Raw genomic sequence first — 57,671 nt, forward strand, 5'->3', positions numbered from 1 at the left:
GCTGCCCGTACCACGAATCAATGCCCGCACGGCGAACCGATTGGGGTGGCAGGCGTCGGCCACGCTGGCAGGCACCGGCAGCGGTTCATTGTGCAGCCAGGCGGCCAGCAGTTCGGCGCACAGTGGCGCAGTGATCAGACCGCGCGAGCCGTGGCCGCTGTTGATGTACAGGCCGTCGAGCCAAGGGCAGGCGACGTCCGGAGTCTGGCGGGCATCCTTGCGCAGCGCCGCGTAGGCCTGGTCGAAGGCTATGCGTTCGGCCAGCGGTCCCACGATCGGCAGGTAGTCTGGGCTGGTGCACCGGAAGGCGGCGCGGCCCTCGAGCTGTTCCGGCGCCAATGCGTCAGCGCCCAGGCGGTGTGCCAGGTCGGTGGAAATCTCGCGCAGCATTGCCAGGTTGCCGGCGTGCTCGGCAGGGGTGGGTGTCAGGTCGTGGTTTTTGAAGTCGAAGCTGGCGCCCAGGGTGTGTTCGCCCAGGCGCGCCGGGGCCACGTAACCTTCGGCGCACACCACGGTGGCCAGGGCCTGGCTTTGCGGCGTCTGCACCAGGCGGGTGATCTGCCCGCGAATACGTTTGAGGGGCAGGTCGGTGAAGCGCTGGATGTCGGCGGCACCGGCCAGCACCACCACCGGTGCACTGGCGAGCAGGCGCTCGCCGTCCCAGGCTTGCCATTGGCCGTCGAGGTTACGCAGGTCGAGTACATCGTGATGGGCCAGCACCGTGATCCCGGGTTGACTCGCTTGCCATTCACACAGGGCAGGAGGGTGTACCCAGCCACCCTCGGGGAAAAACAACCCGCCCTGTTCCAGCGCGACACCCGCACGGGTTTGGGCCTGATCACGGTCCAGCAGGTGCAGCAAGTCCGGCGCAAAGGCGTCTGCAAGCTGCGCCTGGCGCTCGGCCTCCTTGGCGTTGAAGGCCAATTGCAGCACGCCGCAACCGTCCCAATCGACGCCACGGTGCAGGTGTTCCAGCAGGCGCCGGGTGTGGCCGAACCCGGCGACAATCAGTTGCGACAGCGCCGTGCCATGGGCTGACAGTTTGAGGTACAGCACGCCCTGCGGGTTGCCCGATGCTTCCTGCGCCAGGCCGGTGTGGCGTTCCAACAGGCTGACCTGCCAGCCGCGTGCGGCCAGGCTGGCCGCCGTGGTGCACCCCGCCAGCCCGCCGCCGATGACCATGGCGTGGCGTTCGCCCTCGATGGCAGGCGGTCGTGCGAACCATGGCTTGGCTGCGGGCGGCGCGCAGGTGTCCGCTGGCCAGCCCAGGAACTCACCGCGCAGGATCTCCCACTTGTGGCCGATACCCGGTGTGCGCTTCATCTTGAACCCGGCGGCATTGATCAGCCGGCGCACCCAGCCGGTACTGGTAAAGGTGCTGATGGTCGAGCCCGGTGCGGCCAGGCGCGCCAGTTCGGCGAACAGTTCGGCGGTCCACATATCGGGGTTTTTCGCCGGCGCGAAACCGTCAAGAAACCAGGCGTCGATCTGCGCATCCAGTTGCGTCAGTTGCTCCAGGGCATCGCCGATCAACAGGGTCAGGGTCACGCGGCCGTTGTCCAGCACCAGGCGCTGGAAGCCTTGGTGGATCGCGATGTACTGCGCCAGCAGTTGCTCGGCGAAGGGCGCAAGTTCGGGCCAGAGGGTGAGGGCGCGTTGCAGGTCGGCGTGGCTCAGCGGGTATTTTTCCACGCTGACAAAATGCAGGCGTGCACCCGCCACCGCGTGTTGATCGAACAGTTGCCAGGCACACAGGAAATTCAAGCCGGTGCCGAACCCGGTTTCGCCAATCACCAATCGCCCGCCTGCCGGCAAGGCGGCAAAACGCGCCTGCAAACGGTTCTGTTCGAGGAACACATAGCGGGTTTCTTCAAGGCCCGACTTGTCGGAAAAATACACGTCGTCGAAGACTCGCGAGTGCGGGCGACCTTGTTCATCCCAGTCGAGCTGGGCGTGGGTGATGGGGTTCATGGGCGGCTCGGTAAAGACAAGGCCGCCATTCTAGCCGATCAACAGGCTTTGAATTGACCCACGGCAAGCACCCGTGGAATTTCCTCCCGCAAGGCGTTGCCCAATCCGCTAGTCTTGATCCATCGCTAAAATGGAGCTGCCCATGTTCGAATCCGCCGAAATCGGTCACGCCATCGACAAAGACACCTTTGAGGCCGAAGTGCCTGCCCTGCGCGAAGCCTTGCTGGAAGTGCAGTACGAGCTGCAACAACAGAAGCGCTTCCCGGTGATCATCCTGATCAACGGCATCGAAGGCGCCGGCAAGGGCGAGACCGTGAAGTTGCTGAATGAATGGATGGACCCGCGCCTGATCGAAGTGCGCACCTTCGACCAGCAGACCGACGAAGAACTGGCGCGGCCACCGGCCTGGCGCTACTGGCGCCAACTGCCGGCCAAAGGGCGCATGGGCATCTTTTTCGGCAACTGGTACAGCCAGATGCTGCAAGGCCGCGTGCACGGGCAGATCAAGGACGCACGCCTCGACCAGGCCATCGCCGGCGCCGAGCGCCTGGAAAAAATGCTCTGCGACGAAGGCGCGTTGATCTTCAAGTTCTGGTTCCACCTGTCCAAGAAGCAGATGAAGGCGCGGCTCAAGGCGTTGGCCGATGACCCGCTGCACAGCTGGCGCATCAGCCCGCTGGACTGGCAGCAGTCCGAGACCTACGACAAGTTCGTGCATTTTGGCGAGCGCGTGCTGCGGCGTACCAGCCGTGACTATGCGCCGTGGCATGTGATCGAAGGCGTCGACAGCAACTATCGCAGCCTCACCGTGGGCAAGATCCTGCTCGAAGGCCTGCAAAACGCCTTGAAACTGCCCAAGGGCAAGGCCAGCGGCATGAACCCGGCGCCGTTGCCCTCTGCCGTCGACCAGATGAGCCTGCTCAACAGTCTCGACATGACGCTGCGCCTGGACAAGGACGATTACGAAGAGCAACTGATCACCGAACAGGCGCGCTTCTCCGGCCTGATGCGCGACAAACGCATGCGCAGGCACGCCCTGGTCACGGTGTTTGAAGGCAACGATGCGGCGGGCAAGGGCGGGGCTATCCGGCGAGTGGCGGCGGCGCTTGACCCGCGTCAGTACCACATCGTGCCGATCGCCGCGCCCACCGAAGACGAGCGTGCCCAGCCTTACCTGTGGCGGTTCTGGCAGAAAATCCCGGCGCGGGGCAAGTTCACCGTGTTTGACCGCTCCTGGTACGGCCGCGTGCTGGTAGAGCGCATCGAGGGCTTCTGCACCACGGCGGACTGGATGCGCGCCTATGGCGAGATCAACGACTTTGAAGAACAACTGCGCGACGCGGGCGTGATCGTGGTCAAGTTCTGGCTGGCGATCGACAAGCAGACGCAACTGGAACGCTTCCAGGCCCGTGAAGAGATTCCGTTCAAGCGTTTCAAAATCACCGAAGATGACTGGCGCAACCGCGAAAAATGGGACGACTACCGGGCTGCCGTGGGCGATATGGTCGACCGCACCAGCACCGAGGTGGCGCCCTGGACCCTGGTGGAAGCCAACGACAAGCGCTGGGCGCGGGTCAAGGTGTTACGCACCATCAACCTGGCCTTGGAAGAGGCGTTTGCCAAGTCCGACAAGCACGATAAAAAGAAAAAGAAATAGGGGGCGGTCCGTGCTCTTTGACGTGCGGCTGGCCATGCTTTTGTATACGCCGGGTGAATGATCGTCGCGGTGGCGCAGGGCCGGATCTATGCTCGATCCAACAACCACAAGATCGAGGTAGCCCATGCGTGAAGTAGTGATCGTCGACAGCGTGCGAACCGGCCTGGCCAAATCCTTTCGCGGCAAGTTCAACCAGACCCGTCCGGATGACATGGCCGCCCATTGCGTCAATGCGCTGCTCGCCCGCAACGGCATCGACCCGGCCACGGTGGAAGACTGCATCGTCGGCGCCGGCTCCAACGAAGGTGCCCAGGGCTACAACATCGGCCGCAACGTGGCGGTGCTCTCGCAATTGGGCACCGGCACGGCGGGCATGACCCTCAACCGTTTCTGCTCTTCGGGCTTGCAGGCGATTGCCATCGCCGCCAACCAGATTGCCTCGGGTTGCAGCGACATCATCGTCGCCGGCGGCGTCGAGTCCATCAGCCTGACCCTGAAAAGCGTCAACACCGACAACCTGATCAACCCGCTGCTTAAAGAGCAGGTGCCGGGCATCTACTTCCCGATGGGCCAGACCGCCGAGATCGTCGCCCGTCGCTACAACGTCAGCCGCGAAGAGCAGGACCTGTACGCCCTGCAAAGCCAGCAGCGCACTGCCCAGGCCCAGGCCGACGGCTTGTTCAACGATGAAATCGTGCCGATGACGGTCAAGTACAAGGTCGAGGACAAGAACACTGGTGAAGTACAGGTGCTCGATGGCGTGGTCGACCGCGACGACTGCAATCGCCCGGACACCACCCTGGCCAGCCTCAGCGGTTTGAAACCGGTGTTCGCCGAAGACGGCTCGGTGACGGCGGGGAACTCGTCGCAGCTCTCCGATGGCGCGTCGATGACCCTGGTGATGAGCCTGGAAAAAGCCCTGGCACTGGGACTCAAGCCCAAGGCGTTTTTCCGTGGGTTCACCGTGGCCGGCTGCGAGCCGGACGAAATGGGCATCGGCCCGGTGTTTTCGGTGCCCAAGCTGCTCAAGGCCAAGGGCTTGCAGGTGGCGGACATCGACCTGTGGGAACTCAACGAGGCGTTCGCCTCCCAGTGCCTGTACGCGCGTAACCGCCTGGAAATCGACAATGCCAGGTACAACGTCAATGGCGGTTCGATCTCCATCGGGCATCCGTTCGGCATGACCGGATCGCGTCAGGTCGGGCACCTGGTGCGTGAGTTGCAGCGGCGCAATCTGCGCTACGGCATCGTCACCATGTGCGTGGGCGGCGGCATGGGCGCCACCGGCCTCTTCGAAGCCGTGCGCTGAAACCCGTTAAAAAACCGGATCAAATGTGTGCGGGCTTGTTGTAGTGAGCAGGCTTGCCCTGCGCTGGGGCGCGAAGCGGCCCTGACCCAGGCGCCACGTCCTTTCAGGCAAAACTGAATGGCAGGTTTGGGGCCGCTTCGCAGCCCAGCGCAGGGCAAGCCTGCTCACCCCAGCAAGCCGGCGCCTGCATTTTGAACGCGTCATAGCCCAATTCATTCGCTTGCCCCTAGAATGCTGCTTCCACTTCCTCAGGCATTCGGGGCACTCATGCACATCTCTTCCGGCCGCTGGGTCTACGGTTTTCTCCTGACTCTGCTGACCGCGCTGCTCTGGGGCATTCTGCCGATCAAACTCAAACAGGTCCTGCAAGTGATGGACCCGATCACCGTCACCTGGTTTCGCCTGACCGTGGCCGGTGGCTGTCTGTTCGTCTACCTGGCGCTCACCCGGCGCTTGCCCAGCCGCAAGGTGCTGGGCCCCAAGGGCGGCTGGCTGGTGGGGATGGCGGTGTGCGGGCTGGTGGGCAACTACGTGTTGTACCTGGTCGGCCTGAAGATGCTCAGCCCCGGCACGGCGCAGTTGGTGGTGCAAATGGGGCCGATCTTCTTGATGATCGCCAGTGTGTTCGTGTTCAAGGAACGCTTCAGCCTCGGGCAGGGTTTGGGCCTGGTGGTACTGATCATCGGCTTCGGCCTGTTCTTCAACCAACGCCTGGAAGAAATGCTCACGTCACTCGGCGCCTACACCGCTGGCGTGTTGACCATCCTGCTCGCCACTACGATCTGGGTGTTCTACGCCCTGGGCCAGAAGCAATTGCTGACGGTGTGGAATTCGCTGCAAGTGATGATGGTGATCTACCTGTCCTGCGCCGCGCTCCTCACGCCCTGGGCGCATCCCTTGGAAGCATTGGACCTGAGCCCGCTGCAAGGCTGGCTGTTGCTGGCGTGCTGCATGAATACGCTGGTGGCCTACGGCGCCTTTGCCGAAGCGCTCGCCCACTGGGAAGCCTCGCGGGTCAGTGCGACGCTGGCGCTCACGCCGCTGGTGACGTTCGTGGCGGTGGCTTTGGCGGCGTGGCTGTGGCCGGAATATGTGCAGGCCGAAGAGATCAACGCCCTGGGTTATACCGGGGCGTTGGTGGTGGTGCTGGGCTCGGCGACCGTGGCGCTGGCGCCGTCGTTGCTCGCCGGGCTCAAGGCCCGGCGAGTGCGCATGGCGTCCTAGGCGCCCAGCATGTCTTCCGGACGAACCCACTGGTCGAATTCCGCCTCGGTGAGGTAGCCCAGGTCCAGCGCTGCCTCCCGTAGGGTCAACCCTTGCGCGTAGGCCTTCTTGGCGATCTCTGCGGACTTGTCGTAGCCAATGTGCGGGTTGAGTGCCGTGACCAGCATCAGCCCGCGCTCCAGGTGTTCAGCCATTTGCACGGCATCCGGTTCAAGGCCGGCCACGCAGTGTTCCTGGAAGTTGTTGCAGCCGTCGGCCAGCAGGCGGATCGACTCCAGCAGGTTGTGGATGATCACCGGCTTGTACACGTTCAACTGCAAGTGCCCCTGGCTGGCCGCAATGCCGATGGTCACGTCATTCCCCATGACCTGGCAGGCCAGCATCGACAGGGCTTCGCACTGGGTGGGGTTGACCTTGCCCGGCATGATCGAACTGCCCGGTTCGTTGGCCGGCAGCTTCACTTCCGCCAGGCCGGCGCGCGGGCCGGAACCGAGCAGGCGCAGGTCGTTGGCGATTTTCATCAGGGCCACGGCCAGGGTTTTCAGCGCGCCATGCAGGGTCACCAGCGGCTCATGGCCGGAGAGGGCGGCGAATTTGTTCGGCGCAGTGACGAACGGCAAGCCCGACAGCGCCGCCAGCTCGGAGGCAATCGCCTCGCCAAAGCCGTGGGGTGCATTGAGCCCGGTGCCCACGGCGGTGCCGCCCTGGGCCAGCTCGCACACGGCGGGCAGGGCTGCGCGTACGGCGCGTTCGGCGTAATCGAGTTGGGCGATAAAGGCCGAGAGTTCCTGGCCAAAGGTGATCGGCGTGGCGTCCATCATGTGGGTGCGCCCGGTTTTCACCAGCTTCATATGCTTGGCAGCCTGCTCCGCGAGCCCGCCGGAGAGGGTCGCAATCGCGGGGAGCAACTGTTGATGCACCGCCTGCACGGCGGCGATGCTCATGGCCGTGGGGAAGCAGTCATTGGAGCTCTGGGAGCGGTTGACGTGGTCGTTGGGGTGCACCGGGCTCTTGCCGCCGCGCTTGTTGCCCGCCAACTCGTTGGCGCGGCCGGCGATCACTTCGTTGGCGTTCATGTTGCTCTGGGTGCCGCTGCCGGTCTGCCAGACCACCAGGGGGAACTGGTCGTCGTGTTGACCGGCCAGCACTTCGTCGGCGGCTTGTTCGATCAGGCGGGCGATATCCGCGGGCAGGTCGCCATTGCGGTCGTTGACCCGTGCCGCCGCTTTCTTGACCAGGGCCAGGGCGTGCAGTACCGCCAGGGGCATGCGTTGTTCGCCGATGGCGAAATTCACCAGTGAACGTTGGGTCTGAGCGCCCCAGTAAGCATCATCCGGGACATGGACTTCTCCCAGGCTGTCGGTTTCGATACGGCTCATCGGGCACACTCCTTCAGGTTCGTTTGCGCAGTTTAGGCCGTGATGGGCCCTGGGGGTTCCCCTAAACGACTTTTCATCGGATTGAGCGCCGCAAATCCAGGCCCGACAAGGGGTGGGGTTGAGCCATGGCGTTTTTTAGGCGCAGAATGGGCGCCCTTGGGGTCTTACCTCGCCTGCTAGAAAAGGAAACTCGATGACTCGTCTTCGTGCCATCTGTACCGCGGTTGCTCTGGTTTGCGCCAGCGGCCAAGTCTTTGCCGATACCGCCAGCCACAACGCCAGTGCCGAAGCCTTCCTTACCCTGGCCCACGCCGATAAGCTGGGTACCCCGGTGTACATGCAAGTGCAGCAAATGTTCGCCCAGCGTTTCGAACAGACCAAGGCGCCTGCCGCCAAGCAGTCCGTACTGGACAGCTACCAGGCCAAGGCCAACGCCGCCCTGGACCAGGCCATTGGCTGGCCAAAACTGAAGCCTGACATGGTCAAGCTCTACACCAGCAACTTCAGCGAATCCGAACTCAAGGACCTGGTTGCCTTCTACCAGTCGCCACTGGGCAAGAAAGTCCTGGAAAAAATGCCGCAGCTGACCCAGCAATCGGCCCAGATGACCCAGGAAAAGCTCGAAAGCGCCGTGCCGGTGGTGAACAAGCTGTTGGAAGACATGACCAACGAGCTGACGCCAAAAGCCGCCGCACCGGCCAAGAAGAAGTAAGCAGGAATGACCATGCAACAGCGTATCGAAACGGCGCTTGCCGCCCTGGGCACCGACCACCTGAGCGTGCTGGATGAAAGCCATATGCACAGCCGTGGGTTGCAGACCCACTTCAAGGCCGTGCTGGTCAGCCCGCTGTTCGAGGGGCTCAACCGCGTCAAGCGCCACCAGAAGGTCTACGCCACCCTGGGTGACCTGATGAGCGAGTTTCATGCGCTGGCGCTGCATACCTACACGCCTGAAGAATGGGCGAAAATCGACGCAGCGCCGGCCTCGCCGACCTGCGCCGGCGGGCATTGAGCCCGCGGCTTGAGGCCTACGGGCGCGACACGTTCGCGCTCGCAGGTTGCCGTATTCCGGCCCTGTAATCAGACACATAAAACACCCCCGCAATACCCCCACGCCAACGAGCGCCTCCCTAGACTTTTTTGACCTTAGCCAATCAGGTCATGAGTTTATGTCTAATTCTCTGCATCGAAATACACCGTCCTTGACGGCCATTGACCCGCGCGGACTGGCGGTGCGCACCGTTCAGTATCACCGCGAGAGCGTGACGCAGACCCCGCAGGCCCGGGTCACCCGTCAGATTTTTGGGCCCCATGGTTTTTTGCTCGAACAGTGGGACCCGCGTCAATTAGCGCGTGGCACTGCGGGTGTGCCGTCGCAATCGAACATTTACAGCCTGTCGGGCGAGTCGGTGCGCACCGAGAGCGCGGATGCTGGCTGGCGCTTGGTATTACGCGGTGAGGCGGGGCAGCGGTTGCATAGCTGGGATTCGCGCCAAGCCTATCAGGCGCGGCGCTATGACCGTCTGCTACGCCCGGTAGCAGTATTCGAACAGGCTGCACAAGAGCCAGGGCCGCGTTGTGTCGAGCGCCTGACCTATGCGGCAGCCGAGCCCGCCGAGGCGGCCGGCAACCGTTGTGGTCGGCTGATTCGGCATGTGGACCCGTCCGGTGTTTTGCTGATGGATGAGTACGGGATCGGTGGGAGCGTCATCAAGCAGACTCGACGGTTTCGCATGGATACTTCGGCAGTTGACTGGCCATCGAGCGACGACAAACAAGCCGAACAGTTGGCGCTCAAAGCCTATACCACGACCTGGCGCTACGATGCCTTGGGGGCACTGGTTGAGCAGATCGACGCAATGGACAATCGCCGGCACTGGCACTACGGGCAACAGGGCTGGCTGAAGGAGGTAGCGCTGACCCTAAAGGGGGGGGCGCGCCAGGTGTTGATGGACCAGCGCGTGTACAACGCTAACGGGCAAGCGGAATCCGAGCGTGCGGGCAACGATGTCACCAAAGTAGCGAAGTACGCTGCCGAGGATTATCGCTTGCTGCAACTGACGGTACATCGCAAGGGCGAAGCCACCAAGCCTTTACAGGATCTCGTGTACGAGTACGACGCGGTAGGCAATATCCTCAGCCTCAGCGACCTGGCCCAGCCGACTCAATGGCACAGCAATGCCCGCATTGATGCGGTCAGCCGTTACCAGTACGACAGTCTGTACCAGTTGATTCAGGCCAGCGGTCGGGAACATGCCGGCAACAGCGGTGGTCGGGCCGCCCCGGGGCGGGTGACGTTTGGTGCAACCGACTCCGGGCTCTGGCGCAATTACACCCAGCATTATACCTACGATGAACATGGCAACTTGACACGCCTTCGCCATGTGCCGGGCAGTGGAACGGGTTACACCCAGGATATGAGTGTGGCTGCGGGTAGCAATCGTGCCGTGTCAGTCACTGACGGCGCGCCAGGACAATGGGCGACGATGTTTGATGCCAACGGTAATCAGCAAAGGCTGGGCAGCGGCCAGCAGCTCGGCTGGAACGTGAGTAACCAACTCTCTCACGCGACCCAGGTGCAGCGAGAGCAGGGTGACCCCGATGTGGAAAGTTATCTCTACGACGCTCAGGGCCAGCGGACAGCCAAGATCAGAAGCCAGCAGATCGCCGGCAAACCCCATACACATATAACGTGTTACTTGCCGGGTTTGAGCTTGCACACACAACCTGGCAAGTGCTTGAACGTGCTGGACATCGATACGGGCGGTGGCCGGGTCACGGTGTTGCAGTGGGAGGCCGGTCGCCCCGGGGATATGAGTGCCGAGCAGGTGCAATTCAGCATCCTCGATCACCTCAATAGCCATTCACTGGAGCTGGACGAGCAAGCGCAGTTGCTGAGCCAGGAGCAGTATTATCCTTATGGCGCGACGGCGTGGTGGGCTACCAACGGGACGCAGCGGGCCAATTACAAGGTTCGCCGCTACGCGGGCAAGGAGCGCGATGCGACAGGGTTGTATTACTACGGAGCGCGCTATTACGCGCCGTGGCTGCAACGCTGGATCAGCCCCGACCCATTGGGTGATGCAGACGGTCTGAATCTGTACGCGATGACGTTGGGCAACCCCTTGCGATTCACGGATGCCGACGGCACGCAAAGGTCGTTTGGCGAACAATTTCAACCCAGTCGAGGCGATATCATTTTCGGTAAGGGGAGTACCGTGGCTAGCTACCGCAGCTTTTGGTCAAAGCTGACGGCACGTGGGGACGCAATGGTTACCTATTTCGGGGTTGAAGAGATGGGGGCGGCGATGGCGAGCTTGAAAAGCGAAAGCTCTTCCACGTTCACTCGATACAGCAAGGGCGAGCTCACTGGCGAGCAGTTTAAGGAAAAGCTCCAGAGCCTCGGCAAACCGATTGCCCTGCAGTTCTATGCCGACATTAATTCGAAGTATGCAGGTTGTACATCGACCGCCGCCAACCGAGCGTTCGCGAACGAATTCGTGAGTGATTTTTCTTCTGGCACCTATTCGTTTGAGAAGACCCTTTCAGACCATGGCAAAAGCTTGAGTACGTTCGAGCGCAAGCTGGTCAGTCGTGCCAGTAAGTCAGCGTTGAAGACGCTGACGGACCCTTACAGCACTCGCCAGGTGCATTTCGCTCTTGATCATCTGGATATGGCCAACGTGATCAACAAGACCGAGACTTCTTTCGCCGGTTCGGAGCTTCGCTGGCTTTATCGGCATCGATCGCGGGTGCCAGGCCATGTGACCTTCTATTATCAGAAACAACAGGTTGATGCCCCTTGGACGTCCGACCCCTCCCTTTGGCGTCGCTATGAACCGGCCAGATCAAAAACCAGCTCCAGGGCTTCAGGGCGGTCTGCACACTGACTGAACGGTTCAGCGTGGCCGCCTTGCAACTGTAAGGGGGCCACGCGAACCCAGGCTTCACGGTTCAGTCAATGGGGTGATCTGGAGTGCTCCCTCCGTGTCGTTTTCGTCCTCGTTGACGGTGTACCAGGCCCAGTAGGTGGTTTGTCGTACGCTGTCCCTGGCCGTGAGCGTGCGGGTGGGGCGACCGAGGGGATCATGGAACTGTTTGTCACTGTGCAAGAACTGGCGCAAGGACTTACCGTCGATGTACCTGTGGCGGTCGGCATAATAGGCACGATACACCCGAATGATCCGGCCCTCGGGGCTGTATTCGGTGTGCTCGCTGACGCACCACCGCGGGTCAGCCTGAACCGTCTGGAGGGTGCCGTGGCGGGTGCTCAGGTCGCCGTTGTCGTCCACGGCACAGGCCGGCCCCGTCTCGGCTTTTTGCTTGCTTTGCAAGGTGCGCCCGAAGCCGTCCTGGCAGGCGAGGGTCATGTGGATGAGTGGGGGCTGGTCATGGGGATAGCGGTCGGCGGCGAGCATCAGGCTGCGGGCGGGTTCGCGCTTGGCCTTTTGGATCAAGTCAACCAAGGCTTTCTCACTCGCACTCAAGGTTTTTGCCTTGTTTTTCAAGCGCAACCTGGCGGTGGCGCGTATATACCCGTCGGGCAACAGATAGCGTTGGGTGACCCACTCCGCCTGCCTGTCCGCCGTGGCGATCGAGCCCATCCAACTGAACGGGTCGTAGCACCAGGCACCGGCCACCGCGCCGAGCATCGTTGCAGGTGACTCAATGGCGGACTCGATACCTGCGCCCACCGGCCTGCGATAGGCGGATATTTGCCCAAAACCGACGGGCTTTCCTGCTTCTTGCCCTTGGACGCTGGTCGCGAGCACGCGACCGAAACCATCGTACAGCGCTTGCTCGCATGTGCCGTTAGGGTCGGTGATGCTGACCGGCTGGAGCAGACGGTAGTCATGCTTGACGTGGGTGATGCAGCCGTCGGCGTGTTTGACTTGGATGACCTGACACTCGTAAGGGTCATGGGTCAGCGTGGTTTCGTTCTCGGCCTGGGTCAGGCGCCAGGCGTGCAGGCGATAGAAGTGCTTGGCGTTGAGGTAGCGAGGAAATTGGCGACGGACTGACCAGAGATCGGGAGGCGCTTGGCGCTCCTGATCATTGGCATGAAAAAACAAGGCCATGGGGCGATAACCGGTTTGGCGCAGGCGGCTCGGCAGATCCTCGGTGGATTGGCTCGGCATGTCGGGAATCTTTTCCAGCGCTTGCAATGCGTTGGGGGCCAATTCGGCGGTTTCTTGATAATCGGCCAGCGCCTGGAAAGTTGCCGTTCCAAGCGCCAAGGTCTGTCCCTTGCCGCCCGGCTCGCGGTAATACTGGATCGACAGGCCGCTCAGCTCGCGTGGTGCGTGCGGCCCCAGCGGCCCTGAAAGCCGGTTGATCAACGTTTCGTAGTTGATCGCCATCGCATTCAACCCCGTAGGTGGCTGGCCCTTGGGCAGGGTCCAGGCGTTGTCGCGCCGACGATAGGGCAAGCCCAATCGCCATTGGTCGTCGTTTGGCTGATGAATCCATTGCATCAAGCTTTCGCTCAGGTAAAAGACCTGCTGAGCCGGATCGTGGGTGTCACGCCACCATTGCTGCTGATGCTCATCGTCGAGCAGTACCGGTGGCGCATCCTGGGCGGTGGTGCGCCGCGCGCTGTGCACCGTGGCGCTGTGAACCAGGTTGCCATAGGCGTCCCAGCGCAAGTTGACCTGGTGTTCGCAGGTCGGATCATCGGGCACCTGTTCGTACTGATAACGCACTGATTCCAGCGTCAGCGGCAGCATGCGTGCCCAGGGTTGCGAGTCGCTGGCCTGGGACAATCGGCGGACCATATAGCGGTACTGCTGCACCGTATAGGGCGTCTTGTTGGCCGGGTCGAGGGCAAGTACCTCCACCCGTAGCGGCAGGCCCCGCAGGGCAAAGGCCGCGTCCCGCGTCTCCTGTGAGGTGGGTGATACGAGTAAGCTGTCGTGATGATCTGTCGGTTGCGGTTGCGCGGGTGCATCATGTTGCCCCAGCAGCGTGGGGCCGAGCTTGATGGCGTCAGCGTCATGGCGACTGTAATCGTCCTGAGGCATATCCAGCGCTTGACCGGTGTGAAACCAACGTTTGGTTTGCGACCCTGCTTCGGGAACCTCCTCGGTCCGGGTCTCATTGTCGGTTTGCAGCAACAAGCCGAAGCCCTGGAAGGTGCGCTCATTGGCATCGTAATACGCCTGACGATAGCTGAAACGCTGGGTCAGGGTGTTATTGCTGATCTCATCGTGCAGGACCTGACGATTGACCAGGGGGAGCGCGAAGGGCAGCCGGCTGACGGCGGGCTTGCCGTCGGCTTGATGCTGTTTTTTCTCATCCAGCCATTCCTGGGCGCTGCTGCGGTAGCTTACGTTGACTTGCGCGCCAAGGTTGTTGTTGGTCATGGTGAGCAAACAGGGCTTGCTGTCAAAAAAAGCATAGCGCCAATGGCGAGGTCGCGGATGCAGGGTACTGATGATCAGGCTGGCGTAACCATTGCCCTGCAGGTCTGTCACGCTCACCTGGCATAAGGCGTCGTACTGCATGCCTGGCGGCCAGGGTAATACCAAGGGGGTTGTGGCGAAGCTATTGCCGCCCTGATTGATGAAAATGCTGATCCCCTCGGGCGTCAGGTACAGCACGTCGCTGGCACCGCAGCCATCCAGGTCCGCCAGCAACACATTGGCAGCGTTGAACGTCGTCTCCCTGAACGCCAAGGTGGCCAATACCCGACCCTTGCCGAATCGCCCATGGCCCAGGTTGGGCCAGCATTTGATTTCGTTGTAGCGGATACGCACCAAGTGCTGCTGCCCGCTGCCGAGGATGTCGCTGAAGCCGACCCAGTCGGCGGGAGAGCGGGAGAAGGACGGCAAGTCGTCGCCGTCAACCGTGTGGGCTCGCTCGATGCCCGGCTCGAAGCCGTTTTGTCGATTGGCGTACACGCGCACACTACGCGGGCCCACGAGTGCGAGGTCACCCAAACCACTGCCCATCAGATCGGCCAATCTCGCGTCAGCGTGCAGGAATTCCACCGGGAATGCGTCGAACGGTACAAACGCCGTCTCTTTGCCTTGGGGGGCAAGATTGAAAAAACCACCCATGCCTGGCCGGGCCAGCACCCATTCCGGACGACCGTCGCCATCGATATCGAGCAACGCCTGATACACGGGGCGTGAACCGTCAGCCACGGGAATGGCGGGCAATACTTGAATGGGTGTGTAGGTCACCTCGTCGCCCGTGGAAGTTGCGGCCCGCTGGGGCGCTCGGTAATACCAGGCGTGTTCACCGCGATACAAGATCCCCGGCAGGCCTTCGCCGTATAAATCCACCAGTTGGTAACGCTGGCCGTCATTGAGGCCGGGCAAGTCATCAAAGCGCTGGTAGCGACGGATATCCAGTTTCAGGCGTGAGGGTTGATACAGATATTCTTGCGGTGGCAGGCGGGTGAGTGTTCCTTGAGCGTCAATAGCCTGCTGGTGTGCCGCGAACAGGGTGCTGAGTCCGTTGCGAGCGGTTTGATGCTCGAGCCACAGGCGCTTGACCAGTACTGGGGTGGGGCCCATGCCGGGCTCATCCGCAAAGGCGTGAAACATGAGGACCTGCCGACATAGGCGCAGCGTTCGTAGCTCAAAGCCGTAGATATAACTGGAAAATGGATCGTTGCGCAGGGGCCATGGGTTGAGCGCGTCGTAGGAGGGCAACGCGTCGTTGGTCGTGGTGCGCTGGCCATAGTCGAACACCAGGTAGAAGTGCCACGCCTGATTGGACAGGTCGTCGGTCTTCAGCAGATACGGGATCTCTTTCTCACGGGCCTTGGCGTTGCCGTAACACACTTTATGCAGGTAACGCTGGGCCCGGCTGTCATGTGGCTGCGTTCGGGTCTCGGTATCGGCCAGGTACTGGTAGCCGATATGTTCGCCATGGGCGTTAAGGCTTTCTTCAAGCAACCATTGCGCCACATGGCTTGGGGTATCCGGATCGGCGATACGCGCCGATTGGGTTTTGCCGTACACATGTCGGCTGCCGTCAGCCGCCTGTATCAACCAGAACCCGGCGATGTCGCCGTCTGAGCGCCAATGCTCGATGCGCTCGAACCGGTGCTCAACCCTGGGGTAGTGACGCGTGACGGTGTAGGTGAGGCCCAGCGGCACCTGGTCAAAACGGTCGCGCTGCGTTTGCACGAGCCTGCCGTCGACAGTGCGCTCGGGCAGCCAGGGTTGCGCATCCGGGCCTTGGAACGTATCGGTTGCGGTGTAATCGGGTACGCCCCGCTGGGTGCGCCGTGTGACGGCCCCAGGGTTGACGTCCCAACCGAAACCGAACGCGCTGTTACCCGCGGTGCTGCGATAGATCAATGACAGCGTGGGTGCATAACCACGACCGGTAGAAATCGGCAACGCAATCTCGAAGGTCGCCGTGCCGTCGGCGCCCACGTTGCCCCAGTCTTTGGCGACCCCTTCGATGGCGTTGCCTGCAGTGGGCAGCGATGGCACCTTGAGGGGCGATTCATTCGCTTGAGTGCTCATGCTGCACTCCTGCCGGGTCTTGCGGTATAGCGCACATGAATGATGATGTCGGTGATGGACTCAAGCAGGTTTTTTTGGTGTTGCGGTGTGGGAAAATTCAAGCTCCAGTCCGACACGGTACCGGTGTATTCAAACGGCAGGTAACGCGGGTCGTTGTTGAAGTCGAGGGTAAACAGGCCGTCGTCGTCCAGTCCGCGTGACAGGGCGATTTGCTGGTGTGCCCTGAGGTCGGTTTTGGTAGTGCCGTCAGGCATCTGGATTTCATTTCGGGTCTGGGTCAGTGTTGCCTTGATGTCTTCATAAGGTCCGAGCAAGGCGGGGAGTGAGACGCTGACGTGCTTGATCCGCCGCAGGGTGTGCCCAGGATAGTCCTCATCCAGCAACTCGCGGGTCAGGACAAAATCAATCGTGCCGCTGCTTACCAGACTCGCCTTATGATCGGCCCAGGTTCTTGTGGTTTGAGAAGCCTGTCCTCTGGTTGTGACCGAGCACTCGATCAAGCGATGGCGCAGCGATACGGTTTTGCTGATTTCCAGCTCGCGTGGTGTGTGCTGCAAGTATGCAGTGTTCATTTTCACCAGATTCAGCTTCAAGCTTTCAGCACTCAACAGTCCTCGTAAGGTGGGGTTCCAGGCTTCAGCTTGAAAGAACTGCCGGCTGACAGCGGTCTCATACTGCCAGCAGGCTTCAGCGGCCAGGCACAAGGAATGGACGCTGTCATACAGTGCGTAATAGAACGTGCTCAGCTGCGCAGTGAGCCATTGATAAAGCTGTGCCCCTGTAAAGCGCATGCCGAGCAGTTGGTAGGCTGATTTGGCCTGGGCCAATGCGGTGCGGGCACTGCGCAGTTGCAGGCGAGTGGCTTTTTCCTGCTCGGCATGCACCAGCAGCAAGGCGTCGATCTGGGCCAATTCCAAGCGCGCCTGTTGTTCGGCGTGGCCCCACTCCTGGGCACGACGATTGAACTGCTCGGTACGCTCCAGTTCGTTGCCGTTGGCGCGGGCAGTGTTGGCCTCGCCCTGGGCAAAGGCCTGGTAGGCATGGAATGCGCCCTCAAATCGCATACCGCCGAACGATGTGCCGAAGATATTGGGCGCGAGCATGGCGGCACCGGCGCCCATACCGGCAATCGCGACTTTTCTCTCCCAGGCGGCGCTCTCCAGATAGTGCTGGCCGGCGGAAATTTCGCCGGTGCTGATGCCTTCGCTGAGCTGATGTGCCAGGAAGTCCAGTCGCCCTTGGATGATTGCGCGGCTGCGACGTAGTGCGTCTTTGTTTTTCTCGTCGATGACCAGGGCCTGGGTCTGCTGGGTCAACACCAGTTCGGCCAATTGCCAGGCGTTTTGTTGTTGCACCTCAAGGGCGTGCGCCTGTTCCTTGCGCTCGATCAGCGTGAGCAGCGTGGCGCCAAACTGCGCCAGGCTGTCGACCGCGCTCAAGGCATGCCCCAACATGACCTGGAATCGGTAGTGACCCACTTCAGGGCGGGCCGGTAGCTGGACACTGGTGCCCCCCGCGGCACTCTGTGCGTTTCGCCTCAGCAGGACGGCGGGGGATAACGGGGTCGTAAAGAGGGGTTGGCGCAGCGGCTTGCCGGTAATGTCCAGATGATGGCGCAGCCCATGCAGGCGGCTTTCCAACGTGTCCCAGCGTGCTACCAATTGTGTGTTTAACGGGCGGTACAAGTAGGGGCTGTCCGTAAGCCAGGTGCTTTGCCCCGTCGTTTTGCACTGCTGGGACAGTCGCGTGGTGTATTCGGATTGAAGTTCCAGCGTGCGCAATGCCTGGGAGGATGTTTTCGTCAGGGTGTCCAGTGTGCGCGAGGTCCACGTATCGGTGCGCGTAACCGTCGGGCGTGGACCGAGCAGGTTCTGCGCCTGGATATACCAGAGTTTGGCTTCGGCCAGGCTGTCGGGGCTCAACTGGCGATAGGCCGCGTCGCCCCGGTTGATCAGAATATCCACATTGAGCTGGTACAACGCCTTGCGCAGGTATGCCGGAAAACTGAGCGCCAGGTAATGCGGGCTCTCGGGGTGTTGGCAGGCGTATGTCAGCTCTACGGGTTCGCTGGGCAACGCACTCAGCGCGCCGGCGTTTGGTTGGCGAGGGTCTAACAGGTAGTGCAACCAGGTTTCGGCGTGAGCGTATTGCTGTTGCTGGTTGAAGTAATGAGCGATGGTCCAGGGCAAATAGATAAACAGTTCACGCAAACTTTTGCCGTGCGCACCCTGGAAGTCCAGAGGCACGCGTGAGGCTTCAGCAGCCTGTGCCGGTTCCGTCCAGGCCGTTGGGGATTGTAAGAATAAAGGGTCGAAGCCGATCGTGGCGGTCTGGGTCAATTGACTCGCAACGGTGGTATTGAGCCGGATTGCCGGGATCTTCGGGTCGAAGCTGGCGGGAAAAACAATGAACTCGACAGTCTCTCCGGTTTCGTGCTGTTGGCGTGTGATACGGGGGGAATGCGCAGGACTGTCGGTGGCAGGGGATCTACCGAGGGCGCATTTGACAGCCTTGAGTGCATAGCCGAGAACCGTCACCTTATTCTCTTTACTCTCAAGTGTGATGACGCCATGGATCACCGTGATGGCTGGTGCGGCGTGCTCATTGGGTAGCTTTATCCGTGCACTCGCCAGATGCCCGGCTGATAATTCTGGTGACGCGCCCGCCAGACTTTCGTGTTCGGCGTCCGTGAAGTTAAGGATTAAGGCGGTGTTGTTATTGATGGCTTGCGGGGTGGGCACATCTTCCAGTTTGGACTGCATGATGACGTGCTTGTAGAAACGCAGCGTGGGCGCGGAGGTAGCGGTGGTCTCTAGCCTCAGGTCATTCACGAAGTGCAGTTTTTTGTTCGCGCTATCATCAGTTGGCAGGTTGTATTCACTGTAGCGGTCGAGTATCGCCAGGAAGGGATCTTGATGATGGGTATATAAGTGAAGGAAGGCATTTTTATTGAGAAGCTTCCCTTCCAGGGAGTATTCAGTGACGGACGTATATTGACCGTGTTGTCCCGGACTCAAGTCCTGCCTCGTGTTCAACTGACTCTTAAGGCTCAACAATATGGAGCCTTTGTCATAAATGGCGTTGGAAAAGCTTTTTCCGGTCCTGGGGTTTTTAAAGAACATCGAGTGGTATGTGGCGGCTCCGCTGGGGTGTAACACGCAGTCGATCCTGATGATCGAGCCGCTGATGAGTTCAACTTCGGATAAGGTCGGGTCATGCAGCGCAGACTTGGTGACCAGGGTAATGCTGAACTGGGAGTGCTGGGATGCAAGGGTGATGCGGTAAGTCTGCAGAAACGGCTGAGCGATTTTCGAGGTGAAGACGAACTCGTTGGTGACGGGATCAAAGGTTGTGGTGGCGGGACTGGCGGCGACTATATCCGTGTTTCTGGCTTCAAAGTTCCACGTAGTCTGGTGGTTGGTCTCGAGTTTTTGAGCCGCCAAGGTTACGGTTCTTTTGTCCTGCTCCTGCGCTACGGGTGTCTTGAACTGTAAGTTGTCCTTGTTTATATCGAAAAACAGGCGGAAGTACTGGTGGGCGAACGGAGGGAGTAACACGCGGGAAAATACGTTGTCCTTGTCGACGCCGCCCAACAACGCGGTCTGCAGTGGCGTGTTTTGTGTAGCTTCATAGGCTTCCAGCAACCTGATGGTTTCCTGAGCAACGTCTGAGCCTGGCACGATCTTGTATCGGCCAGGGCTGCCGGCGGAAGCGACGATTTTCATACCCAATGATGGATCGACACTGATGGCCTGGAAGAATTCGCCCATTTGGTCGCTCCCATGATTCAGCGTATTGGCCCTTATACCCAGGAACAGTGTGTGAGGGGAGCGGCTATCAACTACGGCAACGGTCTGCGTGATGCTCAGAAGTTGCGCCGACGTGAGTGCGTTGATGCCCCGCGTAACGCAGTGTTCCTCCAGGCCCGTGTGCGGAAGGCTCCAGGTGCCATCCAGTTTTTTATAGGAAAAGCACAGGCGAAACTTCACGAACCGGCTGTTCAGCCACTCAGCCTGGCGTTGTTTTTCGTCGTCACCGTCGTCCTCCTGGTCACCATTGCCGTTTCCCTGTGCCTTGAAGGATGGGTAGGGCGCAGGCTTGATGCTCTCGGTCCAGACAATGAACAACCGATGATTGAACATCACGGGGCGAATACTGTGGACGGGCGTATCGGCGGAAAACGTCAGGTTGATGGGTTTCCAGTCTGTCCAGGCCAGGGGGGCAGGTGCCTCAGCCTTGACGGTGGAACGTTTGGACAGGTCCAGCGAGCGCCAGTAATAGAACCCGTTGGTGGTGGATTTGCCGACGAAGTAATAGGTGCTGGTATCCCACTGGCTTACATTGCCATCGATGTAGCCGTTGAGCGTCTGAATGCTGGCGACTTCTTCGAACCGTGACAGGTAGCCTTGCACCGCGTTCTGCACGGTAGCGGGTTGAATCCGATGCTGGTTGAGCTCGTTTTCCAGTTGCTCGAAGCTCTCGCTCTTGTCCTCGCGCAGCGTGGGGTCGAGGAAGTTTTGCGGGTGATAGCGCAGTTGCTGGCTGGCGCTCCACAGGGGGTAAGTGTGCAGGGACGTCTGCCAGGCCAAGGTCTCGTGAGGCGACATGCCCAGGGTTTCATAACCCGGTTCGAGGCCCGAGTGAATCCGGTTGATGTAGTGCTGCAGGCTGGTGATCGCACTGGCGACAGGGCTGGTTGGCACCGCTTGGCTGACTTGGACGTCCAGTAGCCAGTAGTCGTACAGGTCGTTGGGTGTACGCAACGAGTCTTTAAGGGAGGGGCTGATGCAGTGAGCCAGATAGTAGCTCAGCATGGCATCACGCCAGGCTTCATTGAGGTGCCGGTCGAGGGGCTCAGACATGGTCATTCCTTGAGTCTGCTGGTTGAGCGTAAGCCGTTATTGATGTGCGGCGATGATGGCTTCGCCCACGAGCTTCCATTGATTGAAGGCGCTGGTGTTATCCAGTTCGCTGGTGCTGAGGAGGGTCTGGCTGGAGAGCCGGGTGAGGGTGCAGGCTTGTCGACAGCGCATGATCCAATCCAGTTGGTCCATGGACTTGACTCTGCCTGTGGGCAAGGTCTCAGTGAGTACCCGCAGTTCTTTTTCGTCCCATCCCAACCATTGACTTAGCTGGGTATCGAGGGTTTGAGGCTCGCGACTGTTGGCGTTCTGGAAATACGCCAAGAGGCTGTCCTGTGCCAGGCCATACGTATCGCAGCAGTCTTTGAAACGCTGCAATAGATGGAGTGTGCCCAGGCTCAGCTCGACCAGTCCTGTGGGTGAGTTATCGCTGTCCAGCCAATGGGGGTTGAGCAGCAATTGACGCAGTGACGCGCTGTTAACCGGCAGCGGCAACAGCGTAGTGATATCCGGCGCCAGCAGGATCAGGTGCCTGGGCTCAGTCTTCGCTTTATTGACATGTCGCGTGTAGAAGGCCTTGAGCTCATTGCTGTAGAGGGCCCGCGCGGGGTTTTCCAAGAACTGTTGGATGCACGTCTCAAGCCCCTCTGGCAGTAAGTCGACCCAGCGCTTCAGCGCCGTGTTAGCCGTGACGGGTTCCAGCAGCAATTGCTGGCGCAGCTGCGTTACGCTGGTGTTACTGGCCCTGAGCCAGGTGACGGCCCAGTCCAATTGCATGAGTACATCGAGAAAATCCATCTCGGCGCTCGATGTTGGGGTGGTCAGCTTGCTCCAGGTGGACGCGCCGAGCAGGTCGGCCAGTTGTTTGCAGTGCAAGACAGAAAGGCCGAAAAGCTGGGCGATGCGTGCCTGCCGATAGATCGCGGAGTACGTGGCAAGATTTCTGGCGGCAGTGGTAGGCAGTGCGTCTATCAGCAGTTGCAGTGAGTCCGGCGTATCACTCAACGTCAATGCGGCGCAAAGCTGCTGGTGGGTATGTGAATCGAAGGCTTTGTCGTCCAACGGTAGCAGTCGCCCGGACACTCGTGTGCGATTGAATACCTGATCGAATAAGGATTGCTCGTTGGCGCTGGCCTGCAAGGGCAGGCGATCCAGCCACGCCGAAAACTCCAGCGGCTCAAGCCTGTAGCGCCCACGTAGGTAGCGGTAGACCCCCAGTGCGCGCAAGGTGTTGTGGCTTATCTGAGGAGCGGCGTTGGCTGTGCCCTCAAGCGCCATGGCGCTGACGATCAGCGTGTCCAGTTCGGCGAACGGTAGATCGACCCACTTTTGCAGGCGGATCATCCGATGCAGGCGGTCGAACCGGTCGTGGGTGGTGTTGAGTAGTCCCGCAACGGTTCCGTCGTTGGATTTGCCGACCCCTATCTTGGGTAGACGGTCTGTGCCGTTGACATAGCGGGCGCCATAGGTGATCACCGTTTGTTCAGGCGTCGAGCGGGAGGCATGGGGTGCGAAACTGTTTTGCGCCAGGAGGGCTTGTAACTGGGCCGTGTCCAGCGCTGTACATTTCAGAAAGTCATCAAGGTTCTGCGGTGCACGGGGTCTGCCAAAGTAAATTTCAAACAGTGAGTTTCCCGTGACGGGTGGCTGCGTCAAAAGCGTTTGCTGTTGGGGATTCAGTCCGCTTAGCAAGCATTGCACGTCACCATTGCGTGTTTTGACCGTGCCATACAGTGCGCTTCCGGAATCGTCGAACGGCAGCCGCTTGCTGACTCGATAATTCAATTCACCCAAGGTGTGCTGGGTTCCCGACAGCCCCAGGCGGCATTGGAGGTGATGATGGTGGTAAGGCAGCGTCAAGGGGTAGTGTTGCTCGCTGAGCAGAGGGTGCAACTTATCGTGCGGGTGATGGTGTTTGATCTGTTTGCGCAACATGTCATCAATCAGCGTCAGCAGCGGGCGCTGGGCAAAGGTCGTGTCATGGTCAATCAGTAGATTTTTCAGGTCTGGGCGCCGTTGGCTCAAGGGGATTTTGGCTTGCGTTCCCCTGCCGTTTTTTTCGAGCTGGGTTGCAAAAAGAAACAGTGTGCGCAGGTAGGCGACAGGCGAATCGATAGCGGCGATGGCATCAGGGGGGCAGGCATTTTCCCCGTCCTCGTTGAGCAGGCTGGGCCCGTTCGATTCCCGGTCGCGTTTGCTACGAGAGGCTGGGCGCGGTTGGTCGTGCAGCCATTGCAACTGCGTGGTGTAAGACAGCGCGGTTTCGTAAGCCTGGGCGCCATCGTCATCATTGCAACGGGCCAGTTGATGGATGAATTCGCTTTTGGGCAGCGCGACGATGTCGAAGACGCTGGTGAAGCCGAGTTGATGCATGGCGGTGGTGAAGTCGACCTTCCCAACACCTGGAGGCACGGGCCGTTCCACCAGTCTGGCCAATAACGAGCGGTTTGAGGTTTCCATGTCATCGATCTTCCTGTGAGCCCAAAGGTGGATCCAATGGGCGACGCAAGACGCTATCACGCAGGCGGTATAGGCCGAGGTCAGCCAATGCCGTGAGTGAGTCAAGGAAATATCGGAGACTGCGTGTCGATGCAGCGGCGTCGCGGTTTTGCTAGAATGCGCGCCGCGTCGCCTGATCGACGCCTTTTTGCATCCGGTTCACCCCTTACGAGGGTAGCCACCTGGAGACAACACCCATGACTCAACCGATTGTCGTGGCGGCACTGTATAAGTTCGTCACCCTCGAAGATTACGTCGCCCTGCGCGAGCCATTGCTGCAGGCGATGGTCGACAACGGCATCAAAGGCACCTTGCTGATCGCCGAAGAAGGCATCAACGGCACCGTTTCCGGCAGCCGCGAAGGCATTGATGGCCTGATGGCCTGGCTGAAGAACGACCCGCGCATGGTCGACATCGACCACAAAGAATCCTACTGCGACGACCAGCCTTTCTACCGCACCAAGGTCAAGCTCAAGAAAGAGATCGTCACCCTGGGCGTCGAAGGTGTCGACCCGAACAAGAAGGTCGGCACCTACGTCGATCCTAAGGACTGGAACGCGCTGATCAGCGACCCGGAAGTGCTGTTGATCGACACGCGTAACGACTACGAAGTGTCGATTGGCACCTTTGAAGGGGCGATCGACCCGAAAACCACCAGTTTTCGCGAATTTCCCGACTACATCAAAGCCAACTTCGACCCGGCCAGGCACAAGAAAGTCGCCATGTTCTGCACTGGCGGCATCCGTTGCGAAAAAGCCTCGAGCTACATGCTCAGCGAAGGCTTCGATGAGGTGTACCACCTCAAGGGCGGCATCCTGAAGTACCTCGAAGAGGTGCCCCAGGAAGAGACCAAGTGGCAGGGCGACTGTTTTGTTTTCGATAATCGCGTCACCGTGCGCCACGACCTGAGCGAAGGCGACTACGATCAATGTCATGCCTGCCGCACACCGGTCAGTGTGGAAGACCGCGCATCCGAGCACTACGTGGCGGGCATCAGTTGCCCGCACTGCTGGGATAAGCTGCCGGAGAAGACCCGTCGCAGTGCGATCGACCGGCAGAAGCAGATCGAGCTGGCCAAGGCCCGCAATATGCCGCACCCGATTGGCTTCAACTACAAGCAAACCCCTTCCGAGGCCTGAGCCCATGTCCGCGCGCCTGCTCTATGTAATGGACCCGATGTGTTCCTGGTGCTGGGGTTTTGCTCCGGTGGCCGAGGCGTTGGTGGAGCAGGCCCAGGCGGCCGGCGTGGAGCTGCACCTGGTGGTGGGCGGCTTGCGCACCGGCAGCGGTGCGGCGCTGGAGCCGACCACCCGGCGCTACATTCTTGAGCACTGGCAGGCGGTTACCGACGCCACCGGCCAGCCGTTCAAGCGCGAAGGCGCGTTGCCCGACGGTTTTGTCTACGACACCGAGCCGGCGTGCCGTGCCATTGTCACGGCGCGCAGCCTGGCGCCGGACTGTGCCTGGAAGCTGCTGGGGCTGATCCAGCGTGCGTTTTATGTCGAGGGCCGCGACGTGACCCTGGCCAGGGTGCTGGTCGAGCTGGCCGAGGAGACGGGCATCCCGCGTATCGAGTTTGCCGGCGCCTTCGACCGTGCCGAGCAGCACGCCGCCACTGCGGCCGACTTCACCTGGGTACAGGACCTGGGCATCGCCGGTTTCCCGACGCTGCTGGCCGAGCGCAATGGTCAACTGGCCTTGCTGACCAACGGTTATCAGCCGCTGTCCGAGCTGTCGCCGTTGTTGGGTCGATGGCTGGAGCGAGCAACCTGTGCATGATCAGCCCGACCAGGAACCCGGTAAACGCGTCGACCGCCTGACCTGGGCGGAAATTCGCCGGCTGGCACTGCGTCACAAGAAATCCCTGTGGATCGCCAATGGTGTTGCCGTGCTGGCGACCCTGTGCAGCGTGCCTATCCCTCTGCTGTTGCCGTTGCTGGTGGACGAAGTGCTGCTGGGCCGTGGCGATGCGGCCCTCAAAGTGATGAACCACGCGCTGCCGCTGGGCTGGCAGAAGGCGGCCGGTTACATCGGCCTGATGCTGCTGGTGACCCTGTTCCTGCGCTGCGGCGCCCTGGTGTTCAACGTGGTGCAGGCGCGACTGTTTGCGCGGTTGGCCAAGGACATCGTGTACCGCATTCGCGTGCGCCTGATCCAACGGCTCAAGCGCATTTCCCTGGGCGAATATGAAAGCCTGGGCAGTGGCACCGTCACCACGCACCTGGTTACCGACCTGGATACCCTGGATAAATTCGTCGGCGAAACCCTCAGCCGTTTCCTGGTGGCCATGCTCACGCTGGTGGGAACGTCGGCGATCCTGGTGTGGATGCATTGGCAACTGGCGTTGCTGATCCTGCTGTTCAACCCGCTGGTGATCTACGCCACGGTGCAGTTGGGCAAGCGCGTCAAGCACCTGAAGAAGCTGGAGAACGACAGCACGTCGCGCTTTACCCAGGCGCTGACCGAAACCCTAGACGCCATCCAGGAAGTGCGCGCCGGCAACCGCCAGGGCTTTTTCCTCGGACGCCTTGGCCAGCGTGCCCAGGAGGTGCGTGACTACGCGATCCACTCCCAGTGGAAAACCGATGCCTCCAGCCGTGCCAGCGGTTTGCTGTTCCAGTTCGGTATCGACATCTTCCGGGCGGCGGCGATGCTCACGGTGCTGTTTTCCGACCTGTCCATCGGCCAGATGCTCGCGGTGTTCAGTTACCTGTGGTTCATGATCGGTCCTGTGGAACAACTGTTGAACCTGCAATACGCCTACTACGCGGCGGGCGGGGCGCTGACGCGGATCAACGAACTGCTGGCGCGGGCCGATGAGCCGCAGTATGCCGGCGGCGAAGACCCGTTCACCGGGCGCGACACCGTGGGCATCGAGGTGCGCGGCCTCGATTTCGGCTATGGCGAAGACCTGGTGCTGGACCAATTGAACCTGGCCATCGCCCCCGGTGAAAAGGTGGCGATCGTCGGCGCCAGCGGCGGTGGCAAAAGCACCCTGGTGCAACTGTTGCTCGGGCTCTACACGCCCCAGGCCGGCACGATCCGCTTTGGCGGGGCAACCCAGCAGGAAATCGGCCTGGAGACCATTCGCGAGCATGTCGCCGTGGTGCTGCAACACCCCGCCCTGTTCAACGACACCGTGCGCGCCAACCTGACCATGGGCCGCGAGCGCAGCGACCAGGCCTGCTGGCAGGCACTGGAAATCGCCCAGTTGGAGGCTACCGTCAAGGCATTGCCCATGGGCCTGGATAGCGTGGTGGGGCGTTCCGGGGTGCGGTTCTCGGGTGGTCAGCGTCAGCGCCTGGCGATTGCGCGCATGGTGTTGGCCGAGCCGAAAGTGGTGATCCTCGACGAGGCGACTTCCGCCCTGGATGCGGCCACCGAGTACAACCTGCACCAGGCGCTTGCACGCTTCCTCAGCGGGCGTACTACACTGATCATTGCCCACCGCCTGTCGGCGGTTAAGCAGGCCGATCGAGTATTAGTGTTCGACGGCGGTCACATTGCTGAGGACGGTGATCATCAGCAACTGATTGCCGATGGCGGCTTGTACGCCAAACTCTATGGACACTTGCAACAAGTGCGTTGATTTAGCCTAGGCTGAGCGATCGGAAGCGGATATTCGCGTGCGTATCCAGCAGTGCATGTGCAAGGGACTTCATGAAGCAAAAGCGGACTCTCGGAACGCCAAGGCTGTTGGGCATTGTCTGGCCCTTTATCGCCGTCGTACTGTTCCAGGCATTGTTAGGCTGCGGCAGTCTCTACATGCTTTCGGCAGTGCGTGGTTATGTGGCTGGCGAAAGCCTGTGGTCCAAGGGCCAGAAAGACGCCATCTATTACCTGACGCTGTACGCCGATAACCGCGACGACACCACTTACCTCAAATATCAGCAGGCCATCGCCGTGCCTCAGGGCGGGCATGAACTGCGCATTGCCCTGGACCGTCCCACTCCTGACCTGAGCGCTGCGCGCCTGGGTATCCTCAAGGGCGGCAACCACCCGGATGACGTTTCCAGCCTGATCTGGCTGTACCTCAACTTTCGTCATTTCAGCTACCTGGAAAAAGCCATCGAGTTGTGGACGGTTGGCGATGGCTACCTGGTGCAATTGGATGATCTGGCGCGCGAGATGCACAACGCGATCACTCGCGACCAAGTCAGCGCCAACGATGTGCGGCAGTGGAAGGCGCATATCACCGCGATCAACGAAGGCGTAACGCCCGCCGCCAAGGCCTTCAGTGATGCCTTGGGCGAAGGCTCGCGCATGATCCTGCGGCTGCTGCTGATCACCAACCTGGCCACGGCCCTCGGCCTGATTGTGCTGGCGCTGTTGCGCACGCATAAGCTGCTGACCCAGCGCCATGCCTTTGCCAACGCCCTGCAAGAAGAGAAGGAACGGGCGCAGATCACCCTGGAGTCGATTGGCGACGGGGTGATCACCACCGATGTCGACGGCACTATCACCTACATGAACCCGGCAGCCGAGGCGCTGACCCATTGGCAGTCGGCTCAGGCTCAAGGGTTGCCCCTCGCTGCGCTGTTCAACCTGCTGGATGACAATGCCCAGCCCGACGGCTTTACCTTGATCGAACATATCGTCAAGGGCCAGCTCAGCGGTGGCAGCGAGCATTCGAAAACCATCCAGCGCCTGGATGGCAGCACGGTCTCGGTGACGTTGGTAGGGGCGCCGATCCGTGGCGCCGGCAAGGTCACGGGGGCGGTGCTGGTGTTGCATGACATGACCCAGGAGCGTCAATACATCGCCAACCTGTCCTGGCAGGCGACGCACGACGCACTGACCGGCCTGGCCAACCGCCGCGAATTCGAATTCCGCCTGGAGCAGGTGCTGCATCCTTCCGCCCAGCAGAACGGCGGGCGCCATGCATTGATGTTCCTCGACCTCGACCAGTTCAAGCTGGTCAACGACACCTGCGGCCATGCGGCGGGGGACGAGTTGCTGCGGCATATCTGCGCGCTGCTGCAGTCGGACCTGCGCGAAGGTGACACCCTGGCGCGCCTGGGCGGAGACGAGTTCGGCATCTTGCTGGAAAACTGCCCGGCGACCGTGGCGGAAAAAATCGCCGAGAGCCTGCGCCATACCGTGCAAAGCCTGCACTTTGTGTGGAAAGGCCGGCCATTCATGACCACCGTCAGCATTGGCCTGGTGCATCTGGGGAACACCCCGACCACCCTGGAAACCTCGCTACGCGCCGCCGACATGGCGTGCTACATGGCCAAGGAAAAGGGCCGCAACCGCGTGCAGGTGTACCACGCCGACGATTCGGAGCTGTCGCTGCGCTTTGGCGAAATGGCCTGGGTGCAGCGCCTGCACATGGCGTTGGAAGAGAACCGGTTCTGCCTCTACGCCCAGGAAATCTCCCCCCTGGGGCAGACCGACGGTGGCGATGGGCATATCGAGATCCTGCTGCGCCTGCACGACGAGGCCGGTCGCATCATTCTGCCCGACAGCTTTATCCCCGCCGCCGAGCGCTACGGCCTGATGACGTCCCTGGACCGTTGGGTGGTGGAAAATGTGTTCAAGATCATCGCCCGTTGCCTGTTGGAGCGTCCGGGGCGACCCATGGCGATGTGTGCGATCAATCTGTCAGGCATAACCATTGGTGATGATGACTTCCTCGGGTTTTTGCGTGAGAAGTTTCATACATACAATATTCCGCCCGGCATGATCTGTTTTGAAATTACCGAAACCAGCGCGATTGCAAACTTGGGCAGTGCGATTCGATTTATTAATGAACTCAAAGCCTTAGGCTGTCACTTCTCGCTGGATGACTTTTGTGCCGGAATGTCCTCATTCGCCTATCTCAAACATTTACCTGTAGACTTCCTGAAGATCGATGGAAGTTTCGTAAAGGATATGCTGGACGACCCGATTAACCGCGCGATGGTCGAAGTGATCAACCACATCGGCCATGTCATGGGTAAGCGCACAATTGCAGAGTTTGTCGAGACACCGCAAATCGAACAGGCATTACTCGAAATTGGTGTGGATTACGCTCAGGGCTACCTGATTGAACGACCGCAATTGTTTACCTTTGATAGCTTGCAGTGTCGACCTGTGCGGCCGCAGCCTCTGTTATTCAAGGCGCCCGGCACATTCCGCTGAAACATTTGCTGGTCTGTACAATCACACTTAAAAAGGAGCCTTACAGTGATCGACACATTCAACAGAACCGGCCCGCTAATGGAAGCCTCGAGTTACCCCGCCTGGGCGCAGAAACTGATCCAGGACTGTAGCGAGAGCAAGCGCCGCGTTGTCGAGCACGAACTGTACCAGCGCATGCGCGATAACACGCTCAGCGCCAAGACCATGCGCCACTACCTGATCGGTGGCTGGCCCGTGGTGGAACAGTTTGCCTTGTACATGGCACAGAACCTCACCAAGACCAAATTTGCCCGCCATCCTGGCGAGGACATGGCGCGCCGCTGGCTGATGCGCAATATTCGCGTGGAACTCAACCACGCCGACTATTGGGTGCATTGGGCCCGTGCACACGGGGTAAGCCTGGAGGAGTTGCAGGCCCAGAACGTGCCGCCGGAGTTGCATGCACTGAGCCATTGGTGCTGGCACACCAGCTCCGCCGATTCGCTGATCGTGGCCATTGCCGCGACCAACTACGCGATCGAAGGGGCAACGGGGGAGTGGTCTGCGGTGGTGTGCTCCACCGGTGTCTACGCGGCGGCCTTCCCCGAGGAAGAACGCAAGCGTGCGATGAAGTGGCTGAAGATGCACGCCCAGTACGATGACGCCCACCCGTGGGAAGCACTGGAAATCATCTGCACCCTGGCCGGGATGAACCCGAGCAAGGCATTGCAGGTAGAACTGCGCCAAGCCGTGTGCAAGAGCTACGACTACATGTACCTGTTCCTGGAAAGCTGCATGCGCCTGGAAAAAGAGAAAGCCCCAGCCGTACTGCGTGAGCGCCAGGCGCGGGTCGCCAGCGAGGCCTGATGTAAAGGGAGATGGCGGGGTTTACCCCGCCATCGCCAAGCGGTTGCGGCCTTCGCGCTTGGCCACGTACAAGGCGCTGTCGGCCCGGCGCAGCAGGCTTTCGGCAGACTCGGCGGCCAGCAAGGTCGAGCAGCCCAGGCTGACCGTCAATTCGATTCGCGTTCCGTCCGCCCAGTAGTCCTGGGCCTGTGCCGCCTGGCGCAGGCGTTCGCCGACCATCGCCGCCGCGTCCCGGCCGGTGTTGGACAGCAGGATCAGAAATTCTTCCCCGCCAAACCGAAACACCATGTCCACGTTACGCAACTGGCCCTTGATTGCAGCAGCGACGGCGCGCAACACCTTATCGCCCGCCGCATGGCCGTGGGTGTCGTTGATGCGCTTGAAATGGTCGATGTCCAGCATCAACAGGGACAACGGGTTCAGGTGCCGGCGCGCCATGTCGATTTCCCGCTGCAGGGTCTGGTCCATGGCGATGCGGTTGCCGGTCTCGGTCAACGGGTCGCGCAGGGCGCTGCGGGTGGCGGCGCGATAGAGCAGGGCGTTGCGCATCGGGTAGAGCAGCGTGGCCAGCAGGGATTCGAGCTGGCCGAGCTCTTCTTCCAGCAGCCGCTGGTTGCGACGAAAGATCAGCTCGCCGAGGTGCTCGCCTTCATGGCTCAGGCTGTAGCTCACCGAATGGTGGCCGCGATGGCCGAATTCCAGGCGCAGGTCGCTGGCGTGGTGACGGTACTGCAGGGCGTCCAGGGGTACCAGGCGCTGGATCTCGCGAAAGAACACCGCAAGAATCCGCTCCGGTTCCAGGCTTGTCTGCAGTTGCAGGCCCAGTTGCTGGCGAAGTTGAGTGATAGTGGTGGGACGGCGGGGTAGAAGTGATGGCTGACCAAACCCCAGGCGTTGCAATTTGGCACTGTCAAAGTCAATTGCGTTGGTCTGGGTAGGTGTTTTCATAAGCGATCGGCCTCTAAGCACATAGCTGTCTTACAGGCTCGATGAGAGTGGCGAGTGCCAAGCGTCTTACTGGTCCTTCAGTTCCGTAAAACATGAGTAACAGTCTAGACTGCTTTGCACGGGGTTATAACCCCTGGGCACCGCCGCACGTCTTGTCATCGCTTAACCTGCTTGAATCAGGTTAGAGCCATATTCATGCCAAATGCCTTTATCCAAATAAAAAGCCTTATAAATCAAGCGACTGTTTTTATCGTTAAAAACAGTCGCTGAAGTGTGACGCCAGTTATTTGGCAACTGAGGGCCGGCCTTATTGTTTTTGCGGGTCGAACTGTTTATCGCGAATAAACAATGCCGGTATTACACCGCAGATAAAGTACGCGCCGCCCATCACCAGGAAGCCCATGCCAATCGAACCCTGGGATGCCAGGAATCCAATGGCCGCGGGTGCCACTGCCGCGCCAATGCGCCCGATGTTGTAGGCCCCGCCCACCGCCGAACCGCGAAACTTCGCTTCGAAGCTTTCGGTCATGTACGTGGCATTGACGCCATAAGGGATCCCGTACAGGAAGCCGAACACCACCAGCATCCACAGGATGTTCTCGGGGCTCTGGAACAGCACGATCACCGGCAGGAAGATCGCCGTGCCCAGGGCGCCAAATGCAAACACGGCACGACGTCCCAGGCGATCTGCCGCGAGGCCTGCGAGGATCTTGCCGAAAATCATTGCCGCATAGGTACCGACCATGTAGCTGGTCATCGACTTGAAGTTCATCCCCAGTTCGCTTTCCAGGTAGGACGGCATCCAGTTGTTCACGCCGTAGTAGCCGAACTGCAGGAAGCCTGCGGTGAGTGCCCAGAGCAGGAACATGCGGCTGGCCTTCGGGTCGCTGAAGATCAGCTTGAACATGCCGTCGGGCTTTTTCTTCAGGGCCTGCTGGCTACCAGTGGCTTTCTCCCGTGCTCGCTCGGCCTGTGCGGTCAGCCAGGCCTGTGGCTCGGGGACCAGGCGTTGCATCAACACGGCGAGAATCACCGGGATGATTGCCACGTAGAACAGCCAGCGCCAACCGTGCTCCGGCAGGATCCAGCCGGCCAGCAGGGTGGCGACGATGTAACCCACCGACCACCCCGCCTGCAGGGTGCCGAGCACGGTGGTGCGATAGCGGGTCGGCACGTATTCCGCCATCAGCGTATTGCACGCCACATACAGCGCGCCCAGGCCGAGGGAGGCGAAAAACCGGGTACTCGCAAACTGCCAATAGCTGTGGGTCATGCCCAGGATCGCCGTGCCCACGGAGAACAGCACAATGCTCCACACCACGGTCTTTACCCGACCGAAGCGGTCACAGGCCCAGCCACCGTAGATCCCGCCGATGGCCATGCCGGCCAGGGTGAAACTGCCGAGGCTGCCGGCTTCGACGCTGGTCAGGCCGAACTCGGCCTTGAGGCTGCTGAGGCTGTAGGACAACAACATCAGGTCTGCACCATCGATCAACAGGCCGAGGAAGCAGAAGATGAAAACGATGATCCACAGTTTGCTTTTTGCAGGCGACAACGCGCCCGCCGATGCGGCGACTTCCATAACGATACCTTGCTTGTAGTTGTTAGGGCATTGGGTATGGTGGTGCGGTGAGGCCTAGCGTTGCGCCGCGCGAATCATGTTGCGGGCAATCACCAGTTGCTGGATCTGCGTCGTGCCTTCGTAGAGTCGGAACAGGCGCACATCCCGGTAAAAGCGTTCGATCGCGTACTCGCTGATATAGCCGGCACCGCCGTGGATCTGCACGCAACGGTCAGCGACGCGGCCGCACATCTCGGTGGCGAACATCTTCGAGCACGACGCTTCGGTACCGATATTCCGGCCGTCGTCGCGCTGGCGCGCGGCGTCGAGCACCATGCAGCGTGCGGCATAGATCTCGGCCTTGCTGTCGGCGAGCATGGCCTGGATCAGTTGGAACTCGGCAATCGGTTGGCCGAATTGCTTGCGTTCAATCGCGTAGTTCAGCGCATCGCCCAGCATGCGCTCGGCTGCACCTACGCTGACGGCGGCGATGTGCAGGCGACCTTTGTCGAGGACCTTCATGGCCGTCTTGAAACCTACGCCTTCCACGCCACCGATCAATTGGCTGGCGGGCACGCGCACATTGTCGAAAATCACGTCGCTGGTGTGCGCCCCTTGCTGGCCCATCTTGTGGTCGCGCTTGCCCAGGGACAGGCCTGGCGTGTCACGTTCGACGATAAACGCGCTGATCCCGCCCGAACCCTTGATGCCCGGGTTGGTGCGCGCCATTACCGTAAAGATCCCGGCGTGTGGGGCGTTGGTGATGAAGCGCTTGGTGCCGTTGATGATGTAGTCATCGCCGTCGCGCACCGCCGTGGTTTTCAGTGAGGCGGCGTCGGAGCCGGAGTCCGGTTCGGTGAGGCAGAACGAGCTGAGCAGTTCGCCGCTGGCCAGCAACGGCAAGTAGTGTTCTTTCTGGGCGTCGGTGCCGTCGAGCAGGATGCCGATGGAGCCGATGCCATTGTTGGTGCCGAAGTAGGAGCGGAAGGCCGGGGAGGTGCGCCCCAGTTCGAAAGCGATGGTCACCTCTTCTTCCATGGTCAGGCCCAGGCCGCCGTAGGCTTCGGGAATGGTCAGGCCGAACAGGCCCATGTCCTGGAACTGGCTGATGATATCCGCCGGGATCTCATCGGTCTCGGCGACTTCGTTTTCCCGTGGGATCAGCGCTTCGTCGACGAACTGCGCAATGGCGTCCACCAGGATATGAAGCGTTTGTGCGTCTCGGATCATGTGCATTCCTCAGCGGCCCGTTCGGCGGGCCTGTTATCGTCGATCTGCCGAGGCCATGCACCTGTCCAGCTAGCGGGTGGCGGCCTCGATATTGTTCACCATGTGCTTGAGGCGTGGGCCGATGTCGTCTTCGAGTTTCTCCCGGGAGAGGTGGAAACTCGGTCCGCCACAGTTGAACGCCAGCAAGCCGTGTTGTGCGTGTCGCAGCGGTACGGCGATGGCGTTGACATCGCGGTGCCACTCACCGATCGACATGCAATAGCCGAAATCGGTGTAGTCCCGGAAGGCGCGCTCCAGCCCCTTGCGGATCGTCGGCCAGTCTTCCAGATGACGCTGGCGGATATGGTCGAGGATGAAATCCCGCTCGTTTTCCGGCATCGCTGCCAGGCAGGCGCGGCCTGCTGAACTCAAGTGCAACGGCAACCGTGTACCGACCTGGCGGCGCATGGTCATGTTCGCTTCGCCCTGGACCACGTCCAGGTACACCGCGTCCAGGCGGTCCCGGGTGGCCATCGCGACGGCAGCCTGGGCGTACTTGGCCATGGTCTCCATCAACGGGTGCGCCACGGCCCGGATCGACAGGTTCGACAGCATCGCGTAACCGAACGCCATCACGCCCACGTCCAACTGGTACCGGCCCGACTGCGGCAGGTGCTTGAGGTAACCCAGACGAGTCAGGGTGTGGGTCATGCGGGTAATCGTCGGTTTCGGCAGCCCGGTCTTGCGCGCCAGTTCCTGGTTGCCCAGCACACTCTCGCTCGGCGTGAAACAGCGCAGCAGTTCCAGGCCACGGGCCAGGGCGGTGACGAACTGGCGGTCCTTGTCTTCCTCCTCATCGTTGTTCATCGGGTCAATCAGCAAATGCTCGAAGGCGTTGTTGCCTGCTGGGATTTCGGGGCTGTCCGAGTCCGGGTGTCGACGGCGCATGTTAATCCTCATTTTTTTATAAAATCAACAAAACAAAATTGTATTCCGCACAGCGAAACAAGACAACTTTTTAGATTGTTATTTTTAAACTCGGCAAACTCCTTTAAAACAGTGAGTTAGCCACTGTTTTAGCAGAGGTTAGGGTTTTTACGTTTACACCTGCGGGGTCGATACTTATGATTATCGACAAATACGGAATGTTATTTCGCATAGCGAAACAAATAACGGACCCACTAACAAGAACGTTGCAGCAGGAGTGAATGTGACCAGCGCTAACCCACCCGTGGTGACCCTCGATGTCCAGGACAATGGCGTGGCCGTGGTCCGTATCCATCGCCCCGAGGTCAAGAACGCCCTCAATGCCCAGGTGCGTGAAGCCCTCGCCGAGCATTTCCGCGCACTGGCCCGGCGCCAGGATGTGCGCGCCATTGTGCTGACCGGTGGCGAACAGTTCTTCGTCGCGGGGGCGGATATCAAGGAGTTCGCCGCGGCGGGCGCGATTGATATGTACCGCCGCCATACCGAATACCTGTGGGAAGCCATCAGCCGTTGCCCCAAGCCGGTGATCGCTGCCGTCAACGGTTTTGCCCTGGGCGGCGGCTGCGAGCTGGCGATGCATTGTGACCTGATCGTCGCCGGCGAATCGGCGCGCTTTGCCCAGCCTGAGGTCAAGCTGGGCTTGATGCCGGGCGCGGGTGGTACCCAGCGCCTGGTGCGTGCGGTGGGTAAGTTCCAGGCGATGCGCATCGCGCTCACCGGCTGTATGGTCAGTGCGAAGGAAGCCCTGGCGATGGGCATGCTCAGCGAAATGGTCAGCGACGACCAGACACTGCCGCGCGCACTGGAACTGGCCGCACAGATCGCCGCACTGCCGCCACTGGCGGTGGAGCAGATCAAGGAGGTGATGCTGGCCGGTGCCGACCTGCCGCTGGAGAGCGCCTTGGTGCTGGAGCGCAAGGCGTTCCAATTGCTGTTCGATTCCAAGGACCAGAAGGAGGGCGCCGCGGCGTTCTTCGAGAAACGCACGCCGCAGTACCGGGGGGAATAAGCATGACCGACACCCTTAATACGATGGGTCTGGTGGGCACCGGTGTCATGGGCGCAGGTATTGCGCAGATCGCCGCTCAAGCCGGTGTGGCGGTGCGCCTGTTCGATGCCCGCGACGGCGCTGCACAAACGGCGCGGGACAACCTTGGCACCACGCTGGCCAAGTTGGTGGGCAAAGGCAAGATCAGCCAGGCGGCGATGGACGCGGCGTTGGCCAACTTGCAGGTGGTCGAGCGTATCGACGAGCTGAAGGCGTGCGACCTGGTGGTGGAAGCCATCGTCGAAAACCTCGAGGCCAAGCGCGGGCTGTTGCAACAGCTTGAAGGCATCGTGAGCCCGGGTTGCATCCTGGCGACCAACACTTCGTCACTGTCGGTCACGGCCATCGCCACCGGTTGCCAGCACCCCGAGCGTGTAGCCGGGCTGCACTTCTTCAACCCGGTGCCGCTGATGCGCGTGGTGGAGGTGATCGACGGCCTGGCCACCGCGCCAGCGGTCGGTGAGGCGCTGCTGGCGCTGGTAGCACGGATCGGCCATCGCGGTGTGCGCGCCAAGGACACCCCCGGTTTCATCGTCAACCACGCCGGTCGTGCCTATGGCACCGAAGCCCTGAAAATGCTGGATGAAGGCATCGCCGAGCGCGGCGATATCGACCGTATCCTGCGCGACGGCGCCGGGTTCCGCATGGGGCCGCTGGAGTTGCTGGACCTCACAGGTCTGGACGTGTCGCACCCGGTGATGGAGTCGATCTACAACCAGTTCTATCAGGAGCCACGCCACAAACCGTCGCCCCTGACCCGGCAAATGCTGGTGGGCGGCCGCCTCGGGCGCAAGACCGGCCACGGCTTCTATCAGTATGAAAACGGCCAGCTCATCAACGGCCCGCAACCCCAGGCGGTGCCCACGGTGCAACAGCAGCCACCGGTCTGGATCGCCACCGAGAACAGCGAAGACTACGAGCGCTTGAGTGCCTTGGTGATCAACCTCGGCGCCCAACTGGAACATGCCGCGCAACCGTCACCGGACGCACTGTGCCTGTTGGCTCCCTACGGCCGCGATGCCACCAGCGCCTGCGTGCGTTTCGATACCGACCCCGCGCGGACCTTGTGCATCGACCTGCTGACCGACCTGTCGCGCCATCGCACGCTGATGCAAAACCCGCTGACATCTCCTGCCCTGCGCGACGCAGCTCACGCCTTGCTGGCGGCGGACGGCGTGGGCGTCACGGTGATCGGCGACAGTGTCGGCTTTGTCGCCCAGCGCACCTTGGCGATGGTGGTCAACCTCGCCTGTGACATCGCCCAGCAACGCATCGCCAGCGTCGAGGATATCGACCAGGCGGTGCAACTCGGCCTGGGCTACCCCAACGGTCCGCTGGCCTGGGGCGATGCCCTCGGGCCACGGCGGCTGCTCACGATTTTGCAGCGCATGAGCGAACTCACCCACGACCCGCGTTACCGCCCCAGCCCCTGGTTGCGGCGGCGGGCGATGCTGGGGATTTCCCTGCGCCATGAAGAGCCGAGAGTCGGCTGATTTCCCAACCTCACAGGATAAGAACAATGGGTGCATTGACAGGTTTGCGGGTGCTGGATTTAAGCCGTGTGTTGGCCGGTCCCTGGTGTGGGCAAGTGTTGGCCGACCTCGGCGCGGAAGTGATCAAGATCGAACGCCCCCAAAGCGGCGACGACACCCGTGGCTGGGGGCCGCCGTGGATGAAGACCGGCACCGGTGAATCGTCTGGCGAGGCTTCGTATTACCAGTCCACCAACCGTGGCAAGTTATCCGTGGCCATCGACATGGCCAGCCCGGAAGGCCAGGAATTGGTGCGCGCACTGGCGGCGAGCTCGGATGTGTTGATCGAGAACTACAAAGCCGGCTCCCTGGCCCGCTACGGTCTGGACTACGCGACCCTGGCCGAGATCAACCCGCGCCTGGTGTATTGCTCCATCACTGGCTTCGGCCAGACCGGCCCGCGTGCCGAAGAGCCGGGCTACGACTTCATCATCCAGGGCATCGGCGGCCTGATGAGCATCACCGGTGAGCGTGATGACCTGCCGGGCGGCGGCCCGCAAAAAGTCGGCGTGGCATTTTCCGACCTGATGACCGGCCTGTATTCCACCGTGGCAATCCAGGCCGCGCTGCTCAGCCGTGAACGCACGGGGGTTGGTCAATATATTGATATGGCGTTGCTGGATGTGCAGGTCGCCACCTTGGCCAACCAAAGCATGAACTACCTGGCGTCGGGCAAGGTGCCGCAACGCTATGGCAATGCCCACGCCAATATCGTGCCTTACCAGGTGTTCCGCGCCGCCGACCGCGACTTCATCATCGCCTGCGGCAACGACAGCCAGTTTGTCGCGCTGTGCCAGAGCATCGGCCTGCCACACTTGCCGGACGACCCGCGCTTTCGCCGCAATGCCGACCGTGTGGCGCATCGCGAAGCAATCGTCGCGCTGCTCTCGGCGCACTTCCTCGGGCGCAGCGCCGATGAGTGGGTGGCGTGCATCCATGCGTCGAAAGTGCCGGTGGGGGCGATCAACTCCATCGCTCAATCCCTGGAAGAACCCCAGGTGATCGCGCGTAACCTGATGGTGAAAATTCCCCATCCTCAGAACCCGGACTTTGCCATGGTCGGCAGCCCGATCAAGATGTCCGGCACTCCCGTGGAGTATGTGCGGCCGGCGCCGATGCTGGGGCAACACACGGACGATATCCTCGGGCAGCGGTTGGGCCTGTCGCTGGAGCAACTGGCCCAGCTCAAGGCCCGCGGGATCGTCGAGCAGCAGGGCTAGACCAGCGTGGTGCGGTCGATCTGCTCGATGGCGGTGACGCCGGTCAGGGTCATGGCCACGCGCATTTCCTTGGCGAAGATGTCCAGCAGGTTTTCCACGCCGTGCTGGCCATCGGCGGCCAGTGCATAGGCGGTGGCGCGTCCCAGCAGGCAGGCCTTGGCACCCAGGGCGAGCATGCGCACCACGTCCAGCCCGGAACGGATGCCCGAGTCCACCAGCACCGTGAGGTCATCGCCTACCGCATCGGCAATCGGTGGCAGCGCCTTGGCGGTGGACAGCACGCCGTCCAGCTGGCGGCCGCCGTGGTTGGACACGACGATGCCATCGGCGCCGAAACTCTCGGCATCCTTGGCGTCCTGTGGGTCGAGGATGCCCTTGATGATCATCGGGCCTTTCCAGAATTCGCGGATCCACTCCAAGTCTTTCCAGCTGATCGACGGGTCGAAATTGTTCGCCAGCCAGCCGATGTAGTCTTCCAGATGGGTCGGTTTGCCGAGGTACCTGGAGATGTTGCCCAAGTCATGGGGACGGCCCATCAACCCCACGTCGAACGCCCATTGCGGCTTGGTCACGGCCTGCAGCATGCGCCGCTGTGCCGCGAACGGCCCGGACATGCCCGAATGAGCATCGCGATAGCGCGCACCGGGCGTGGGCATGTCCACGGTAAACACGAGTGTGGTCACGCCGGCCGCCTGGGCCCGCTCCAGCGCATTGCGCATGAAGCCACGGTCCTTGAGCACATACAGCTGGAACCAGATCGCCTGCGCGCTTTGTGACGCCACTTCTTCGATCGGGCAGACCGACACCGTCGACAGGCAGAATGGGATGCCCTTGTTCGCCGCCGCCTTGGCCGCCTGCACTTCGCCGCGCCGCGCGTACATGCCGGTGAGGCCGACCGGGCTGAGGATCACCGGCATGTCCAGCGTCTGGCCGAACAGGGTGGTCTTCAGGCTCAGGGTGTCCACATTGCGCAGGATGCGTTGGCGCAGGCTGATCTCGGCCAGGTCCGAACTGTTCGCACGCATCGTGTGTTCGGCGTAGGCGCCGCCGTCGATGTAGTCGAACAGGAAGCGCGGCAGCTTGCGCTTGGCGGCTGCGCGGTAGTCGGAGGCGGACGAGATGATCATTATGGGAAGGCTCCACAAGGCAAGGTGGGTTCAGGATAGGCAACTATCTGTCATGATAAAAACAACTTTTATCACTGGTAGCCAGTCGCCAAGGGAATACTGATGAACCTGAGAACATTGCGGGCCTTTGTCGAAGTGGTGCGCCAGGGCGGTTTTTCCCAGGCCGCCGAGGTGGTGTCGCTGACTCAATCCACCGTGAGCAAGGCGGTCAAGACCCTGGAAGAGGAACTCGGCACGCCGCTGCTCAATCGCCTGGGCCACCGCAACGAACTCACCGCGGCGGGCGAAATTGCTTACCGCCGCGCCTTGGTGCTGCTCGCCGAGCGCAACGACCTGGTGGCCGAGATCAACGACCTGCGCGGCCTCAAGCGTGGCGTGCTGCGCATCGGCCTGCCACCTGTGGGCTGCGGCGTGCTCTTCGCAACAATGTTCGCCACCTACCGCAGCCGCTATCCGGACATCGACATCGAACTCACCGAATACGGCAGCAAACGCCTGCGCGAGTGCCTGGAAGCGGGGGAGGTCGACCTGGCGGCGCTGTTGCTGCCGGTCGACGAAGACTTCGATTACCAACCGGTGCGCAATGAGCCGCTGATGGCCGTGCTGCCCATCAGCCACCCGCTGGCTCACCTTGAGCGTATCGACTTCACCCACCTGGCCGATTCGCCGTTCATCCTGTTCGAAGCGGGCTTCGCCCTGAACGCCAAGATCCTCGCCGCCTGCGAGCGCAAAGGCGTCACCCCCAAGGTGACGGCCCGCAGCGGGCAGATCGACTTCATCATCGACCTGGTCGCGGCCGGCCTGGGCGTGGCCTTCGTGCCACGCATGCTGGCGTACAAGCATCAACACGCTGGCATCGCCCTGATCCCCTTGGATGAACCTCACACCGACTGGCATATCGCCCTGGCCTGGCGCACCAGCGCCCACCTGCCACCCGCCGCCCTGGCGTGGCTGGAACTGGCGAGGGAACACGCCGTTTCAACCGGTCATCCGGTTTAATCGCGCCGAATGCCATAGAAAGCTTGACTTCTCCTTTTCAATCAGTAACATACGGCGCATTCCGCGATAGCTCAGTTGGTAGAGCAAATGACTGTTAATCATTGGGTCCCTGGTTCGAGTCCAGGTCGTGGAGCCAGATAGCAACATAAAAGAGAAGCCTGCAGAGATGCAGGCTTTTTTTTGCCTTGGATTTCCCTAGGCGATGAACCCCGCTCCCTCAATGTGATAAACCTGCGGTTCCTCCGAAAAAAACGTCTCCAACCCCAACATGAACAGCCGGTGGTCCTCACTCGCTTCAAACCCCGGCGTGTGGTCCTCCAGCGATTCCCAACGCACGATCAGGTTGAAGCGCTCCGGTGTTTCAACCCCCTGGGCAAGCATATGGCCCAGGTAGCCTTTCGCACGGCTGAGCAGTGGCGACACCTCGGCAAAGGCCCGCCTGAACGCGTCGATGTGCTCCTTGTGAACAGGCAGCACGGCGATCTCGTAGATCATGACGTTGCTCCTTGAGTGGGCCCAACGGCAATCGCGATCTTCCCTTGGATGCCGTTGTTTGGGCTCTCCAGGCGGGCATGGGCGAGCCCGATGTCGGCCAGCGCATAGACGGCGCCCACATGGGGGCGCAGTTGACCCTGTGCGACCAAGGTGCTCAGCTCATCGAGCTTGCCGCGATTTTGCCGCGTGAACACGAAGTGATAACTCGCATTCTTGCCCCAGGCCTGGACCAGGTTCTGTGGTTGGGCAATGTCCACGATCGAGACCACGCGGCCCAGTTGCGCGAGTGCGTCGGGGCTGCGCGACAGCGTGTTGCCGCCGATGGTGTCGAAGACCACATCGACGCCGCGCCCACCGGTTTCCCGCAGGATGGCGTCGACGTAATCTTCCTTTTCATAGTCGATGATCACGTCGGCGCCCATGCTTTCAACGAACTCAATGTTGGCTTCGCGCACGGTGGTGAACACCCTGGCGCCGATGGCTTTTGCCAGTTGGATCGCCAGGTGGCCGACGCCGCCGGCGCCGCCATGTATGAGGATGCTTTCCCCGACCCGAAGCGCTGCGCGCACGGTCAGCGCTTCCCATGCCGTCCCGCCGACCAGACTCAGGCTGGCCGCTTCAAGGTGGCTCAGGGTGGGCGGTTTCTTGCCGATGATGCTTTCGGCTGCGACGTGATATTCGGCGTAACTGCCGGGGCCGTCGAAGATCTGCGGCGTGTACCAGACTTCGTCGCCGGGCGCGAAGTTCGTCACGCCCGGGCCGATGGCTTCGACAACGCCGGAGATGTCGTGGCCGGTGATGGCGGGGAGGGGCACCAGGTCGGCATAGTCGCCACGTCGCACCTGATAATCCAACGGGTTGATGGAGGTTGCATAGACCCGCACCAGGACCTGCCCGGTGTGTGGCACCGGCGTGGGCACCTCGCAGAGTTCGAACGAATCCGGGCCGCCAAATGATTCAAGCATCATCGCTTTCATTGCATTACCTCGTTTCAGCAAGGGTGGGTTTCGGTAAAAAGGGATATCGGGAAATCTCGATATCCTAGGGTAAAAAATTACAGCTCCTTGCCAATGATCTCGGCAAGGGCGCTGATGGTGGCTTCGTTGCGCTTGTAGTAGGTCCACTGGCCGATGCGGCGGGTTTCAATCAAGCCCGCTCGATGCAGCGTGGCCAGGTAATCGGACACAGTTGACTGCGACAGCCCGACGCCCTCTTGGATGCTGCTGACGCAGACGCCCACGGTATGAACATCCCCTTCATCCTGCGGGGGGAAGTGCTTTTCGGGATCCTTCAAACCTTTCAGGATTTCTAGTCGAGTGCGGTTCGAGAGGGCTTTGAATATGTCGAGTAAGTCCATGGCGCGAGGATATCGAGATTTACCGATATGTCAATACGCAAAATGAATCCTCCATTTTTACCGCTGCATCAAACGTCCGCCCGCCATCCCTCCAGCGTCCGCCACAACTTCCGCATCGTCGGGTTCTGGTTTTCAATCGCGCAATACGAGCGTATCTCCAGCCGCGTACTCCATTCCTCCCCTCCGGCGCGCACCAGCACACCGCGCTCCAGCTCATCCACCACCGCGCTCTGCGGTAGCCACGCCACGCCGTAGCCTTCGATGGCCATGCGCATCAGCAGCATGGCCATGTCGGCTTCGTAGCAGCGCTCCAGCACGGCGGGCGCAGGGCTGTTCTTGATCACGATTTCCGCCACGCGCCCCAGGAACGTGGTGGCGGTGTATGCCAAATGCGGGACGGGTTTGCCTGCATTTCCCGGCAGGCGATACAACGGTCGGCCGCGTTTGTCCGGGGCGCACAACGGGATGAACGCATCGTGCCCCAAGGCCAGGCTGCCGAAGCGTTGCGGGTCCAGCAGGATCGGCGCCAGCGGGTGGTGGTAGACGATCATCAGGTCGCAGCTGCCTTCTTCCAGCGCAATCACCGCGTCATGGATATTCGCCGCCACCACCCGTGCGTTGAACTGCTCGGTCTGGCGCTGGAACTGCGCGAGCCACTTGGGCAGGAAGGTCATCGACAGGCTGTGGCCGGCGGTCACCTGGATCGAGCGCCCCGGCATGCGCTCCACTTCGCGCAGGCTGGCGCGCAAGCGCATCAGGCCGGCGAGGGCGTCGCGGCTTTCGCTGCAGAAAGCAACGCCTGCGGCAGTGAGTTGCACCGGGTAGGTGCCGCGGTCGACCAGTTCGACACCCACCCATTCCTCCAGTGAACGAATGCGCCGTGACAACGCCGATTGCGTCACGCAGCGCACTTCGGCGGCGCGGGAGAAGTTCTTCCACTCGGCGATGGCCAAGAGGTCGTCCAACCATTTGATCTGCATGCCGGTTCTCCAGGCGATGAGCCCCGAGTGTATGCCGCCGCGCCAAAGTGGGGCTGGGCTTTTTGCAAACTATTCCAAAAGCGCATGGGGTTAGCCGGATTACTCATCATGGCGGCCGGGGCGCGTCCCTAGAATCGGCGGCAGACAACAAAAGCCATCTGAGGGCCGCACCTGTGAAGAAGAACAAACTCCCCCGTCGCATTGCAGTCGGCATCGCCCTGGGCGTGCTGGTGGGTTGGGCGTGTCACCACTATGCAGGGAGCGAGCAGGCCGCCAAGGAGCTGGCCGGATACTTTTCGATGGTCACCGATATTTTCCTGCGCATGATCAAGATGATCATTGCGCCGCTGGTGTTCGCCACCCTGGTGGGCGGCATCGCGAGCATGGGCAGTTCGCGCTCGGTAGGGCGCATCGGCTTGCGTGCGATGCTGTGGTTTGTCACGGCGTCGCTGGTCTCGCTGATGCTCGGCATGGCCCTGGTCAACCTGTTCCAGCCGGGCGCCGGGCTGAACATGCAGGTGGTGCAGCACGCGACGGCGGCAGTACCGGTCAACACCGGGGACTTCAGCCTCAAGACCTTTATCAGCCACGTGTTCCCGCGCAGCATTGCCGAGGCAATGGCCAACAACGAGATCCTGCAGATCGTGGTGTTTTCGCTGTTCTTCGGCTTCGCCCTGGCGGGCGTCAAGCGCGCCGGCTACACACGTATCACCGACACCGTGGACGAACTGGCCAAGGTGATGTTCAAGATCACTGACTACGTCATGGCCTTCGCGCCAATCGGCGTGTTTGCCGCGATTGCCTCGGCGATCACCACCAATGGCCTGGGCCTGCTGGCGGATTACGCCAAGCTGATCGCCGAGTTCTACCTGGGCATCGCCTTGCTGTGGGTGCTGCTGTTCGCTGCCGGCTACCTGTTTCTCGGGCGTTCGGTGTTCACTCTCGGCAAGCTGATCCGCGAGCCGATCCTGCTGGCGTTTTCCACCGCGAGCAGTGAGTCGGCCTACCCCAAAACCATGGAAGCGCTGGAGAAGTTCGGGGCTCCAAAACGGGTCTCCAGTTTCGTATTGCCGCTGGGTTATTCCTTCAACCTCGACGGTTCGATGATGTACCAGGCGTTCGCCATCATGTTCATCGCCCAGGCGTACAACATCGACCTGAGCTTCACTCAGCAACTGCTGATTTTGCTCACGCTGATGATCACCAGCAAAGGCATGGCCGGTGTGGCGCGGGCGTCGGTCGTGGTGGTGGCCGCGACCTTGCCGATGTTCAACCTGCCCGAAGCCGGGCTGCTGCTGATCATCGGCATCGACCAGTTCCTCGACATGGCGCGCACCGCCACCAACGTGGTGGGCAATAGCATCGCCACGGCCGTGGTCGCAAAATCCGAGACCGAAGACGAACCCGCTGAACTGCCGCAGGGTGTGCGCGCATGAGTACCACGTCCCGGCTGGGTATCGTCGGCGGGCTTGGCTCGCTGGCGGGCGGCGATCTGTTCTACAAGCTGGTCAAGTCCCGCGCGGTGCTGGAGGACCAGGGCCGCTATCACTTCCTGTTCGAGCAGCACCCGTTCAAGGACGTGCTGCTGCCCCTGGACCGCAACGCGAGCATGACCGCGCGCAAGTTCTATGTGTTCCAGGTGTGCAAGACCTTTGAAAACAGTGGCGTGGACTCGGTGCTGCTGCCGTGTTTCGCCAGCCAGACCTTTCGCGACGAAATCCAGCAGGAACTGGATATTCCCGTGCTGGACATGATGCAGGCGCTCGTCGAGCACATCACCCGCAGCATCGCGCCAGGTACCACCCTGGGCGTGATCGCTTCGGACTTTGTGCGCCGCTGCGGCGTGTTTGAACAGCGTCTCGGCCCGCACTTCACGTTGGTTTATCCAGAGGACGACGCCCAGGTCGCGTTGATGGCGGCGATGTACGGCGTCAACGGTATCAAGGATGGCTACCTCGACGGCGTGCCGCTGGAGTCGGTGTACCAGGCGTGCCTGTCGGTGCAAGGGCAGGGCGCCACGGTGATCGTACCGGGCATGACCGAGCTGTCACTGGTCTGCGGCGAACTGCAACGCCGTGGCCTCAGCGTGCTCGACATCAACCAGATCTACGCCGAGTTCGCCACCCAGGCTGACGCCCCGGCGCGCCAGCCACCGTTCAAGCTGGGCATTGTCGGCGGCGTCGGCCCGGCTGCCACCGTCGACTTCATGGGCAAGGTGGTCGCCCACACCCCGGCCGGCAAGGACCAGGACCATATCAAGATGGTGGTGGAGCAAAACCCGCAGATTCCCGACCGCACCGCCAACCTGCTGCGCGACGAAACCGACCCGACCCTGGCGCTGTACGCCACCTGCAAACGCCTGGAAAGCGCCGGTGTCCACGCCATCGCCATCCCGTGCAACACCGCCCACGCCTATGTCGAGCGCATCCAGGCGCACCTGCGCGTGCCCATCGTCAACATGCTCAGCGAGACCGTGGAGTGGATCGTGCACACCTACGGCAGTGGCCAGGCCGTGGGCTTGCTGGCGACTTCCGGCACCTTGCAAAGCCAGGTCTACCACCAGGCCGCGCGGCGTTCGGGCTTGCAACTCATCACCCCAGGTTTTGATTATCAGGCGTTGGTGATGGCGGCGATCTACGGCGAGCGGGGGATCAAGGCGGGGTTTACCGAGGGCGTGTGCCGTGAACAGTTGCTGCTGGCGGCGGAGCACTTGTGCGAACAGGGGGCGAAGGTGTTGATTCTCGGCTGTACGGAGCTGCCGTTGGTGCTGGCGCATTGTGAAGTGGTTGAGATCGGTGCCCACCGGGTCGCCTTGGTTGATCCCACAACAGTCCTTGCGCGCCGGTGTGTGAGCCTTTCGTCGGGGGCTCATCGCATCGGATAAAATTTTTTGTGGGCGCCGCTTGAAAATTTATCGCCTGAACCTACTTAGGTTTTACGCGATGCCGCATGCGGGTCGCGTATCAAATCACTTGGAGAAACCTCAGGAGATTTTGCAATGGCTACTACTCTTTCCTTGGCCCCACTGTTCCGCCACTCCGTCGGCTTTGACCGGTTCAACGACCTTTTCGAATCGGCGCTTCGCAGCGAGGCCGGTACCACCTACCCACCGCACAATGTCGAAAAGCACGGTGACGATCATTACCGGATCGTGATCGCGGCTGCAGGCCTGGTGGAAGATGACCTGGAAATCCAGGTGGAAAAGGGCGTGTTGACCGTCGCCGGCGGCAAGCGCGAACACAACGAGGGCATCACCTACCTGCACCAAGGCATCGCCCAGCGTGCGTTCCGCCTGTCGTTCCGCCTGGTCGACCACATCGAAGTGCAGGGCGCACAGCTTTCCAATGGTTTACTGAGCATCGATCTGCTCAGGGTCGTACCAGAGGAAGCCAAGCCCAAACGCATTGCGATTGGTGATGCTGCCAAGGCTGATGTGAAATCCATCAGCGAGCAGTGAGTTGAAATGAATAAAGGCGCTCTGGGGAGCGCCTTTATTTTGGCCCGATGATTAACTGTCATTTTTGCCCATAGTGAGAAGCGCAGAGCCTTTCTTCTCCGATTGATAGGTGGGCAAGTGCTGCGGGTCTGATCCCGGACACCGGCAGGCTTGCAGCGATTTTTCGCCTCTACTGTTCAAGTTCATATTTTTAAAGTATCCAAACCCCGTTATTTAGATATTTTTCATAGGTCGACAGCGCTGATAGGCTCGTAAAAAAACAAGAGAAGCCGGCCATGTCCATAAGCCTGTCCACCAAACCCTTCACCACACTCCTGGCCACGTTGGCGTTGATGGGCACGCTGACCAGTTGCGCCAAGGTCGATGTGCACAGCGACACCGCCGACAAACCCGAGGCCGATGCCCGCCAGGTCCTGCGCCTGGGCCACGATGGCAGTGCCTATCCATTCCTGGTGTATGCCAACGCCGACCTCTATAACCCGCCCAGCACGATTGAACGCGCCGTGGTGATCGTGCATGGCGTGCAGCGCGACGGCGACCAGTACTTCAAGACCGGCCGCAAATTGCTGGGCAATGCCCATCTGCAAAATACCCTGTTGCTGGCGCCGAATTTCCTCACGCCCACCGACTCGGGCGTCAGCGATGACATGCCGCTGTGGCCTCGCGACAAGTGGATGCACGGTATCGAGTCCCAGTTCGGCCACAAGGGCATTCCGGCGTTCCAGGTGCTGGACGATGTGGTCGCCTATCTGTCCGACCGCCAGCGTTACCCGGCGCTCAAGGAAATCGTGATGGTCAGCCACTCGGCGGGCGCGCAGTTGATGCAGCGCTACGCGGTGGTGAATGACCTGGACGGCGGCCTCAAGGCCCATGGCCTTACCATCCGCTATGTCGTCGCCAGCCCGTCGAGCTACGTGTATTTCGAGGAAAGCCGCCTGCAGGACGGCGTGTTCAAGCCGGTGGTGACGGTGATGTGCCCCAGCTACAGCCGCTATCGCTACGGTATCGACGGCGCTCCCGCGTACCTGCTCAACCAGCACCTGACCAGCCGCCAGCTGTTTGCCCGCTATGCCGCGCGCGACATCACCTACCTGGTCGGTGCCCAGGACAACAACCCTACCAGCCGGGTGCTCGACAGTTCCTGCGGGGCCAATTACCAAGGCGCGACGCGGTTGGATCGTCAGCTCAACTACGTGAGCTACGAGCAGTTCCTGTCGAACCAATGGCAGATTCCTTTGCGTCATCCGCAGCACACCATCGCGGGGATCGGCCACAACGCGGCGCGGTTGCTGGGCGATAAAACCGTCGCGCGGATGCTGTTTCCCTGAGTTCATCGCTGTAGCCCGACACTGCGTCTCGATAAAAACAATAAGAGAACTGTATGAGCCCACACTTCCCCTCCACCCGGGCGCCGCGCGCCTGGGGGCCTGGCGCACTGTCGCTGCTGGCCGTTGCCCTGATCGCCGCCCAGGCCCAGGCCGATACGCTGCCATCGTCCGGCACCCTGTTCGATAACAGCCGCTCGGTGCTGCGCCCCACGGACAACGTGCAGCCCGCGCCACCCGGCAGCGTGCGCATCGAAAGCCAGGGGGATGAGCCCGCCCCCAAGGCCAGCACCTCGACCCTGCAACTGCAGGTCAAGCGCTTCGTGGTGAAAGGCAATCGCGAACTTAATGACAGCCAGGTGCAAGCCGTGCTGCAACCCTACGTGGGCAAGACCCTCGGCCTGGATGGATTGCGCGAGGCGGCGGCGCAGGTCACGACGCTGTACCGGTCGCGGGGTTACCTGGTGGCCCGGGCCTACCTGCCGGCCCAGGACATTCAAAATGGCCAGGTTGTCGTCGGCGTGTCCGAAGGCGTGATCGGCCAGGTCAGCACCTTGCCCGATGCCAATGTGCGCCTGCGCCCCGGCGTGCAGCAGCAATTCGTCAACGCCTTGCCGACCGGCACGATCATTCGCGAACAGGACCTGGAGCGCGTGCTGTTGCGCCTGTCCGACATCACCGGGGTGTCCGTGCATGCGGTCCTGCGTCCCTCGCAGCAACCCGGCGCTGCCGATATCGTGCTCAAGCTCAGCGAAATGACCGCCTGGACCGCCCGCGCCGCCATCGACAACTACGGCAACTACTACACCGGCTCGAACCGGCTGACCTCCAGCGTCAGCCTCAATGATGCGCTGGGCATCGGCGAGAGTTTTACCGTCACCTCGCAGAACTCCTTCGAAGGCCTGGACATCAAGGGCGTCGGCTATCAGCAGCCGCTGGGCGCCACGGGGATCTCGGTGGGCGCCAACTACGCCGAGCTGGAATACAGCATCGGCAAGAACCTCAAGGGCCTGGACGCGGACGGCACCGCCGAGGTGTCTTCAGTGTTTATCAACAGCGCATTGCTGCGCTCGCGGGACAGCAATATCAGCCTCAACCTGGCTGAAGATCACCGTCGCTTCGAGGACTCGGCGGGCGGTTTCACGGTGAACAAATCCGCGGTGTTCCGCAGTGCCACGCTGTACGGCAACTGGCGTGATGACTGGCAGGGCAACAACGCCTGGAGCTTGTCCTACGGCATCGGCGACCTGGACAAAAACACCGCCGCCGACGCGGCCCTCGATGCGCTGACGGCCAACGCGGCCGGGCGCTACAAGAAGGCCAATGCGAACTTCAGTCGCCTGCAATACCTGGGCAACGGCTATTCGCTGTTCGGCTCGCTGACCGGCCAGTGGGCCGACAAGAACCTTGATTCATCGGAAAAACTCAGCCTGGGTGGCCCCAATGGTGTGCGCGCGTATCCCGTCGGAGAGGTGGCCGGCGACGAAGGCATCCTCGGTCGGCTGGAGCTGCGCAAATACCTCGGCCGCTTCAACGGCGCGATTGCCGAGGGCACGCTGTTTGCCGATGCGGGCAAGGTCACCGTCAACAAGAACCCGTGGGACAACAGCGACAACACCCTGACGCGCTACGGCTATGGTGTGGGCCTGAACCTCTACCACCGCGACCTGGTGATGAACGCCAGCCTGGCGTTCTCGCCCGGCGAAGACCCCGCCAGCGATGACCGCGCCGCCAAGCGCCTGTGGTTCTCCATTTCCGGTTCGCCCCAGGCGTTCGCCGGGTTGGCCAGTGACATCGGCTCCAAGGGCGAGGACTTCGAGGTGGCCGAAACCGATACCGTGATCTACGGCGATATCGGCATCGTCCCGGAGTACGTCGATCGTCACGGCGCAACCGCTGCAGCGCCCGCCGACCAAAGCCGCCTGGCCACGCCCAATGGGCGCAACATGGCCAGTTTCTGGCGGGCCCGCGACAACGTCTCGGCGATTGGTGTACACGGCGGCTACGGCCTGAGCGACGACTGGAAACTGCTGTGGCAACTCGAATACGGCATCTCGATGAACTACATCGAGAGCAACGACAAAACGCTGAACACATCGGCATCGCCCAGCACCAAGTTGCGCAACACCGGGGCGGCGTTCAACAACACCGACTACGGCACGCTGCTGTATGGCGTGTGGGACATGCCGATGAAAGAAGCCACCACGACCCTGGACCCGTTCAACGGCAAGACCAGCGCCGCGTACTTCAATATCATCGGTTCGCCTGGTTTCAGTGCCGGGTTGTCGACCAACGTCAACGGCCCGCAAAGCTACAACGACACCGCCGTCAACGGCGATGCCGCGTTCAACCGGCGCCAGGCCGGCGTGGTGGAGTACTGGACGCCGGTGTGGAACGGCCTGCAACTCAAGCTGGCCTATTCGAACAACGGCATGCGCGCCGCCAGTGACGTGGACAAAGGCTATGTCTACGGCAGCAGCCTGACCTACAACAACGGCGGCTTCACGGCCGTGGTCGCGGCCGAGCGGCATATCAACTACTTCGGCATTGCCGATCTGGGGCGCAATGCCCGCGGCCTGGGCAGCAGCACCCACGTTACCGACGGCACTTCGTCGGATGACTTCAGCTTTCGCTACGGCCTGGCCTACGATTTTGGTGCCACCAAGCTCTCGGTGATCGCCGATGACTTGTCGTATTCCGAAGACGGGGTGATCAACAACAGCACGGCCTCCAGCGACCTGTCCAAGTACCGCCGCCGCGCCTATCTGCTGGGCGCGTCCCACAAGATCGGCGCCTGGACCTTGAAGGCCAGCTACGGCAAGGCCCTGGCCGGCAAGTGCGAGATGATCCGCGCCACCCCGGTCGAGTGCGACACCCATGGCATGGGCGCCACCCAATACGCGATGGGCTTCAATTACAAGCTGACCAAGAACATCGACCTGTTCTCCCAGTACGTGCTGCTGAAAAACCAGTCCCTGGCCAACTACAACTTCGCCTTGACCGGCGTGACGGCGGCCAGCGGCTACTCGCCCGGCGTGGGCACCACCATCACTGCCATCGGCACTGGCATCAACTATTCGTTCTGAGGAGAGGGCCATGAGCAAACAATCATTCCAAACGGCGCTGCCTGTACTCAAACCCCTGAGCTTCGCCGTTCTCTGCGCCCTCTACGGCCTGCTGCCGATGCCCGCCCTGGCCCTGGACAACAACGCGTTGCCCACCAATGGCCAGGTGGTTGCCGGCAGCGGCACCATTAGCAGCAACGGCAATGTGCTCACCGTAAACCAGGGCAGCGACCGCCTGATCGCCACCTGGGACACGTTCAATATCGGCAAGAACGCCCAGGTGAATTTCCTGCAACCCGGCGCCTCGTCGGTGGCGCTCAACCGCGTGACCGGTAGCGACGGTTCGCAGATCCTCGGGCACCTGAACGCCAACGGCCAGGTGTTCTTGATCAACCCTCAAGGCGTGCTGTTTGGCGCCGGTTCGATGGTGGATGTGGGCGGGCTGGTGGCCAGCTCGCTGAACATTTCCAACAGCGATTTCATGGCCGGTAAGAACGTGTTCGCCGGCCAGGGCGGCGGTGCGGTGGTCAACCAGGGCACTATCAGTGCACGGGACGGCGGCAGCGTGGCCCTGCTCGGCGGCCAGGTGCGCAACGAAGGCACGGTGGTCGCGCGGTTGGGCTCGGTGGTGCTGGGCGGTGGCGAAAAGATCACCCTGGACTTCACCGGTGACGGCCTGATCAATGTCGAGGTCAACGACCCGGCCATCGGTGCCAGCGTGATCAACCGTGGCCTGCTGAGCGCCAACGGTGGCGCGGTGACCATGACCGCCCGTGATTCCCAGGCCATGCTCAGCAACGTGGTGAACAACGAAGGCGTGATCGAGGCCCGCAGCCTGCAGCAGCGCAATGGGCGCATCATCCTCGACGGCGGCGACAGCGGCGTGGTGGTCAACAGCGGCGTGCTCGATGTGTCGGGCAAACAGGCCGGTGAGCGCGGCGGCAACGTGACCATGACCGGGCAGTACGTCGGCCTGTTCGACCGCGGTCGCATTGACGCCGATGGCGATATCGGCGGCGGTACGGTGTTGATGGGCGGCGACTACCAGGGCAGCGGCAACCTGCATCAGGCCGACAGCACTTTCATGGGCAGCGACGCGCGCATCAGCGCGAATGCCTTGAGCAGCGGCGACGGCGGCAAAGTGATCCTGTGGTCCAGGGACAGCACCCAGTTCTATGGTGACATCAGCGTGCGCGGCGCCGGCAGCCAGGGGCGTGGCGGGTTGGTGGAAACCTCCGGCCATGCGCTGGACGTGGCCGGTATCGTCGACCTCAGCGCGGTGTCGGGGCAGGGCGGCACGTGGTTGATCGACCCGTTCAACATCAATATCACCAGCGGCGCCAGCACGGGCACGTCCACCAGTTCACCGTTCACGCCGAATGCCGGGGCCAGCTCGAACCTGAGTTCGGCGACCCTCAATGCGTCGCTGTCCGAGGGCGCGAATATCCTCGTGACCACCTCGTCGGGCGCCGGCACTTCGGGGGATATCAACGTGCTGTCCAACGTCAAGGGCGTCGGCAACGCAACCCTGACCTTGCAGGCCCACCGCAATATCGTGATGACCAACACCAGCATCAGCAATGGCACCGGCAAGACCCTGAACGTCTCGCTGGTGTCCAACTTCAACAACAGCGGCAACGGCTCGGTGGCCTTGAGCAACGCGAGCATCAGCACCAACGGCGGCAACCTGACCATCAGCGGCGCGATCGACCCGGCGACGTCCTGGGCCAGCACCAATGTGAGCAATGGCGTGGGTATTTCGTTGACCAACGGCACGCGCCTCAGCACCAGCGGTGGCGATATCACCTTGCGCGGCGCCACCTCGTCGAGCCTGGCTGCGGGCTCCACGGCCACTGCGATCAATATCAGCCGCAGCACCCTGGATGCCGGCGGCGGCAATATCAGCATCACCGCCGTGCAGGCAAGCAGTACCGGCAGCGGCGATGCGTTCGTGCTGACCGGTGGCAGCAATATCCTCACCTTGGGCGCCGGCTCCATCAGCGTGGACAGCACCAACCTGGGCAGTGGCAACGGCACGCGAATCTTCAGCACCAACAACACCCTCGCCGCCACCGGCAGCGGCAACGTCACCCTGCGTGGCAGCGCGGTGTCGGGCAGCGGCGTGCTGGTGTGTTCCACGGCGGCGACCTCGACGCAAACCCTGAGCGTGGGCAGTGGCACCTTGACGGTCCAGGGCACCGCCGATTCCGGGAAAGGCGTGTTCCTGGCGGCCTCCACCACGGGCGCAGTGACACTGAGCGCAGGCGCGGGTGGCAATATCGCCGTCGACGGCCGCAGCGCGGGCGACTCCGGCACGGTGGTCAACTCCACGGGCACCGGCTCGGTGATCAACCTGACCACACTGGATGGCAATCTGTCCCTGAGCGGTACGGCCGGGGCGGCGTCCAGCGCGCCGGGCCTGAGCATTCGCAGTGGCGCCTCCGGGGAGCGGAATGGGGTGAATATTCTCTCCAACAGCGGCGACATTCGCCTGCAAGGCACGGCGCTGGGATCGGGGCCGGGGCTGTCGTTCAACGCCACCAACGCGCGCGGTTTCAACACGGTGATGACCGGTGGCAGCGGCAACCTGACCGTCACCGCACGCAGCGCCAGCGGTGCCGCATTGAGCTTCGATAACGGCACCAACACCCTGCAAGTGGTAGACGGCACCTTGCGCCTGGACCTTGATACACCGACTGGCAACTACATCAGTCAAAGCAACGGCACATCGTCGATCACGGCCGCTGGCAATGGGGCGGTGTTGATCAGTCGCGGCGGGCTGATCAACAGTGGCTTGCTGGAGGCCACCAGCGAGCCGACCCGCCAATACCACCAGAGCCAGATGGTTGGCGGAACCTGGAGCCAGGTGCTCAAACCCACAACCTCCGATGAAGTGCAGATCGACGTGGTGCGGCCGCTATGACCGATCAGCTGTTTTCCCTGGAGGCCTTCGAATACCTTTGCTACACCCGCGACCATGAAGGCGGCGCCCGCGAGCTGGTGCGCCTGCTGCAACTGATCGACTGCAACTACGGCAAATTGTCCGAGCAGTTTTCCCTGAGTGTGTCGCCTGCGATCACACCAGGGGAGCTGGAAAGCCATGTACTCACGCGGCTGACCTGCGCGATCACCGCGCTGTTTTCCGACCCGACGTTCAGCATCAGCCCTGGCGGTTTTGGCCAGTTGATCAACCTGCAACGCTGGCTGTCGTCACTGTTTGCCGCCAGCGCCTTTATCAACTGCGACCACATCCTGCGCTCGCTCAACCTGCTCGGGCCGGGGGGCAGCGACTACCGCATCACCGAACAGGACCTGGTGAAATTCTGCCTGCTGTATTCGCCGGAATCCCAACTGCCGCTGGACGTCGACCTGTTGTGGGCTCACAACCCGACCCTCGCCGCGGCGTTGTTCATGGCGTTGATGTCGCCACGGTTTCTCGGCACCCCGGCGGCGCATTCCAAGCGCGAGGCGCTGCTGGCCTGGTTGCCGGGCCGCCTGGAACAATTGGACAGCCTGGACGCGTTGCCGCTGAACGTGCTGCACGACGTGTACATGCATTGCAGTTACGCCGACCTGCCCGAGCGCCACCGCATCAAGGCGTCGATCAATACGTTGATCGAACGCAAGCTCGCCAGCGCAGGCATCGCCAGCGTGCCGCCCGCTGCGGCGCCGGTTCGCGACAAGCCACTGATGCTGGTGCTGCTGGAGTGGTTCTCCGGTGGACACTCGATCTACCGCACGCATTCGCTGACGTTGCAGGCGGCGCGTCGGGATTTCCAGGTGGTGGCCGTGGGGTACGCGGCGAATGTGGATGCCTTGGGACGCGAAGTGTTTGATGAATTCATCGCGCTGTCCGAGCCGGACGACCTGTTTGCCTGCCTGCGGCAGATCTCGGCACTCGCCAGCGCACGCCGGCCCGAGGTGTTCTATATGCCCAGCGTCGGCATGTTCCAGATCACCCTGTTTGCCAGCAACCTGCGCTTTGCGCCGTTGCAGGTGGCGGCCCTTGGGCACCCGGCGACCACGGCGTCGCGGCATATCGACCTGATCAGCGTGGAAGAGGATTTCGTCGGCGACCCCGATTGCTTTACCGAGCGCCTGCTGCAATTGCCCGCCAATGGTCAACCGTATCGGCCGTCCGCCATTCCCATCGACCTGCCGAGAGTCGCGCGCGAAGACCACGCCTGGGTCAACATCGCCATCGCCGCCACCACGATGAAACTCAACCCCACCTTCCTGCGCGCCTGCCAGGCGATCGCCGTGCGCACCTTGCACCTCCACGGCAAGCGCGTGCGTTTTCACTTCCTGGTGGGGCAGGCGCAAGGGCTGCTGTTCCCGCAACTGGTGCGCTTGATCGAGCGCTACGTGGGCGATGCGACGGTGTATCCGCACCAGCCTTACGCCGACTACATGGCCACGCTTAACCGTTGCGACCTGTTCCTCAGCCCGTTTCCGTTCGGCAACACCAACGGCATCATCGATGCCTTCACGGTAGGGCTGCCGGGCGTGTGCAAGACCGGACCGCAGGTGTTCGAGCACATTGATGAAGGCTTGTTTCGGCGAGTGGAGTTGCCGGACTGGACCGTCGCGCGCACGCATGAAGCATACGTGCAGGCGGCAGTGCGGCTGGCAGGGGATTTTGCCGAGCGCAGTGGGTTGTACCGGCATCTGGAGGCGGGCGCGCCATTGCAGCGCTTGTTTGGCGGTGAACCCCATGCCCTGAGTGAAGCGCTGTTGGCCAATCTGCGGGGCTTGCGATAGTTTTGCAGCCCTGGGCGAATACCCGGTGTCACTCCCCTGTGAAGCGCCATTTCGAAGATCTGCAGCTGGGCAGTATCGAACTTGTACTGGGCGGCGTGCCCCTGGCCAGGCACGGCGCGCGGCTGTTTCAGACCTACAAGTTTATCGTCGAGCGGGAACTGGCCGATGGCAGCCTGGTGGAGGTTTTGCAGCCTTATGGCGGCCGTTCGCGACCGTTTACCTTGCTGTATCCCCATGGGCGTTATGTACCGCATCGGGTGCGGGCGTTTGTGGGTTTTCTGATGCAGTGCCGGGACGCCTAGCCTCCCGGGCCACAGGAGCCGCGATGGAGGCGGCAAGGTCCCAGGTCAGCAGGAGCTGGCTGATCGCCGCGTCGAGGGTTGCATGGGGGACGCCATCGCGCGCCAATATCGAAACACCCTGCAAGAAGCTGTCAAACACCGCGGCCATTGCCGTGGCGTTGATCGCCTCCGGCAACTGCCCCGTGCTGGTCGCACGCTCCACACAGGCCACAATCCCGGCCCGCGTGCGCAGCCGCGACTGTGTCAGCCCGCCCGCCACTCGCGCATTCTCCGGGCTCGGCGCACTCATCACGCCCAATGCGACCATACAGCCCTTGGGGTGCCCGTCTTCACACTGCATGCGCGCGGATTGGCGCAGTGCGGTTTCAACCGCCTGGCGCGGTAACAAGCTTTCGTCCCACAGGCACTCGGTGACCTGGGCGTAGGTCGCCAGGTAGCGCTGCACGCATTCATCGAACAGCGCCTCTTTGGAGCCGAAGGCTGCGTAGAAACTCGGCGCGGAGATCCCGCCCCCCAAGCCGGCCTTGAGCTGGGCGAGGGACGTGGCGTCATAGCCGTGCTGCCAGAACAGGTGCATGGCCTGTTCCACCGCGTGTTCGCGGTCGAAGGTACGGGGGCGGCCCATTTGTGCCATGTCTGATCTCCGGTGGGTAAGTGAGATAAATACTAGTCGATACATAAGTCGTTGACAACGCGGCGTGCCTGGCTGCAACATTTGTATCGATCAGTATTTAAGTCTTGCTCAAGGAGTTGCCCATGACACCTTCACTGACCTTATCGGCGTCATCCGACCGCCTGCCCATCGGCGCCTTGCTCGCCCTGGCCATGACCGGTTTCATCTGCATCGTTACCGAAACCCTGCCCGCCGGCCTCTTGCCGCTGATCAGCGACGGCCTGGCGATTTCCCCATCCATGGCTGGGCAGATGGTCACCGCGTATGCCCTG

General features: G+C 61.5%; 38 protein-coding genes, 1 tRNA gene and 1 pseudogene (2 of these 40 running past the window's edge). 25 read left to right on the top strand and 15 right to left on the bottom strand.

Annotated features, from left to right (window positions below):
* A protein-coding gene (gene mnmC, locus BM70_RS0105260; RefSeq protein WP_025855028.1) for a bifunctional tRNA (5-methylaminomethyl-2-thiouridine)(34)-methyltransferase MnmD/FAD-dependent 5-carboxymethylaminomethyl-2-thiouridine(34) oxidoreductase MnmC crosses the window boundary here: on the bottom strand, window positions 1-1,971 show its 5' portion. 9 nt of this gene lie to the left of the window's left edge; 1,971 of the gene's 1,980 nt are visible here — the first part of the coding sequence; it begins with the start codon at window positions 1,969-1,971; its stop codon lies off the left edge, out of view.
* Between the two features lie 142 nt (window positions 1,972-2,113).
* Here mnmC and pap point away from each other — a divergent pair, with 142 nt between their 5' ends.
* The 3 genes from pap to BM70_RS0105275 all read left to right on the top strand — a co-directional run bounded on the left by pap (window position 2,114) and on the right by BM70_RS0105275 (window position 6,161).
* Window positions 2,114-3,628, top strand: a complete 1,515-nt coding sequence (pap, locus tag BM70_RS0105265; RefSeq protein WP_025855029.1) for a polyphosphate:AMP phosphotransferase — start codon at window positions 2,114-2,116, stop codon at window positions 3,626-3,628.
* A gap of 124 nt (window positions 3,629-3,752) precedes the next feature.
* Window positions 3,753-4,937, top strand: a complete 1,185-nt coding sequence (locus BM70_RS0105270; RefSeq protein ID WP_025855030.1) for a thiolase family protein — start codon at window positions 3,753-3,755, stop codon at window positions 4,935-4,937.
* Between the two features lie 267 nt (window positions 4,938-5,204).
* Complete coding sequence (locus BM70_RS0105275) at window positions 5,205-6,161, top strand: DMT family transporter (RefSeq protein WP_025855031.1); 957 nt, start codon at window positions 5,205-5,207, stop codon at window positions 6,159-6,161.
* On the opposite strand, the gene BM70_RS0105280 is transcribed toward BM70_RS0105275, so the two are convergent.
* Window positions 6,158-7,540 (bottom strand): class II fumarate hydratase, encoded by a 1,383-nt coding sequence (locus tag BM70_RS0105280; protein WP_025855032.1) that lies wholly within the window; start codon window positions 7,538-7,540, stop codon window positions 6,158-6,160. The two genes, BM70_RS0105275 and BM70_RS0105280, sit on opposite strands and share 4 nt — an antisense overlap.
* 193 nt (window positions 7,541-7,733) lie before the next feature.
* On the opposite strand from BM70_RS0105280, the gene BM70_RS0105285 reads away from it, so the two are divergent.
* The 3 genes from BM70_RS0105285 (at window position 7,734) to BM70_RS0105295 (ending at window position 11,430) form a co-directional block, all read left to right on the top strand.
* Window positions 7,734-8,252, top strand: coding sequence for a DUF2059 domain-containing protein (locus BM70_RS0105285; RefSeq protein WP_025855033.1), 519 nt, complete (start codon window positions 7,734-7,736; stop codon window positions 8,250-8,252).
* Between the two features lie 6 nt (window positions 8,253-8,258).
* On the top strand, window positions 8,259-8,552 hold the full coding sequence (locus BM70_RS0105290; RefSeq protein WP_025855034.1) for a BolA family transcriptional regulator: 294 nt from the start codon (window positions 8,259-8,261) through the stop codon (window positions 8,550-8,552).
* 157 nt (window positions 8,553-8,709) lie between these two features.
* Complete coding sequence (locus BM70_RS0105295; protein ID WP_025855035.1) at window positions 8,710-11,430, top strand: RHS repeat-associated core domain-containing protein; 2,721 nt, start codon at window positions 8,710-8,712, stop codon at window positions 11,428-11,430.
* Between the two features lie 57 nt (window positions 11,431-11,487).
* Here the strand turns inward: BM70_RS0105295 and BM70_RS0105300 are convergent, their stop codons facing one another.
* The 3 genes from BM70_RS0105300 to BM70_RS0105310 are packed head-to-tail and all read right to left on the bottom strand — an operon-like array spanning window position 11,488 to window position 23,345.
* Complete coding sequence (locus BM70_RS0105300; protein WP_025855036.1) at window positions 11,488-16,023, bottom strand: SpvB/TcaC N-terminal domain-containing protein; 4,536 nt, start codon at window positions 16,021-16,023, stop codon at window positions 11,488-11,490.
* A complete protein-coding gene (locus BM70_RS0105305) occupies window positions 16,020-20,885 on the bottom strand; it encodes a neuraminidase-like domain-containing protein (protein WP_025855037.1) in 4,866 nt (1,621 codons plus the stop codon). Before BM70_RS0105305 ends, BM70_RS0105300 begins: the two co-directional genes overlap by 4 nt.
* A 36-nt stretch (window positions 20,886-20,921) precedes the next feature.
* Window positions 20,922-23,345, bottom strand: a complete 2,424-nt coding sequence (locus BM70_RS0105310) for a Tc toxin subunit A (protein WP_025855038.1) — start codon at window positions 23,343-23,345, stop codon at window positions 20,922-20,924.
* Between the two features lie 236 nt (window positions 23,346-23,581).
* On the opposite strand from BM70_RS0105310, the gene BM70_RS0105315 reads away from it, so the two are divergent.
* From BM70_RS0105315 to BM70_RS0105335, 5 genes are all read left to right on the top strand, one after another.
* On the top strand, window positions 23,582-24,523 hold the full coding sequence (locus tag BM70_RS0105315; protein WP_025855039.1) for a rhodanese-related sulfurtransferase: 942 nt from the start codon (window positions 23,582-23,584) through the stop codon (window positions 24,521-24,523).
* 37 nt (window positions 24,524-24,560) lie between these two features.
* Window positions 24,561-25,163, top strand: coding sequence for a DsbA family protein (locus tag BM70_RS0105320; protein ID WP_177326533.1), 603 nt, complete (start codon window positions 24,561-24,563; stop codon window positions 25,161-25,163).
* Entirely contained in the window at window positions 25,156-26,973 is a 1,818-nt protein-coding gene (locus BM70_RS0105325) for an ABC transporter ATP-binding protein (protein ID WP_025855041.1), read from the top strand. The genes BM70_RS0105320 and BM70_RS0105325 overlap by 8 nt, the downstream gene beginning before the upstream one ends.
* 71 nt (window positions 26,974-27,044) lie before the next feature.
* Complete coding sequence (locus BM70_RS0105330; RefSeq protein WP_025855042.1) at window positions 27,045-29,507, top strand: EAL domain-containing protein; 2,463 nt, start codon at window positions 27,045-27,047, stop codon at window positions 29,505-29,507.
* A 78-nt stretch (window positions 29,508-29,585) separates the two neighbouring features.
* On the top strand, window positions 29,586-30,353 hold the full coding sequence (locus BM70_RS0105335; protein WP_371262111.1) for a TenA family transcriptional regulator: 768 nt from the start codon (window positions 29,586-29,588) through the stop codon (window positions 30,351-30,353).
* Window positions 30,354-30,374: 21 nt separating this feature from the next.
* Here BM70_RS0105335 and BM70_RS0105340 read toward each other — a convergent pair whose 3' ends face one another.
* The 4 genes from BM70_RS0105340 to BM70_RS0105355 form a co-directional block, all read right to left on the bottom strand.
* Entirely contained in the window at window positions 30,375-31,301 is a 927-nt protein-coding gene (locus tag BM70_RS0105340; protein ID WP_025855044.1) for a GGDEF domain-containing protein, read from the bottom strand.
* 307 nt (window positions 31,302-31,608) lie between these two features.
* Window positions 31,609-32,883, bottom strand: coding sequence for an MFS transporter (locus BM70_RS0105345; RefSeq protein WP_025855045.1), 1,275 nt, complete (start codon window positions 32,881-32,883; stop codon window positions 31,609-31,611).
* Window positions 32,884-32,937: 54 nt separating this feature from the next.
* The gene (locus BM70_RS0105350; RefSeq protein ID WP_025855046.1) at window positions 32,938-34,092 is read right to left on the bottom strand and encodes an acyl-CoA dehydrogenase family protein; all 1,155 of its coding nucleotides are present in this window, start codon (window positions 34,090-34,092) and stop codon (window positions 32,938-32,940) included.
* A 69-nt stretch (window positions 34,093-34,161) separates the two neighbouring features.
* Window positions 34,162-35,031, bottom strand: coding sequence for an IclR family transcriptional regulator (locus tag BM70_RS0105355; protein ID WP_025855047.1), 870 nt, complete (start codon window positions 35,029-35,031; stop codon window positions 34,162-34,164).
* A 250-nt stretch (window positions 35,032-35,281) separates the two neighbouring features.
* Between BM70_RS0105355 and BM70_RS0105360 the strand changes: the two genes are divergently transcribed.
* The 3 genes from BM70_RS0105360 to BM70_RS0105370 are packed head-to-tail and all read left to right on the top strand — an operon-like array spanning window position 35,282 to window position 38,858.
* A complete protein-coding gene (locus tag BM70_RS0105360; protein WP_025855048.1) occupies window positions 35,282-36,067 on the top strand; it encodes an enoyl-CoA hydratase in 786 nt (261 codons plus the stop codon).
* Window positions 36,068-36,069: 2 nt separating this feature from the next.
* Entirely contained in the window at window positions 36,070-37,599 is a 1,530-nt protein-coding gene (locus tag BM70_RS0105365; RefSeq protein ID WP_025855049.1) for a 3-hydroxyacyl-CoA dehydrogenase, read from the top strand.
* 26 nt (window positions 37,600-37,625) lie between these two features.
* The gene (locus BM70_RS0105370) at window positions 37,626-38,858 is read left to right on the top strand and encodes a CaiB/BaiF CoA-transferase family protein (RefSeq protein WP_025855050.1); all 1,233 of its coding nucleotides are present in this window, start codon (window positions 37,626-37,628) and stop codon (window positions 38,856-38,858) included.
* Here the strand turns inward: BM70_RS0105370 and lldD are convergent.
* Window positions 38,855-39,985 (bottom strand): FMN-dependent L-lactate dehydrogenase LldD, encoded by a 1,131-nt coding sequence (gene lldD / locus BM70_RS0105375; protein WP_025855051.1) that lies wholly within the window; start codon window positions 39,983-39,985, stop codon window positions 38,855-38,857. The genes BM70_RS0105370 and lldD overlap by 4 nt on opposite strands.
* A gap of 102 nt (window positions 39,986-40,087) precedes the next feature.
* On the opposite strand from lldD, the gene BM70_RS0105380 reads away from it, so the two are divergent.
* Complete coding sequence (locus BM70_RS0105380; RefSeq protein ID WP_025855052.1) at window positions 40,088-40,984, top strand: LysR family transcriptional regulator; 897 nt, start codon at window positions 40,088-40,090, stop codon at window positions 40,982-40,984.
* Between the two features lie 60 nt (window positions 40,985-41,044).
* A tRNA-Asn gene (locus BM70_RS0105385) sits at window positions 41,045-41,120 on the top strand.
* Between the two features lie 59 nt (window positions 41,121-41,179).
* Here the strand turns inward: BM70_RS0105385 and BM70_RS0105390 are convergent.
* From BM70_RS0105390 to BM70_RS0105405, 4 genes are all read right to left on the bottom strand, one after another.
* On the bottom strand, window positions 41,180-41,479 hold the full coding sequence (locus tag BM70_RS0105390; protein ID WP_025855053.1) for an antibiotic biosynthesis monooxygenase: 300 nt from the start codon (window positions 41,477-41,479) through the stop codon (window positions 41,180-41,182).
* Window positions 41,476-42,456, bottom strand: a complete 981-nt coding sequence (locus tag BM70_RS0105395; RefSeq protein WP_025855054.1) for a zinc-dependent alcohol dehydrogenase family protein — start codon at window positions 42,454-42,456, stop codon at window positions 41,476-41,478. The genes BM70_RS0105390 and BM70_RS0105395 overlap by 4 nt, the downstream gene beginning before the upstream one ends.
* Before the next feature lie 77 nt (window positions 42,457-42,533).
* Window positions 42,534-42,836: a helix-turn-helix transcriptional regulator gene (locus BM70_RS0105400; protein ID WP_025855055.1), complete on the bottom strand. Its 303-nt coding sequence runs from the start codon at window positions 42,834-42,836 to the stop codon at window positions 42,534-42,536.
* 68 nt (window positions 42,837-42,904) lie between these two features.
* Window positions 42,905-43,816, bottom strand: coding sequence for a LysR substrate-binding domain-containing protein (locus BM70_RS0105405; RefSeq protein WP_025855056.1), 912 nt, complete (start codon window positions 43,814-43,816; stop codon window positions 42,905-42,907).
* 173 nt (window positions 43,817-43,989) lie between these two features.
* On the opposite strand from BM70_RS0105405, the gene BM70_RS0105410 reads away from it, so the two are divergent.
* From BM70_RS0105410 to BM70_RS32170, 8 genes and pseudogenes are all read left to right on the top strand, one after another.
* Window positions 43,990-45,252 (top strand): dicarboxylate/amino acid:cation symporter, encoded by a 1,263-nt coding sequence (locus BM70_RS0105410; protein ID WP_025855057.1) that lies wholly within the window; start codon window positions 43,990-43,992, stop codon window positions 45,250-45,252.
* On the top strand, window positions 45,249-46,700 hold the full coding sequence (locus BM70_RS0105415; protein WP_025855058.1) for an amino acid racemase: 1,452 nt from the start codon (window positions 45,249-45,251) through the stop codon (window positions 46,698-46,700). The genes BM70_RS0105410 and BM70_RS0105415 overlap by 4 nt, the downstream gene beginning before the upstream one ends.
* Before the next feature lie 114 nt (window positions 46,701-46,814).
* Complete coding sequence (locus tag BM70_RS0105420) at window positions 46,815-47,273, top strand: Hsp20 family protein (RefSeq protein ID WP_025855059.1); 459 nt, start codon at window positions 46,815-46,817, stop codon at window positions 47,271-47,273.
* Between the two features lie 275 nt (window positions 47,274-47,548).
* Window positions 47,549-48,601: a hypothetical protein gene (locus tag BM70_RS0105425; RefSeq protein WP_025855060.1), complete on the top strand. Its 1,053-nt coding sequence runs from the start codon at window positions 47,549-47,551 to the stop codon at window positions 48,599-48,601.
* Between the two features lie 53 nt (window positions 48,602-48,654).
* Window positions 48,655-51,684 (top strand): porin, encoded by a 3,030-nt coding sequence (locus BM70_RS0105430; RefSeq protein WP_025855061.1) that lies wholly within the window; start codon window positions 48,655-48,657, stop codon window positions 51,682-51,684.
* Window positions 51,685-51,694: 10 nt separating this feature from the next.
* The gene (locus tag BM70_RS0105435; RefSeq protein ID WP_025855062.1) at window positions 51,695-54,586 is read left to right on the top strand and encodes an S-layer family protein; all 2,892 of its coding nucleotides are present in this window, start codon (window positions 51,695-51,697) and stop codon (window positions 54,584-54,586) included.
* Window positions 54,583-56,424, top strand: a complete 1,842-nt coding sequence (locus BM70_RS0105440) for a peptide transporter (RefSeq protein ID WP_025855063.1) — start codon at window positions 54,583-54,585, stop codon at window positions 56,422-56,424. The genes BM70_RS0105435 and BM70_RS0105440 overlap by 4 nt, the downstream gene beginning before the upstream one ends.
* An 83-nt stretch (window positions 56,425-56,507) precedes the next feature.
* Window positions 56,508-56,726 (top strand): annotated as a pseudogene (locus tag BM70_RS32170) (LysR family transcriptional regulator); the annotation flags it as partial.
* Here BM70_RS32170 and BM70_RS0105445 read toward each other — a convergent pair.
* A complete protein-coding gene (locus BM70_RS0105445; RefSeq protein ID WP_025855064.1) occupies window positions 56,641-57,360 on the bottom strand; it encodes a TetR/AcrR family transcriptional regulator in 720 nt (239 codons plus the stop codon). The pseudogene BM70_RS32170 and the gene BM70_RS0105445 overlap by 86 nt on opposite strands.
* Window positions 57,361-57,482: 122 nt before the next feature.
* Between BM70_RS0105445 and BM70_RS0105450 the strand changes: the two genes are divergently transcribed.
* Window positions 57,483-57,671, top strand: partial view of an MFS transporter gene (locus tag BM70_RS0105450; RefSeq protein WP_025855065.1) — the start only. It continues 1,023 nt past the right edge of the window; the window shows 189 of its 1,212 coding nt (coding positions 1-189); the start codon lies at window positions 57,483-57,485; its stop codon lies beyond the right edge, outside the window.

The organism is Pseudomonas sp. CHM02, from assembly GCF_000612585.1.
In the GTDB taxonomy this organism is placed as follows: domain Bacteria; phylum Pseudomonadota; class Gammaproteobacteria; order Pseudomonadales; family Pseudomonadaceae; genus Aquipseudomonas.

Excerpts from the sequence above, each read along its gene's own strand:
- BM70_RS0105425 (WP_025855060.1), top strand. The coding sequence starts at position 47,549 with ATGTCCATAAGCCTGTCCACCAAACCCTTCACCACACTCCTGGCCACG.
- BM70_RS0105295 (WP_025855035.1), top strand. The coding sequence starts at position 8,710 with ATGTCTAATTCTCTGCATCGAAATACACCGTCCTTGACGGCCATTGAC.
- BM70_RS0105310 (WP_025855038.1), bottom strand. The coding sequence starts at position 23,345 with ATGGAAACCTCAAACCGCTCGTTATTGGCCAGACTGGTGGAACGGCCC.
- BM70_RS0105275 (WP_025855031.1), top strand. The coding sequence starts at position 5,205 with ATGCACATCTCTTCCGGCCGCTGGGTCTACGGTTTTCTCCTGACTCTG.
- BM70_RS0105350 (WP_025855046.1), bottom strand. The coding sequence starts at position 34,092 with ATGATCCGAGACGCACAAACGCTTCATATCCTGGTGGACGCCATTGCG.
- BM70_RS0105435 (WP_025855062.1), top strand. The coding sequence starts at position 51,695 with ATGAGCAAACAATCATTCCAAACGGCGCTGCCTGTACTCAAACCCCTG.
- BM70_RS0105365 (WP_025855049.1), top strand. The coding sequence starts at position 36,070 with ATGACCGACACCCTTAATACGATGGGTCTGGTGGGCACCGGTGTCATG.
- BM70_RS0105400 (WP_025855055.1), bottom strand. The coding sequence starts at position 42,836 with ATGGACTTACTCGACATATTCAAAGCCCTCTCGAACCGCACTCGACTA.
- BM70_RS0105285 (WP_025855033.1), top strand. The coding sequence starts at position 7,734 with ATGACTCGTCTTCGTGCCATCTGTACCGCGGTTGCTCTGGTTTGCGCC.
- BM70_RS0105340 (WP_025855044.1), bottom strand. The coding sequence starts at position 31,301 with ATGAAAACACCTACCCAGACCAACGCAATTGACTTTGACAGTGCCAAA.
- BM70_RS0105380 (WP_025855052.1), top strand. The coding sequence starts at position 40,088 with ATGAACCTGAGAACATTGCGGGCCTTTGTCGAAGTGGTGCGCCAGGGC.
- BM70_RS0105405 (WP_025855056.1), bottom strand. The coding sequence starts at position 43,816 with ATGCAGATCAAATGGTTGGACGACCTCTTGGCCATCGCCGAGTGGAAG.
- BM70_RS0105335 (WP_371262111.1), top strand. The coding sequence starts at position 29,586 with ATGGAAGCCTCGAGTTACCCCGCCTGGGCGCAGAAACTGATCCAGGAC.
- BM70_RS0105390 (WP_025855053.1), bottom strand. The coding sequence starts at position 41,479 with ATGATCTACGAGATCGCCGTGCTGCCTGTTCACAAGGAGCACATCGAC.
- BM70_RS0105430 (WP_025855061.1), top strand. The coding sequence starts at position 48,655 with ATGAGCCCACACTTCCCCTCCACCCGGGCGCCGCGCGCCTGGGGGCCT.
- BM70_RS0105330 (WP_025855042.1), top strand. The coding sequence starts at position 27,045 with ATGAAGCAAAAGCGGACTCTCGGAACGCCAAGGCTGTTGGGCATTGTC.
- pap (WP_025855029.1), top strand. The coding sequence starts at position 2,114 with ATGTTCGAATCCGCCGAAATCGGTCACGCCATCGACAAAGACACCTTT.
- BM70_RS0105320 (WP_177326533.1), top strand. The coding sequence starts at position 24,561 with ATGTGTTCCTGGTGCTGGGGTTTTGCTCCGGTGGCCGAGGCGTTGGTG.
- BM70_RS0105305 (WP_025855037.1), bottom strand. The coding sequence starts at position 20,885 with ATGTCTGAGCCCCTCGACCGGCACCTCAATGAAGCCTGGCGTGATGCC.
- BM70_RS0105280 (WP_025855032.1), bottom strand. The coding sequence starts at position 7,540 with ATGAGCCGTATCGAAACCGACAGCCTGGGAGAAGTCCATGTCCCGGAT.
- BM70_RS0105290 (WP_025855034.1), top strand. The coding sequence starts at position 8,259 with ATGACCATGCAACAGCGTATCGAAACGGCGCTTGCCGCCCTGGGCACC.
- BM70_RS0105270 (WP_025855030.1), top strand. The coding sequence starts at position 3,753 with ATGCGTGAAGTAGTGATCGTCGACAGCGTGCGAACCGGCCTGGCCAAA.
- BM70_RS0105395 (WP_025855054.1), bottom strand. The coding sequence starts at position 42,456 with ATGAAAGCGATGATGCTTGAATCATTTGGCGGCCCGGATTCGTTCGAA.
- BM70_RS0105440 (WP_025855063.1), top strand. The coding sequence starts at position 54,583 with ATGACCGATCAGCTGTTTTCCCTGGAGGCCTTCGAATACCTTTGCTAC.
- BM70_RS0105420 (WP_025855059.1), top strand. The coding sequence starts at position 46,815 with ATGGCTACTACTCTTTCCTTGGCCCCACTGTTCCGCCACTCCGTCGGC.
- BM70_RS0105315 (WP_025855039.1), top strand. The coding sequence starts at position 23,582 with ATGACTCAACCGATTGTCGTGGCGGCACTGTATAAGTTCGTCACCCTC.
- BM70_RS0105415 (WP_025855058.1), top strand. The coding sequence starts at position 45,249 with ATGAGTACCACGTCCCGGCTGGGTATCGTCGGCGGGCTTGGCTCGCTG.
- BM70_RS0105445 (WP_025855064.1), bottom strand. The coding sequence starts at position 57,360 with ATGGCACAAATGGGCCGCCCCCGTACCTTCGACCGCGAACACGCGGTG.
- BM70_RS0105355 (WP_025855047.1), bottom strand. The coding sequence starts at position 35,031 with ATGAGGATTAACATGCGCCGTCGACACCCGGACTCGGACAGCCCCGAA.
- BM70_RS0105345 (WP_025855045.1), bottom strand. The coding sequence starts at position 32,883 with ATGGAAGTCGCCGCATCGGCGGGCGCGTTGTCGCCTGCAAAAAGCAAA.
- BM70_RS0105300 (WP_025855036.1), bottom strand. The coding sequence starts at position 16,023 with ATGAGCACTCAAGCGAATGAATCGCCCCTCAAGGTGCCATCGCTGCCC.
- BM70_RS0105370 (WP_025855050.1), top strand. The coding sequence starts at position 37,626 with ATGGGTGCATTGACAGGTTTGCGGGTGCTGGATTTAAGCCGTGTGTTG.
- lldD (WP_025855051.1), bottom strand. The coding sequence starts at position 39,985 with ATGATCATCTCGTCCGCCTCCGACTACCGCGCAGCCGCCAAGCGCAAG.